This window comes from Vibrio sp. S17_S38 (genome assembly GCF_014694375.1).
In the GTDB taxonomy this organism is placed as follows: Bacteria; Pseudomonadota; Gammaproteobacteria; order Enterobacterales; family Vibrionaceae; genus Vibrio.
In genome coordinates this window covers 1-57,671 of record NZ_JAAUWW010000004.1, presented here as the reverse complement: position 1 = coordinate 57,671, position 57,671 = coordinate 1, and the positions used below count along the sequence as shown (strand labels likewise).

General features: G+C 38.9%; 54 protein-coding genes and 1 pseudogene (1 of these 55 running past the window's edge). 34 read left to right on the top strand and 21 right to left on the bottom strand.

Annotated features, from left to right (window positions below; all coding sequences use genetic code 11):
- Positions 1-1,502: the 5' end (the start) of a nitrate reductase subunit alpha gene (locus HC725_RS04610; protein ID WP_190330605.1), read on the bottom strand. It extends 2,281 nt beyond the left edge of the window; 1,502 of the gene's 3,783 nt are visible here — the first part of the coding sequence; it begins with the start codon at positions 1,500-1,502; its stop codon lies beyond the left edge, outside the window.
- Between the two features lie 432 nt (positions 1,503-1,934).
- Positions 1,935-3,329, bottom strand: a complete 1,395-nt coding sequence (locus HC725_RS04605) for a NarK family nitrate/nitrite MFS transporter (protein ID WP_190330604.1) — start codon at positions 3,327-3,329, stop codon at positions 1,935-1,937.
- A 453-nt stretch (positions 3,330-3,782) separates the two neighbouring features.
- Here HC725_RS04605 and HC725_RS04600 point away from each other — a divergent pair, with 453 nt between their 5' ends.
- Positions 3,783-4,505: a histidine kinase gene (locus HC725_RS04600; protein WP_190330603.1), complete on the top strand. Its 723-nt coding sequence runs from the start codon at positions 3,783-3,785 to the stop codon at positions 4,503-4,505.
- 12 nt (positions 4,506-4,517) lie between these two features.
- Positions 4,518-5,171 carry a two-component system response regulator NarL gene (gene narL / locus HC725_RS04595; protein ID WP_190330602.1) on the top strand — a complete coding sequence of 218 codons (654 nt, stop codon included), beginning with the start codon at positions 4,518-4,520 and terminating at the stop codon, positions 5,169-5,171.
- Between the two features lie 64 nt (positions 5,172-5,235).
- Here narL and HC725_RS04590 read toward each other — a convergent pair whose 3' ends face one another.
- Positions 5,236-5,691, bottom strand: coding sequence for a methylglyoxal synthase (locus tag HC725_RS04590; RefSeq protein ID WP_190330601.1), 456 nt, complete (start codon positions 5,689-5,691; stop codon positions 5,236-5,238).
- A gap of 148 nt (positions 5,692-5,839) precedes the next feature.
- Positions 5,840-8,206 carry a fatty acid cis/trans isomerase gene (locus HC725_RS04585; RefSeq protein ID WP_190330600.1) on the bottom strand — a complete coding sequence of 789 codons (2,367 nt, stop codon included), beginning with the start codon at positions 8,204-8,206 and terminating at the stop codon, positions 5,840-5,842.
- Between the two features lie 322 nt (positions 8,207-8,528).
- Here HC725_RS04585 and HC725_RS04580 point away from each other — a divergent pair, with 322 nt between their 5' ends.
- The 4 genes from HC725_RS04580 to HC725_RS04570 all read left to right on the top strand — a co-directional run bounded on the left by HC725_RS04580 (position 8,529) and on the right by HC725_RS04570 (position 11,514).
- A complete protein-coding gene (locus HC725_RS04580; RefSeq protein WP_190330599.1) occupies positions 8,529-9,065 on the top strand; it encodes a DUF3332 domain-containing protein in 537 nt (178 codons plus the stop codon).
- Positions 9,066-9,515: 450 nt separating this feature from the next.
- Positions 9,516-9,752 carry a hypothetical protein gene (locus tag HC725_RS16705; RefSeq protein WP_238928427.1) on the top strand — a complete coding sequence of 79 codons (237 nt, stop codon included), beginning with the start codon at positions 9,516-9,518 and terminating at the stop codon, positions 9,750-9,752.
- 311 nt (positions 9,753-10,063) lie between these two features.
- Entirely contained in the window at positions 10,064-11,107 is a 1,044-nt protein-coding gene (locus tag HC725_RS04575) for a GMP reductase (RefSeq protein ID WP_190330598.1), read from the top strand.
- 143 nt (positions 11,108-11,250) lie between these two features.
- Complete coding sequence (locus HC725_RS04570; protein WP_190330597.1) at positions 11,251-11,514, top strand: hypothetical protein; 264 nt, start codon at positions 11,251-11,253, stop codon at positions 11,512-11,514.
- 85 nt (positions 11,515-11,599) lie between these two features.
- On the opposite strand, the gene HC725_RS04565 is transcribed toward HC725_RS04570, so the two are convergent.
- The 7 genes from HC725_RS04565 to HC725_RS04535 all read right to left on the bottom strand — a co-directional run bounded on the left by HC725_RS04565 (position 11,600) and on the right by HC725_RS04535 (position 16,697).
- Positions 11,600-11,920, bottom strand: coding sequence for a YfcZ/YiiS family protein (locus HC725_RS04565; protein ID WP_190330596.1), 321 nt, complete (start codon positions 11,918-11,920; stop codon positions 11,600-11,602).
- Positions 11,921-12,046: 126 nt separating this feature from the next.
- Positions 12,047-12,874 carry a heme ABC transporter ATP-binding protein gene (locus HC725_RS04560; protein ID WP_190330595.1) on the bottom strand — a complete coding sequence of 276 codons (828 nt, stop codon included), beginning with the start codon at positions 12,872-12,874 and terminating at the stop codon, positions 12,047-12,049.
- Positions 12,874-13,935 carry a FecCD family ABC transporter permease gene (locus HC725_RS04555; RefSeq protein ID WP_190330594.1) on the bottom strand — a complete coding sequence of 354 codons (1,062 nt, stop codon included), beginning with the start codon at positions 13,933-13,935 and terminating at the stop codon, positions 12,874-12,876. Before HC725_RS04555 ends, HC725_RS04560 begins: the two co-directional genes overlap by 1 nt.
- A 20-nt stretch (positions 13,936-13,955) precedes the next feature.
- Positions 13,956-14,855: a hemin ABC transporter substrate-binding protein gene (locus tag HC725_RS04550; protein ID WP_190330717.1), complete on the bottom strand. Its 900-nt coding sequence runs from the start codon at positions 14,853-14,855 to the stop codon at positions 13,956-13,958.
- Complete coding sequence (locus HC725_RS04545; RefSeq protein ID WP_190330593.1) at positions 14,855-15,271, bottom strand: ExbD/TolR family protein; 417 nt, start codon at positions 15,269-15,271, stop codon at positions 14,855-14,857. The genes HC725_RS04550 and HC725_RS04545 overlap by 1 nt, the downstream gene beginning before the upstream one ends.
- Complete coding sequence (locus HC725_RS04540) at positions 15,268-15,963, bottom strand: MotA/TolQ/ExbB proton channel family protein (RefSeq protein ID WP_190330592.1); 696 nt, start codon at positions 15,961-15,963, stop codon at positions 15,268-15,270. Before HC725_RS04540 ends, HC725_RS04545 begins: the two co-directional genes overlap by 4 nt.
- A 2-nt stretch (positions 15,964-15,965) precedes the next feature.
- Positions 15,966-16,697, bottom strand: coding sequence for an energy transducer TonB (locus tag HC725_RS04535; protein ID WP_342365921.1), 732 nt, complete (start codon positions 16,695-16,697; stop codon positions 15,966-15,968).
- A 190-nt stretch (positions 16,698-16,887) separates the two neighbouring features.
- On the opposite strand from HC725_RS04535, the gene hutX reads away from it, so the two are divergent.
- The 7 genes from hutX to HC725_RS04500 all read left to right on the top strand — a co-directional run bounded on the left by hutX (position 16,888) and on the right by HC725_RS04500 (position 21,819).
- On the top strand, positions 16,888-17,394 hold the full coding sequence (gene hutX / locus HC725_RS04530) for a heme utilization cystosolic carrier protein HutX (protein ID WP_190330715.1): 507 nt from the start codon (positions 16,888-16,890) through the stop codon (positions 17,392-17,394).
- 11 nt (positions 17,395-17,405) lie between these two features.
- Positions 17,406-17,936 (top strand): heme utilization protein HutZ, encoded by a 531-nt coding sequence (hutZ, locus tag HC725_RS04525; protein ID WP_190330591.1) that lies wholly within the window; start codon positions 17,406-17,408, stop codon positions 17,934-17,936.
- Positions 17,937-18,368: 432 nt separating this feature from the next.
- A complete protein-coding gene (locus HC725_RS04520) occupies positions 18,369-18,785 on the top strand; it encodes a hotdog fold thioesterase (RefSeq protein WP_190330590.1) in 417 nt (138 codons plus the stop codon).
- On the top strand, positions 18,785-19,021 hold the full coding sequence (locus tag HC725_RS04515) for a DUF3389 family protein (protein ID WP_190330589.1): 237 nt from the start codon (positions 18,785-18,787) through the stop codon (positions 19,019-19,021). Before HC725_RS04520 ends, HC725_RS04515 begins: the two co-directional genes overlap by 1 nt.
- A 140-nt stretch (positions 19,022-19,161) precedes the next feature.
- Positions 19,162-20,859 carry an SgrR family transcriptional regulator gene (locus HC725_RS04510; protein WP_190330588.1) on the top strand — a complete coding sequence of 566 codons (1,698 nt, stop codon included), beginning with the start codon at positions 19,162-19,164 and terminating at the stop codon, positions 20,857-20,859.
- Positions 20,860-20,907: 48 nt separating this feature from the next.
- Positions 20,908-21,282, top strand: a complete 375-nt coding sequence (gene cutA / locus HC725_RS04505) for a divalent-cation tolerance protein CutA (RefSeq protein ID WP_190330587.1) — start codon at positions 20,908-20,910, stop codon at positions 21,280-21,282.
- Positions 21,283-21,345: 63 nt separating this feature from the next.
- Positions 21,346-21,819, top strand: coding sequence for a LabA-like NYN domain-containing protein (locus HC725_RS04500; RefSeq protein ID WP_190330586.1), 474 nt, complete (start codon positions 21,346-21,348; stop codon positions 21,817-21,819).
- A gap of 150 nt (positions 21,820-21,969) precedes the next feature.
- Here the strand turns inward: HC725_RS04500 and HC725_RS04495 are convergent, their stop codons facing one another.
- From HC725_RS04495 to tesA, 6 genes and pseudogenes are all read right to left on the bottom strand, one after another.
- Positions 21,970-22,776, bottom strand: coding sequence for a Cof-type HAD-IIB family hydrolase (locus HC725_RS04495; protein WP_190330585.1), 807 nt, complete (start codon positions 22,774-22,776; stop codon positions 21,970-21,972).
- Between the two features lie 170 nt (positions 22,777-22,946).
- The gene (locus HC725_RS04490) at positions 22,947-23,111 is read right to left on the bottom strand and encodes a hypothetical protein (RefSeq protein ID WP_190330584.1); all 165 of its coding nucleotides are present in this window, start codon (positions 23,109-23,111) and stop codon (positions 22,947-22,949) included.
- Positions 23,112-23,191: 80 nt separating this feature from the next.
- Positions 23,192-23,707 (bottom strand): YgjP-like metallopeptidase domain-containing protein, encoded by a 516-nt coding sequence (locus HC725_RS04485; RefSeq protein ID WP_190330583.1) that lies wholly within the window; start codon positions 23,705-23,707, stop codon positions 23,192-23,194.
- A 107-nt stretch (positions 23,708-23,814) separates the two neighbouring features.
- The gene (locus tag HC725_RS04480) at positions 23,815-25,467 is read right to left on the bottom strand and encodes an ABC-ATPase domain-containing protein (RefSeq protein WP_190330582.1); all 1,653 of its coding nucleotides are present in this window, start codon (positions 25,465-25,467) and stop codon (positions 23,815-23,817) included.
- A gap of 202 nt (positions 25,468-25,669) precedes the next feature.
- Positions 25,670-26,869: an enoyl-ACP reductase FabV gene (gene fabV / locus HC725_RS04475; RefSeq protein ID WP_190330581.1), complete on the bottom strand. Its 1,200-nt coding sequence runs from the start codon at positions 26,867-26,869 to the stop codon at positions 25,670-25,672.
- Positions 26,870-27,114: 245 nt separating this feature from the next.
- Positions 27,115-27,742, bottom strand: a pseudogene (tesA, locus tag HC725_RS04470) (multifunctional acyl-CoA thioesterase I/protease I/lysophospholipase L1).
- Between tesA and HC725_RS04465 the strand changes: the two are divergent.
- The 3 genes from HC725_RS04465 (at position 27,741) to HC725_RS04455 (ending at position 32,858) form a co-directional block, all read left to right on the top strand.
- Positions 27,741-28,505 (top strand): ABC transporter ATP-binding protein, encoded by a 765-nt coding sequence (locus HC725_RS04465; protein ID WP_190330580.1) that lies wholly within the window; start codon positions 27,741-27,743, stop codon positions 28,503-28,505. The pseudogene tesA and the gene HC725_RS04465 overlap by 2 nt on opposite strands.
- A gap of 59 nt (positions 28,506-28,564) precedes the next feature.
- The gene (locus HC725_RS04460) at positions 28,565-31,027 is read left to right on the top strand and encodes an FtsX-like permease family protein (RefSeq protein WP_190330714.1); all 2,463 of its coding nucleotides are present in this window, start codon (positions 28,565-28,567) and stop codon (positions 31,025-31,027) included.
- A gap of 349 nt (positions 31,028-31,376) precedes the next feature.
- Positions 31,377-32,858, top strand: coding sequence for an FAD-dependent oxidoreductase (locus HC725_RS04455; RefSeq protein WP_190330579.1), 1,482 nt, complete (start codon positions 31,377-31,379; stop codon positions 32,856-32,858).
- 6 nt (positions 32,859-32,864) lie between these two features.
- On the opposite strand, the gene HC725_RS04450 is transcribed toward HC725_RS04455, so the two are convergent.
- A complete protein-coding gene (locus HC725_RS04450; protein WP_190330578.1) occupies positions 32,865-33,791 on the bottom strand; it encodes an endonuclease/exonuclease/phosphatase family protein in 927 nt (308 codons plus the stop codon).
- A gap of 308 nt (positions 33,792-34,099) precedes the next feature.
- Here HC725_RS04450 and nrdD point away from each other — a divergent pair, with 308 nt between their 5' ends.
- The 4 genes from nrdD to HC725_RS04430 all read left to right on the top strand — a co-directional run bounded on the left by nrdD (position 34,100) and on the right by HC725_RS04430 (position 38,795).
- Positions 34,100-36,238 (top strand): anaerobic ribonucleoside-triphosphate reductase, encoded by a 2,139-nt coding sequence (gene nrdD, locus HC725_RS04445; RefSeq protein ID WP_190330577.1) that lies wholly within the window; start codon positions 34,100-34,102, stop codon positions 36,236-36,238.
- 22 nt (positions 36,239-36,260) lie between these two features.
- Positions 36,261-36,734, top strand: coding sequence for an anaerobic ribonucleoside-triphosphate reductase-activating protein (gene nrdG, locus HC725_RS04440; RefSeq protein ID WP_190330576.1), 474 nt, complete (start codon positions 36,261-36,263; stop codon positions 36,732-36,734).
- A 116-nt stretch (positions 36,735-36,850) separates the two neighbouring features.
- Positions 36,851-38,035, top strand: coding sequence for an amino acid aminotransferase (locus HC725_RS04435; RefSeq protein WP_190330575.1), 1,185 nt, complete (start codon positions 36,851-36,853; stop codon positions 38,033-38,035).
- Between the two features lie 40 nt (positions 38,036-38,075).
- Complete coding sequence (locus HC725_RS04430) at positions 38,076-38,795, top strand: ATP-dependent zinc protease family protein (protein WP_190330574.1); 720 nt, start codon at positions 38,076-38,078, stop codon at positions 38,793-38,795.
- Positions 38,796-38,953: 158 nt separating this feature from the next.
- On the opposite strand, the gene HC725_RS04425 is transcribed toward HC725_RS04430, so the two are convergent.
- Positions 38,954-40,378, bottom strand: coding sequence for a transporter substrate-binding domain-containing protein (locus HC725_RS04425; protein WP_190330573.1), 1,425 nt, complete (start codon positions 40,376-40,378; stop codon positions 38,954-38,956).
- 177 nt (positions 40,379-40,555) lie between these two features.
- Here HC725_RS04425 and HC725_RS04420 point away from each other — a divergent pair, with 177 nt between their 5' ends.
- From HC725_RS04420 to mog, 10 genes are all read left to right on the top strand, one after another.
- Positions 40,556-42,055, top strand: a complete 1,500-nt coding sequence (locus HC725_RS04420; protein ID WP_190330572.1) for a cobyric acid synthase — start codon at positions 40,556-40,558, stop codon at positions 42,053-42,055.
- Between the two features lie 19 nt (positions 42,056-42,074).
- Complete coding sequence (locus HC725_RS04415) at positions 42,075-42,860, top strand: TOBE domain-containing protein (protein ID WP_190330571.1); 786 nt, start codon at positions 42,075-42,077, stop codon at positions 42,858-42,860.
- A gap of 116 nt (positions 42,861-42,976) precedes the next feature.
- Entirely contained in the window at positions 42,977-43,741 is a 765-nt protein-coding gene (modA, locus tag HC725_RS04410) for a molybdate ABC transporter substrate-binding protein (protein WP_190330570.1), read from the top strand.
- Between the two features lie 47 nt (positions 43,742-43,788).
- Entirely contained in the window at positions 43,789-44,505 is a 717-nt protein-coding gene (gene modB, locus HC725_RS04405; protein ID WP_446751348.1) for a molybdate ABC transporter permease subunit, read from the top strand.
- On the top strand, positions 44,502-45,629 hold the full coding sequence (gene modC, locus HC725_RS04400) for a molybdenum ABC transporter ATP-binding protein ModC (RefSeq protein WP_190330568.1): 1,128 nt from the start codon (positions 44,502-44,504) through the stop codon (positions 45,627-45,629). The genes modB and modC overlap by 4 nt, the downstream gene beginning before the upstream one ends.
- A gap of 171 nt (positions 45,630-45,800) precedes the next feature.
- On the top strand, positions 45,801-45,965 hold the full coding sequence (locus HC725_RS04395; RefSeq protein ID WP_190330567.1) for a hypothetical protein: 165 nt from the start codon (positions 45,801-45,803) through the stop codon (positions 45,963-45,965).
- Entirely contained in the window at positions 45,931-46,815 is an 885-nt protein-coding gene (locus HC725_RS04390) for an HAD-IIB family hydrolase (RefSeq protein WP_190330566.1), read from the top strand. The genes HC725_RS04395 and HC725_RS04390 overlap by 35 nt, the downstream gene beginning before the upstream one ends.
- A 57-nt stretch (positions 46,816-46,872) precedes the next feature.
- Positions 46,873-48,102, top strand: a complete 1,230-nt coding sequence (locus HC725_RS04385) for a glycosyl transferase (protein ID WP_190330565.1) — start codon at positions 46,873-46,875, stop codon at positions 48,100-48,102.
- Entirely contained in the window at positions 48,099-49,868 is a 1,770-nt protein-coding gene (locus HC725_RS04380) for a sugar phosphorylase (RefSeq protein WP_190330564.1), read from the top strand. Before HC725_RS04385 ends, HC725_RS04380 begins: the two co-directional genes overlap by 4 nt.
- A 121-nt stretch (positions 49,869-49,989) precedes the next feature.
- Positions 49,990-50,523 carry a molybdopterin adenylyltransferase gene (gene mog / locus HC725_RS04375; protein WP_190330563.1) on the top strand — a complete coding sequence of 178 codons (534 nt, stop codon included), beginning with the start codon at positions 49,990-49,992 and terminating at the stop codon, positions 50,521-50,523.
- A 77-nt stretch (positions 50,524-50,600) separates the two neighbouring features.
- On the opposite strand, the gene HC725_RS04370 is transcribed toward mog, so the two are convergent.
- Both HC725_RS04370 and HC725_RS04365 read right to left on the bottom strand, forming a co-directional pair.
- The gene (locus HC725_RS04370) at positions 50,601-51,053 is read right to left on the bottom strand and encodes a DUF3069 domain-containing protein (RefSeq protein WP_190330562.1); all 453 of its coding nucleotides are present in this window, start codon (positions 51,051-51,053) and stop codon (positions 50,601-50,603) included.
- Between the two features lie 94 nt (positions 51,054-51,147).
- Entirely contained in the window at positions 51,148-52,599 is a 1,452-nt protein-coding gene (locus tag HC725_RS04365) for a protein adenylyltransferase SelO (protein WP_190330561.1), read from the bottom strand.
- Positions 52,600-52,788: 189 nt separating this feature from the next.
- On the opposite strand from HC725_RS04365, the gene HC725_RS04360 reads away from it, so the two are divergent.
- The 4 genes from HC725_RS04360 to pntB all read left to right on the top strand — a co-directional run bounded on the left by HC725_RS04360 (position 52,789) and on the right by pntB (position 57,452).
- On the top strand, positions 52,789-53,772 hold the full coding sequence (locus HC725_RS04360; protein ID WP_190330560.1) for a Solitary outer membrane autotransporter beta-barrel domain: 984 nt from the start codon (positions 52,789-52,791) through the stop codon (positions 53,770-53,772).
- Between the two features lie 196 nt (positions 53,773-53,968).
- Positions 53,969-54,244 (top strand): HlyU family transcriptional regulator, encoded by a 276-nt coding sequence (locus tag HC725_RS04355; protein WP_190330559.1) that lies wholly within the window; start codon positions 53,969-53,971, stop codon positions 54,242-54,244.
- Positions 54,245-54,509: 265 nt separating this feature from the next.
- Entirely contained in the window at positions 54,510-56,063 is a 1,554-nt protein-coding gene (pntA, locus tag HC725_RS04350) for a Re/Si-specific NAD(P)(+) transhydrogenase subunit alpha (RefSeq protein ID WP_190330558.1), read from the top strand.
- Positions 56,064-56,072: 9 nt separating this feature from the next.
- Positions 56,073-57,452 (top strand): Re/Si-specific NAD(P)(+) transhydrogenase subunit beta, encoded by a 1,380-nt coding sequence (gene pntB, locus HC725_RS04345; protein WP_190330557.1) that lies wholly within the window; start codon positions 56,073-56,075, stop codon positions 57,450-57,452.
- Positions 57,453-57,671 lie beyond the last annotated feature (219 nt).

Below are 57,671 nucleotides of genomic sequence, written 5' to 3'. Positions count from 1 at the left end.
TCATCATAAGTAGCTGCACAATTTTCATCATTCAGACCACGATCAATACCATAGTTTGCCATGGTTAAGTCGTAAACACTGGTGACTAAAATTTCGTTACCGTGTGCATTGGTAAGGCGTTTGGCGGGCAATTTATGTTGAATAACATCGTTCAATTCAACATTTTGGAAATGCTCGCTTGGAAGGCCACCAAAGTATGGGAAACCAACACTCACAACTTCATCGTGTGAGTCAACAAGGCTCAAACGCAGGTTACGTTCTTGGTCAGTTTTGCCATCTTTTTGCTCAAGGTTCCATTTGCCATCTTCACCCCAGCGATAACCGATAGAGCCTTGTGGCGCAATCAATTCACCGGTGGCTTCATCAATGGCAATGGTTTTCCATTCAGGGTTGTTATCTTGACCAAGATTATCGACCAAATCGGATGCACGCAGTTGGCGACCAGCCACAAAAGTGCCATCTTCGCGTTTTTCAAGTTCAACCAACATAGGCATATCAGTGTATTGCTGGGTGTAGTTTTTGAAGTACTCGACTTGGCGTTTGGTATGGAACTCGGTCAGTAAAACGTGACCCATTGCCAATGCCATTGCACTGTCGGTACCTTGTTTTGGGTTCAACCAATGGTCACACAGTTTTGCCACTTCAGCGTAATCTGGTGTTACTGCTACGGTTTTGGTTCCTTTGTAGCGAACTTCCGTGAAGAAGTGAGCATCAGGAGTACGCGTTTGAGGAACATTTGAACCCCAGGCGATGATGTATGAAGAGTTATACCAATCGGCTGATTCTGGAACATCCGTTTGCTCGCCCCATGTCATTGGTGACGCTGGTGGCAAATCACAATACCAATCGTAGAAGCTTAAACAAGTTCCGCCAATTAAAGATAAATAACGTGCACCTGAAGCGTAGGAAACCATTGACATCGCTGGAATTGGAGAGAAGCCAACAATGCGGTCAGGGCCGTGTTCTTTCGCAGTATGAACGTTTGCCGCTGCAATTAATTCGTTTGCGTCATCCCAATTAGCACGAACAAAACCTCCGCGTCCACGGGCTTTCTTGTACTGCTGCATTTTAGCTGGATCAGAGGTGATGGATTTCCATGCATCGACTGGATCGCTGTGTTGCAGTTTCGCTTCTTGCCAAAGTTTTAATAGACGTTTGCGAATCATTGGGTATTTAACTCGGTTGGCACTGTAAAGATACCAAGAATAACTAGCACCACGAGGACAACCACGTGGTTCATGATTTGGGAGATCAGGACGAGTACGAGGGTAGTCGGTTTGTTGTGTTTCCCAAGTTACTAGGCCGTTTTTAACATAGATTTTCCAACTACAAGAACCTGTACAGTTAACCCCGTGAGTGGAGCGAACAATCTTGTCATGTTGCCAACGACTACGATATCCATTTTCCCAGTCGCGGTTAGAATCCATCGATTGGCCGTGGCCATTTGAAAAGGTTTCACCTAGTTGCTTAAAGTAACGAAACCGGTCAAGAAATTTGCTCATCCGGGGGATCTCCTCATCAGGTTTTTCACCTGTAGTTATATGTATTTAGTTAATATTGACATTGGTCATCTCTGCCAGAATAGGGAGCATAAGCGGGTGGAATATTGATTTTGATCAATAAGGCATGAGTCATTAGGTCGCAGTCAAATAAAAGCTACCTCCAATTGGGTATGGGGTTTTTGTCCTTAACCTACTGTTTTATAAGTTTTATTATTATTTTTGGTACTGGTGTATATTAAGGTATATATATATAAACTATTGAGGGGTATATGAAATTGAAACTTGATGAGGATGAAGGTTGCTCAATAATGGACTGACATAAAGTAAAAACAGCCTGATCGGGGGAGATCAAGCTGTAATGCTTTCTTGCTTTCTTGCTTTCTTGCTTTCTTGCTTTCTTGCTTTCTTAGGCTTTAGATTTGCATTTGATTTTTATTTCTTCTCATAACGGCCATACACCGCCCAAGTCAAAATAATACAAGCAACATAAAAGCATAAGAAAACTTTCATGGCCCCAACCGGGGATCCTGTCAGTGCTAGAGACGTACCAAAGGCTTTGGGGATGAAGAATCCACCAATTGCGCCAATAGCAGAAATAAAGCCTAATGCTGCCGCCGAATCTTTGACTGCTCGCGCTTGTGCTTTTTCTTCGTTGCCGCCATTTTCACGTAGCATTCTTTCAACTGTTAATTGTCTAAATACCACCGCAATCATTTGGAAAGTTGAACCACTACCTAGGCCGGCTGTGGCAAATAACAACATAAAACCAATAAAGAACAATTTGAAATTACCGTTGGCGGATGCTTCTCCAGGTAAGAAGTAGAAAATTGAAGCTGTAAATATTGCCATCAATATAAAGTTAATGGTGGTGACTTTGATGCCACCAAGCTTATCGGATAATGCACCGCCTACAGGTCGCATTAATGCACCTAATAATGGGCCAAGAAAGGCGATGTGGATAATATCTATGGTTGGGAATTGAGTTTTGGTTAACATTGCAAATCCGGCAGAAAAACCAATAAAGGAACCAAAAGTCGATAAATATAAAAAGCTTAATACCCACATATGAGGGCGTTTTAACACTGGCAGTTGCTCAGAAATAGATGCTTTAGCGGTGGCAATATCGTTCATGCCAAGCCATGCCGCCAAGGTAGTTATAATAATAAACGGTACCCAAATGAGAGGTGCATTGGCTAGCCATAACATGCTGCCATCCGGTTGTTGAGAGCCAGAAACAAAGAAACTAAAGATACCCATAGAAACGGCAAGTGGCGCAAATAATTGCATGACACTCACGCCAAGATTACCTAAGCCACCATTTAAGCCTAGCGCGCCACCTTGTTTATGTTTTGGAAAGAAGAAACTGATGTTTGACATGCTTGATGCAAAGTTGCCACCAGCGAAACCACACAGTAGAGAAATTAAGACAAAAATAGAATAGGGCGTATTTGAATCTTGAACGGCAATGGATAGCCAGATGCAGGGTACTGCCAGGAAGGCGGTTGTGAAGGCAGTCCAACGACGTCCACCTACAATGGGCACCATAAACGAATAAGGGATACGCATTATTGCGCCGGAGGCAGAAGGTAATGCCGTTAACAAAAACAGTTGATCGGTAGTAAAGGTGAACCCTACTCGATTAAGATTGATAGAAACTGTGCTAAACATCATCCAAACACAGAAAGAGAGCAACAGACAGGGAATAGAAATCCATAAATTCTTACGGGCAATATGCTGGCCTTCCTGCTGCCAAAACGTCGGGTCTTCCGGTACCCAATTGGTTAACACCTTGCTAATATTTTTATTCTTATGAATGGTCGATTCCATTTCAAAATCCTTACTAAGTTTGCAAAATAGAAGCTAGCTTTGACCTATTTTTAAAGGGACTTTTTGACTCATATCAATTGAATGCCAGTTTTTGAGTTGCGTAGCGTTGACATCAAACCTATATGGGTAGAATTTGTATGGTTATTAATTTGTTTATTATTAATGGTTTAAGTTTTACCGTTGAGGGTGATGAATGGAAAAGTGGTGTGATGGATATTAAGTGATACCTATAAATGGTTATATGGTTCTATCTCAAAAAGCATAAAATATGGCCTTATTCTTTGTGAAAGACTGCCATGAAGCTAATTCAATTAAAGAAAGATCAATCAAAGCAAGCTCAATCAAAACAAACGCTTTCTAGTCCTCTCTGGAATCCATTTTCGCTCGTCAGTAAATAAGGTTTGGGAGCTTGAAGATGGATTACGTAGTTATGGCACTTTAAAAATTGAGTTTTTGCATGACGAAGTTGCTTCAGAGGATGATTTACAACTGATTGACACGTTAAGTAAACAGATTACTCGTTCATTAGCCTCTAAATACCAAGAGCATTTAAATGGTGAATTAATGTTAGCCAATGAGAGGGCGACTATTGCTCGTGAATTGCATGATTCCATTGCTCAATCTTTGTCTTGTTTGAAGATCCGTTTGAGTTGCTTGCAAATGCAAAGCAGCAATTTTTCGGATGATCAAAAAAACTTAGTGAAGGAAATGCGTGAGGAAGTAGATACGGCCTATACCCAGCTTCGCCATTTACTGGCGACCTTTAGACTGAAATTGACGGAACCCGGTTTATTAGCTGCATTGGAAAATACGGTTGAAGAATTTAATGAGAAATTGGGTTTAATGATCAACTTAAACTTTGAAGTGCCAGCCAATAGTATTTCTTCCCATCAAGCTGTGCATATTGTGCATATTGTTCGTGAAGCATTATCCAACATTTATAAACATGCAAATGCGAGCATTGTTCATATTGATGCAAAATATGATGTTAATAACCAAAAAGTTGCTGTCACGGTAACGGATAATGGTCGTGGTATGAATACAATCACCGAGCCAAAAAATCACTATGGTCTCACTATTATGAAAGACAGAGCCAAGTCGTTACCCGGTCAGCTCAATATTGAGTCAAAACAAGGGGAAGGGACTCGTATTAATATTGAGTTCTCGCCACAATAAAAAGGTATTGCTATGGAATTACAACACAACGATAAGTCGACCATATTATTAATTGATGATCACCCGATGTTATGCGGTGGTGTTAAACATCTGATTGAGATGAATGGCAGTATGCAAGTGGTAGCAATGGCTCACACTGGCACAGATGGTATTGCATTAGCGAAAGAGCACGATCCTGATCTTATCTTGTTAGATCTTAATATGCCTGAAATGAATGGCTTAGAGACCTTACGTGAATTACGGAACTGCCGTTTATCGAGCCGAGTCGTGGTGTTTACTGTCTCGAATTATAAAGGTGACTTAACCAATGCAATTAAGTTAGGTGCAGATGGTTATTTACTGAAAGATATGGAGCCGGAAGAACTAATAAAGGCCATTGATCAAGCTTGCAATGGTCAAATGGTATTAAGTCCAGAAATGGCGCCGATTTTAATGGAAGGTTTGCGAAGTAAAAAAGAAGCGCCACGCGGAGTAGATAGTTTAACTAAAAGAGAATTTCAAACCTTAAAGCTGGTTGCAACAGGTATGACGAACAAGATGATTGCACGTAAACTTGGAATTGCAGAAGGGACCGTGAAAGTTCACGTTAAAAGTTTACTTAAAAAATTGAATTTGCGTTCACGCGTAGAAATGGCGGTATGGGCACATGAAGAGAAAGTGTGTTAATCAAGGAATAATTAAAGAAAGTCGACCCTAGCATTTGTCCTTAAATGCCAGGGTTGAATAGAGATTAAAGTCTATCGTTTAAGTAGGATTGATAGTCTGGGATTTCGATATCCACTTCTTGCTCAAGTAATTGTGAATTAAATAAAAATTTAGCAGTAGCACGGTTAGTGGCCACGGGAATATTCCAAACAGAGGCTATGCGTAGTAACGCTTTAACATCGGGATCATGTGGTACAGCATTTAATGGATCCCAAAAGAAAATCATCATGTCTATTTTTCCTTCAGAAATCAGTGCGCCAAGTTGTTGATCTCCGCCCATTGGACCACTGATTAAGCTTTTAATCGCAAGTCCTGTTTCCTTGCTTAACATATGGCCTGTTGTGCCAGTAGCGTAGAGAAAGTGTTTTTGCAGTTTCTCTTTATTTTCGATTACCCAGCGAAGTAATTCAGGTTTGTAATTATCATGCGCGACAAGTGCAACGTTTTTGTGTGCGGGCATGGTACGAATGGTTTTCTTCATTATTAGCATCCTAACTGAGTAATGATAAATATTGGCTACGTAACAGCATAAGTGAAACATTAAAAAATAAATAGACGATAAGTGTACCTATGTCTATTTATTTGTAATTACTTGACGATAAAGCGTTATAAGTTTTAAGCATCAATAATTAGCGGTTTTCAAAGCGATTATAATCGAGTAATCCGGCTTCAATTGGTTGATCTTTTTCATACCATTGGTGCAATTCATCACTGAATTTCCAAAAATCATCTGAACTTCGTCTAACTCCATAACGGTCTAATAAAGCAATGTAATTATCATCATTGTTTAAACTGGCGAGCCGTTGATAAAAATCGCCGATATCGGATTCTTTTAATTTAATGAATGCAGAAGGATAGCTACCAAGTACGCCTTTGACTAAAGTTAGATTATCCTTTTCTTTTTGGCGATTACTCTCTTCATCAAATAAGCTCGAGATATTGCTATGAGCATTGTTATGAATCAATGTGAACACCTGTTGTTTACCTGATTTAGTGGTCACCATGATTGAAATTAACGGAGGTGTACGATAAATGCCTTTTCCTTGCAGGTTATTTATTTCGCTTAAAATAGCTTCGTTTTTTATCGATAATCCCGTGTTTTTTATCGAGTAACGGTCAGATAAAACGGGTTTAAGCCGTTGCTCCAAAATGCCATACAATTCCATTTTTGGATTATTGGTTTTATAGTGAATATTGGTCGGTTGTTCAAATGGTGCTACATCACGTTGGATAAAGTTACTTAGTTGCGGTGAAGGATCTTGATACCAACTTTCCATTTGTTTATGGCGTTCTTCAACGGGAAGCAGCGATAAAAAGTTTTCTTCTCCTTCCATACGTAGGAAATCCATAAACATGCGAGTCATTAATTGGTGACCAAAGTTGCCATAAATATCAAACCCATCAACAAGAAGATATTGGATTCGTTCTAATAAAGAGTAATCCATTACCCAAGCTGTTTTAGGTGCTTTACCTACTAAACCTTTTACGACCGAAGCGCTATCAAAGTGACGAAAAACGGTTAATGCGGCATTATCATTCTCCTCATCACCATCCCAAATTAATTCAGCAGTTAAATGCTGACCATCTTTGAACCATTCATTCATATAACGAGATTTAGCTTCTAAATAAGCGGCTTGCTGTTTGGAATATGATAACCATTGATAAGTGGGAACAACGGTACTTTTTTCAGTTGGTAAGCGTAAATTCTCGATTTGACTGCTATAGAATTGTTTAACTTTATCTAAGCTTGATGACTTAGGATCGACGAAGAAAACCCAAAAATGGTCGTTAATTACATTCAACGCTAATTGTCCTCTGCAAACAGGCCCCTTGATAAAGCTCATGATGGTATTTTGAGCATTATCTAGCATGAAGCGATATCGAGATTCAACGGGGATGTCCACAAATGCCGTCATGGGATTTGCTGCAACCGAAGCTTTATAACTCGGTAAAACGTTGACTTCATACGCTGGCTTGATAAATAAAGATTCTATTCGCTTTAATTTTTGATCATTTAATGCATAAGGCTGGTGGGTCTTATCAACAATAGTGGCAGGGTAAGCAACCAAGCGATAATACACTCGATCAGTTTTAGGATCAGAGTAAGGGCGACGAGTGACGATTCGTTTGACCGGCTCACCGGGTGGGGTAAACGATCGAACTATCATGAAAAATTGAATGTCACTCCCCTCAGTCGCTCTTTGAAAGTCTGAAAAATATAAGTGTGATAAAAAGAGGTGTTCATATACATAACGACTCATTAATTGTTGTTTTAACGAATCTCCATTTAAGAAGGTCTCCCATTTATCTACTTGTTTCAGCTGAGGTTGTGATAAAGGTTGATGAGCAGTCATTACGGCTCCATTTGAAAGCCATTGCATTAAAGTATTGTGCTCTTTATTGGTTAATGCTGGCATTCCATAAGGCATTCCCCATGTTGGATAATTGGCTGCGTATTGATCATATTCTTCAATCGTTGGGCATTGTTGGGTTCGATCAACCGAGAAATCAAAACCTTCTAGCTGATTTTGTTTTACCATCGGATGTTCTTTTTTCTGAGCTAATAAGCGAGCAACTAACCCTGCTTCTAAATTTGCTTCTGGAATTTGAGATCGCTCATTGAGCACAGGGTGAAAGCCAATGTCTCGCCATTCTTGTGTTGTCTGAGCATCTTCAAATAAACGGGTTGGATTCGTCGCAGTTAGACGGGTTCCTGCATATACCAGGCTTTTATTTGCTCCACGGTCAATACCTTCTACGGAGGATAATTTCAATTGGCAGGGAGCATCATAACAGGCATGACAAACCACGCAGCGGTTATCTAAAATGGGTTTTATATCGTTGATAAAATGTTGCGCTGCTTGAGTGTCGAACTTTGGTGTCCGTGGCTGAACTTGCTGTTTCCCAAAGAGGTTATCATAATTTAACCCAGTATAAACGGCGCATCCAGAAAACGTTACGAGTGCCAGTATGGAGAGGAAGTGCTTCAATTTCATTGAGAGTTCACTATTGATAGTTAAGTCATATGTTTTAACTGTGAAGATAGCAAATCTAAATTAATTGTTAACTATTATTTATTGGTTATATAGACGTCACTAGAAATTTTGTTAAATACTGCTAACCTTAATTAAACAATCAGCAACTTAAATGCAATGCCATAGATGCATTCAGCATAACAATGTTGGTACTGTGTTTTTTACATAAGTGAGAGTGTACACTCTTTTTTCTTTTAATTTCAATCGAATGAACTTAACGAAAGTGTTCCATTGTGCTAAATTTATCCCGAATTTAAAACATAATAAAATAGAGATTATTAATATGAAAAAATTAAAAATAGCAGTAGTGGCAGCTCTAGGTGTAACAACGCTTAGTGGCTGTATGGGACAAATGGGTGTAACTGGCCTAGTAGGTAAAGCTAACTTAATGGCTGTTGATAACCGTTATGCTCGTGAAGGCCTATTTCTTTTAATGAGCCCAGTTTATGCGATTGCATCTGTTGGCGATTTATTCATTTTTAACGCCATCGAATTTTGGACTGGTAAAAACGTGATCACTGGCAAATCACCAGCACTTGTTGATACACCAGCACCATCTTTACTTAAAGTAAATGACAAGCTAGATAGCTCTTTGACTACAGTACCAGTTCAAGCGAACAATGCTGATATTGAAAACGCAACAATTGAACAAATTGATGCGAACACACTGCAAATGAACGTTGCTTATGTAAATGGTACTCAAAAAACATTACGTGGCGTTAAATCTGGCGATCTAGTTACTTTTTATGCTGATAATCAACTTATCACTACAGTAAAAGTACAAGAATTAGAAGATTACGTAGCAGCAGCTAAACTGTAATTTGAGATACTGTTTTACTTGAAGCCGTAATTTACCCTCTCTCAGGGCATATAACGTTTAGGCTTTGAGTTAATGCCAAAAAACGAATAATAAAATGCAGAGTACTTCGGTCACTCTGCATTTTTTATGCCTGATTTAAATAACCTGAATTCTAAATAATTTAATCTAAACAACTTGTTATTTTAGTTCCTAACTTCGTTAAAATTAACGCAATATGCCAGCTATTGATTCATAATCTTTTCTCGTTATGTGCCTAAAATTCCTACTCTGTTCTATAAGTGATAAAAATAGACCATAAATTAGTAGGTTATAAATTTTTTTATCCAGAATACAGGTTAAATGTGTCGACGTTTTAAAGATCACAGAATTCAATATTTACGACTTAAGTCCAACAGTCATTGATGAAAAAAAACGACATAGTGTCATTAATGAATGATGGGAGAGTTAAGTATGTTTGAAATGACAGTATTAATGATTGAAAAGAGTTTCCTCTTAATAGGCATTGTTCTTATTTTAATCAGCATGATGCAATACGGAAAGAGAAGTCAAGATTGGAAAGGTTTAGTTACTATCTTCTATAAACGAGTAGAAATGTCGGTAAGTGAATTTAAATATTATAAATTAGGAGTGTCATTAGTGATATTTGCAGTGATACTACGTATATTATTTTTGACCTTATGGCCATAATTAGTAGTGAATTATATATTTAACAATGGGTTGCGATAGTTTGGTGTGAGGTATGTTTTGATAATGAAATGGTTTTCGTAGTTGCTATCTTCCATAAGGTATCATAAAAAAAAATGAAATATCAGACTAGTAACAAAAAAATCTCAACCTATAATACTGAAAACCGGAGCGCCTGCCAACGCTCCGGTTTTTTTGTGTCCGAAATATGCGAATGCTTCTGCCAAAGCGATTCGCTACGCAACTTGCTGATACAGTAAAGCTGCGAACCAAAATAGGACGCGTCATTATTTGTTTCAAAGGAAGTGTATAAAATGCGTATCGAACAAGAACTAAAGTTAGGCTTTAAAGATGTTTTATTTCGCCCTAAGCGTTCAACTCTAAAAAGTCGTTCTCAAGTAAACTTAACCCGCGATTTTACATTCAAGCATAGTGGTCGTCAATGGGCTGGTGTACCTGTTATTGCGGCTAATATGGATTCAGTAGGCACTTTTGCAATGGCACAAGCACTTGCTGAACATAACGTAATGACTGCGATTCATAAGCACTATACCGTTGCTGACTGGGCCGATTTCATTAAAAATAATGAAGCTAAAGTTTTGAATAACGTCATGGTTTCAACGGGAACATCAGACGCTGATTTCCAGAAAACCCAAGATATTATGGCATTAACCGATGACATAATTTTTATCTGTGTTGATATAGCTAATGGTTATTCTGAGCATCTTGTTGATTACGTGATGAAAGTACGTGAAGCTTTTCCTGATAAAGTGATCAGCGCTGGTAACGTAGTAACCGGTGATATGGTTGAAGAGTTAATTCTTGCAGGTGCCGATATGGTTAAAGTTGGTATTGGCCCTGGTTCTGTATGTACAACTCGCGTAAAAACAGGGGTTGGTTATCCTCAACTTTCTGCCATTATTGAATGTGCGGATGCTGCACATGGCCTTGGTGGAACCATTGTTGGTGACGGTGGTTGTACTTGCGCCGGTGATGTATCTAAAGCCTTTGGTGGCGGCGCCGATTTCGTAATGCTTGGTGGCATGCTAGCTGGACATGAAGAATCAGGTGGCGAGCGCATTGAACAAGATGGTAAGTCATTCATGAAATTTTATGGTATGTCTTCACAGTCTGCTATGAAGAAGCATTCTGGTGGTGTTGCTAAATACCGTGCAGCTGAGGGGAAAACAGTATTGATTCCATTTCGTGGAACGGTGCACGATACCATCAATGATATTCTTGGTGGAGTACGCTCAACCTGCACATACGTTGGCGCGGCGAAGCTTAAAGAGCTGACAAAACGAACCACATTTATCCGTGTTCAAGAGCAAGAAAATAACGTTTACGGACGTGAATAAATTTCTAGATTAACCCTAACAAGGTCGCTTTTTTAAGCGGCCTTTTTTATATCTAAAATTTACAAGGATAAAAGAATAGACATACAGCGAAAGTGTACTGTATATTTAAACAGTTATAGGGCTATGATAAAAAGGAAAATAGAATGACAAATGTCTACGAATTTAAGAAAAAAGAAGATTACGCAACAATAGAGCAAGTGGAACATTTACGCTGGATGTTTTCCCCTTTTAATTCTAATCGTGATCAATTTACATTAGCTAAAGTCAGCACCACACATCAAATCATGTCTTTTACTGATCGTGGTTGTACATTAAGCCCTAAAGAAATTCATGAATATCTAAGTGAAATTAAGCCAATGCCAAAAAGTGCGCATGAAATGGTTGCCAGCATGATGACGGCGTGTTGATTTTACAAACATCAAATAAAGTGCATAAAAAAGCCAGTAACTAGGTTGAAGTGACCTTAAAGCTTACTGGCTTAATAAAAAATAATTAACGATTTAAAGTACGGCTTTGTAACTCAAAAATTAATTTTTCTGCGCTACATTCAAATTTAATTCGAGCTGTTAACTGCGTAGTATCATCAGTCATATCTTCAACTTGATATTCAAATTTGTCATTTACCCGTTTTGCCAATGCAAGATAAGGTTCTAAATGGGTAAGTAGGGTTGCTTTGTTTGGACCTTGAATATGAACATCTGCAACATCATCACCTTCTTTGATGATAAATCCCATTTCAGCACTGCAACCACAGGCTTCACAAACTTCGTTTTCAGTTATTTCTAGTTCTAATTCTTGTCTTTGGTTATTCATGCTTATTACCTTAAAGTAACGATTTACTTTATTTTACGCCTCATTTTTTTGCAAAACTAGCCAATAATCATGATGAAAATCAAACAATAGTTTAATTTCTGAAAGATTATGTTTATGAAGCAAAACCTATACCGGGTAAACGATGGGAAAACCATAAGTAGGGTGTGGCTGAATAAATGTTGGATACCCGTAGACTTGTGAAATGTTTTTTGGGGTTAATGTTTCCCAAGGATTGCCATCTGCAATGATTTCTCCTTGGTTAAGTAATAAGATCCGATCTGCGTATTGCGCTGTTAAGTTTAAATCATGAAGTACGATAATAACGGTAGCACCGCTGTCTGCCATTGTTTTCGCTAAAGATAGCGTTCTATGTTGATGGGCTAAATCTAAAGCCGATGTTGGTTCATCTAACATAAAAATACAATTATCTGCTGCACTGCTTAATTGAGTGAGTACCCGGGCTAAATGAACTCGTTGTTTTTCTCCTCCCGACAGTGAAGGGTAAGAGCGCTCACTTAGGTCAGAAATACCAACGGTTGCCATGGTTTTTTGAGTGATTTGCTTTAAATTGTGATTATTCAGATTTAATGGGATTCCCCCTAACTCCACGACTTCTTTAGCCAAAAATGGGAAAGTAAGCGTACTTTGTTGAGGTAGCATGCCAAGTTGTTTCGCCAACTGAGATTTATCCCAATCTTGCTGTGCTTTACCAAAGTAGTGCAAAGTCGGCCCTTGATCGTCATTAGCTAATTTAGGTTTCTTGGGAAGTGACTGTTCACCACTTAAAATTTTGAGTAGGCTACTTTTTCCTGTTCCATTCGGCCCTAATAAAGCGGTCACTTGTCCTTGGTAAATATCCAAATTAAGATCATTTAGGATAAGCTTATTACCAAATTGTAGGTGAATATGACGAGCTTTAATGGAGGCAGCTAAAGGTTCCGAAGTCGTTAACATTAAACAATCCGTCCTTTTTGGGAAAACAGAAGGTATAAAAAGAATGGGGCACCCACAATTGCCGTCACAATACCAACCGGTAATTCTGCAGGAGTTACGGCGACGCGTGCGAACATATCCGCTAGCGTTAATAATAATGCACCTAGAATTGCTGAGAAAGGTAGTAGTGCACGATGATCTGGCCCAATTAACATTCGCCCAAGATGAGGGATGACGAGTCCGATAAATCCTATCATGCCACTTAAACTTACTGTAACGCCGACACCGACGGCGGTTAATAATATTAATTTACGTTTCAATGATTGGACTGGAACGCCAAGATGAGTAGCTTCAGCTTCACCGAGCAATAAAGCATTGAGTGGCATTGCTTGTCGCATAAAAAATGCCAGTAAGCCGATTAATGTTATAGCGGCTAAACCAATTCCTGCCCATGTAGCACCAGCTAACGAACCCATTGACCAAAGAGATAAATCTCTCAGCATTTGATCGTTTGCAATAAAGTTTAAATAACCAATCGCAGCACCCGATAATGCACTTATCGCGACTCCAGCGAGTAGCATTACAGTCACAGAAGTACCAAATTGGCTCGTACCTAATTTATAAACAATGATTGTCGTTAATGCGCCACCTAAGAAAGCAAAAATTGGAACAGCGGCTATATCCATAAATAGCGGATAGTCTTGTTTTAATTCAGCGAAGAAAACAATGGCGAGTGCCGCGCCAAGTGCCGCGCCAGATGAGACCCCAATAATTCCTGGCTCGGCTAATGGATTACGAAATAGCCCCTGCATGACAGCGCCACATAAACCTAAAATTGCGCCAATTAATAAGCATAACAGTGTGCGAGGTAAGCGTACTTGTTGGATGATAAGTTCAACATGTATCGGCAAGTCGTGCATTTTTGGTGTCATAAACGTAGGTAAAATGTTTTGAATACTACTTTGAAGGCTGTGACTAAATGAAATGTTCATTGGGCCGACGGAAATAGAGATGACGATAATAATACACAGTAACAATGTAAATGCCGTAAATAGAAGGCTAAAAGGAATATGGCGTAACATGTTACTTCCTGTCTAATAAGTTAAGGATAAATAAGAGCTTGGATTCGTTTTGCTTCGGCTAAACTTTTTAGCCCTAAACCGCCGACTAAAGCATGGCCATCAATGGTAATAATACTTTTAGATTGACCAGCAGGAGTTGCTGCCAGTAGTGGCATTTTTTTTAAGATAGCGTCTGCACCACCTAATTTATCAAAGCTACGGCCGCTAACTAAAATAATATCAGGTTGCATTTCAATCATGGCTTCAGTTGAAATTGGCTTATAAGACTCTAATTTCTCAGCCGCTGGATTCACACCACCAACAAGTTTAATAATGGCATCAGGGGTTGTATTGCTTCCTGCAACATTGGCAGGTCTCCCTTCATGGATCAGTAAGAAAAGAATCTTTTTCGCAGATGCTATTTTCTGTTGTTCAAGATTTTTTTGTTCTAACTGCGCTACCTGCGTTTGAATATCTCGTTCTAATGATTGGGCTTTTGATTGCGTATGTGTCAGTTGAGCAATTTCATTTATTCGTGTTAATAACCCATCAATATCACTCTGGCTATTGACCACATTTATTTTCACGCCAGCTTCTTTCAATGTATTGAGTGTCGAAGCCGGACCCATTTCATCGGATCCAATAATTCTACTTGGGTTGAGAGCAAGTAAACCCTCGCTTGAAAGCTGACGATGATAACCTACTACTGGTAATTCAGATTTTGTTGGTTGAGTACTCGTTAGATCGATAGCAACTAATTGATCACTCGCGCCTAAAGCTTCTATTATTTCAGTGACTGCACCACCTGCGCTTATGATTCGTTCAGCAGCCATTACCGTTGTTTGTGGCAATAATGTTAGAGCTACTATAAAAGTTACTCGATGAAAAAAAATGCTGATATTAAAAGGTTTAGGTAGCGTAATTAATGGTTTGAAATTCATCATTTAGGATCTTCCATGAGTATTTGTGTAGCAGCAATATTATGCTGATGTAAAAAGGCGAATAATTTGACGATATGCTGAATTTCTGCGCTCTTGTCTGCCGCAATCACAATTGGCTTATCAGGGGACTTTTGGACTAATGCAACTAACGACAGTTGAAATTTTTCCCAATCTGGCATTGCTTTGCCATCAATAGCCCAGAACGGTTCTTTTTTTAAGATATTAAGTGTGATCGATTTATTATCCACTGCTTGGGCTACTGATTGTTCAGAATCGGGAAGATCAACTTCTAGAGAGCTCAATTTGACCGATGCGGTGAGGAGTAAAAACACCATTACGATAAAAATAATATCCAATAAAGGGGTTAGATCTGGCGTTAATCCAGTTGGTGAATAAGACCGTTGTGAACGAATCATGATAGGTTGGCTACTTTATCGTTGGTATTAACCTTGGGATCTAAATACGGTCTATTGCTACTAGCAAGTTCAACACCTTCTAACCATAAATTAAGACGATTCAATCCATGCTCTAAACGAAAGATCACTCGTTCAGACCAAAGTGTGAATAATTGCGCTGCCGAAATAGCTGGTAGAGCAACAATCAAACCTGCAGCCGTTGTTCTCATTGCAAGCCCTAAACCATCGGCCAGATCATTGGGAGTAATATTACCCGTGCTTGCAGCGACGCCTTTGAACATAGCTATCAAGCCTAATACCGTTCCTAATAATCCTATTAATGGACTAATTACACCGATCAGCGTTAATAATTTCAAACCACTTTGGAGTTGTAACCGTTTCTCTTGTAACCACATTTCTGCAATATCTTCACGTAATGCTTTTGGGGTATGTTGCTGACGAAGTAACAGACTTGTACCTTGATAGAGTAATGCTTTCTTGTCGGATAATTGCTCTGATAATTTAAATATTCGGAATGAATCATTACGGTCAACGTTGCTTAAATATTGGGAGATTTGCTTACGTCCAATATGTAAATTGAGTACAACATGGAGGCTGCGTTCAATTATGATAATAAGAGTTAGGAGTGAGCAAATTGCCAATGGCCAAGCCATTAAACCGAATTGTGTTTGAATCTGTAAAATAAATGCCATTATTAATCCAACTTAAATCGAATAGGGATCTGAACACGATGCGCCATGGAAATACCGTTGATCTTTCTTGGGGTAAATTTCCATTTTTTAATTGCATCAAGTGCTGCTTCATCTAGCATATTGGCACCTGACGATGAAACTAATGTGCGTTTAATCTGTTGGCCAGTCTCATCAAGCCAGATTTCATAGGTTGCAGTCCCTTCAATACCTTTACGCTGAGCTAAGCGAGGGTAGCGGGGCTTAGTAGGTGGTGACATGAAATCAGGCTGATCGATCAAAATAGGTTGTTCACTGACGCCTTTTTTTGCATCTTGTTTGGTCATCATTTTTGTAGCGTGTTCTGTTTTCGTCACTGGAGTATCGATTTTTTTGACGCTTTTAACTGGCCTTGTCGATGTTTGTGTAGTGACTTTATTTTTTGGTACCGGTTTAATCGAAGGATGGTTTTGTTTAAGTGGCTTACTTAATTTTGGTTTTTTTTCAGCTATCGGTTTCAATTTGGGTGCGGTTTGTTTTGGTTCTACAGGAGTGGTTTTTTTTTGTACGTTAGTCAATGGCGCTGCTGAAGAATTGGACATGACACTTGGTGATGCAGCGATTAAATTAACTGATACTTTAGTGCTATTGCTTCCTGCCGGCATTGCATAGGCTTTTTGGTCATCTAACTGAGTTACCATCAATACATGTGCGCCAATCGCAATGGCAGCTGAAAATGTATAGCGACTGAAATTCACAAGATATCCTTATCAATGATCTTAGAAGAAATGTAGTGACGGGATTATTGATCAAGATACAAATAATATCAATTATCATTTGCATTATTATTTGCGCGAAATTATGATGTTTTTATTCAGAATAGTTGGTTATTAAATGGAATCGGTACCAATGGAATTAAGTCAGCAGAGTGATGCGACAGAGGTAAATATGGATAGAATGAAAGATGCAGTATTAGCCGTCATTACTGAGGACCCTAGCTTATTACCTGCCAGTATTGCTCAACAACTCAATATTTCAGAGCTTGACGTGGTTTCATCATTACCTAAAGAGATGGCGATCATTATTGAGGGAAGCCATGCACAAAGTATTTTGGAACAGTTGGTTGGTTGGGGACCGATGACCAGCATTGTACATTCAGGTGGGTCTATTTTCGAAGTTAAAGCTCCGTTTCCAAAAGGAAAGGTAGCGCATGGTTATTATAATTTAATGGGGCGGGAAGGTGAGTTACACGGACATTTAAAGCTTGAAAGCATGTCTAAAGTAGCCCTTATTTCTAAACTGTTCCGTGGAAAAGAAAGCTATTATTTTGGCTTTTTTGATCAACAAGGTGACAGTATTTTTAAAGTTTATTTAGGTCGAGACAATAAACGTGTGTTGTTCCCAGACCAAGTTGAAAAATTCAAACAACTTCAGTCCTCATTGAACTCATTATAAAAGGATAAATTATGCAAAACGAAGTTAAACAAGAAAGATTACAAGGTCGTTTAGGGCCAGAAATCCAAGAGTTTCGAGATGAAAGAAAAACCATCCAACTTGCTACTATTGATAAAGATGGCAAACCTAATGTGAGCTATGCACCTTTTGTGTCGAATAAAGAAGGTTACTTTGTTTTGATTTCAGAGATTGCTCGTCATGCACGAAATTTGCTAGATAGCCCAAATGTATCTTTAATGCTGATTGAAGATGAAGACTCAGCGAAGCAACTTTTTGCTCGTAAACGTTTAACTTTTGATGCATTGGCAAGTGTTGTTGAGAGAAATAGTATTCAATGGCAAGCCGTTATTGCTCAAATGGAATCGCGTTTCGGTGAAATAGTATCAAGCCTCAGTCAGCTAGAAGATTTTAAACTTTTTTGCTTAAAGCCAGAGAAAGGCTTATTTGTAAAAGGTTTTGGTCAAGCATTTCAAGTTTCTGGCGATGATTTAGTTGATGTGGTGCATTTAGAGCAAGGGCATAAAAAAGTGGTAAATAGTTAAGCAGCAATGATCATCATAATGTGATTATCAATCTTCAGGCTACAAATAAATGAAAAAAGGGTCAGTTCATATGAGCTGACCCTTTTTCCATTCTTGCAAGCAAAGGTATTGTCGTGTTCCCATTGGTTAGGGATGTTATTGTTTATAAACAATACACCTAGATTAACAATAGTGTATTTGGAAAACTAATATATGAGATTGGTTTCGTGTTTTGTGTAATCATTTCTCACTTTAACGCATTCATAATTTGAATATCTAATTTACGTCAAAAAGATGAACAGCTTTAAAGGACGAATTTTTATTGATACAAATATCAGTATTTAATTGGTTATCTTGCAGTTATCTATAGATAAGAATATTGTAAAGCGGATCGTTTGTTTCAGTTCACACACTGATTGGATGCCTGATAGTAAGAAAAGAATGGGATGATTTATGATTTGGAAGAAAGAAGTTAGCCTCGATATTTTGAATGCAACCTCTAAGAATACGTTGATGGAGCATCTGAATATCGTTTATACCGATTTAGGTGACAATACCATTAGTGCGACTATGCCGGTTGATCATACTACTCATCAGCCTCTTGGTATGTTGCATGGGGGCGCATCGGTTGTATTGGCTGAAACGTTGGGTTCATTGGCTGCCAATATGTGTGTGGATGATAACTCGTATTGCGTAGGATTAGATATTAACGCCAATCACATCAGAGCCAAACGCCGCGGCTTAGTCACTGGAACCACATGGCCCATTCATATTGGTGTATCAACACAAGTGTGGCAGATTGAAATTGTTGATGAAGAGAAGCGCTTACTTTGTACTAGTCGTATAACGATGGCAGTTAAATCTCGATAATGATCATTGAGTTCTCACACGGTAAAGTAATAGCTAATATGCACGAGATCGTCGTGCGACTAACAGGCGTTGGGTTGGTAACCTTACAAGCTCAAACCGATGCACTAACCTTGATCGGTCGTGGTGCTAATATAGTTACCGCCTATGATATGCAGTGCCAGTGGTCAGTACAGCTTGATTCTCTCGAGCAGTTACAGCAGCTTTCTGATTTTATTGGCACGCCAATTCAGGAGTGATGGATTTATTACATCACGGACATTCATGAAATAAGGCAATTTCTTTGTATATTCTTTGACACTTAGCCAAAGAATTCTTCTGTTTAGCATGCTAATCTAGGAAATATTTTTCTAACCCAAGATAGTTGAGTTTCCTCTTTATGAGCAGTCCTCGTTTACGTATTCAATTTGAGCGTTTGTTTGAGCATCTTCAAGGCGAAGATACTGCTATTCAATTGGATGATTTGACCGATATTTTGTGCTGTACACGTCGTAACGCTCGCATTGTTTTAAATAAGTTAGCCGAAGAGGGTTGGATAGAGTGGATCCCAGCCGCCGGGCGTGGAAAACAATCTCAGCTTATTTTTAAACGCAATAAATATGATGTGAGTGAGAATCTTGCTAAGCGGTATTTAGAAGAAGGCAAGATTGGTCATGCTTTATCGGTATTAGATAATGATCCTTCACGCTTAACGCAAATATTCCAAAGTTATTTAGGTGTCAGTCATTTAGAAGGCGAGCAGGTTGTTCGTTTGCCTTATTACCGCCAACTTGCCAACCTGAATCCAGTGAAACCTACTCGCCGATCTGAACAACATATTATTCACCAAGTATTTAGTGGTTTGACAAAGCTTGATGAACAAGAAAATGTTCAACCTGATCTCGCTCATCATTGGGAAATGCTTACCCCAACACACTGGCGCTTTTATTTACGCTCAGGAGTACGATTTCATAGTGGTGATCGTTTACAAATGGATGACGTTATTGAAAGTATTGAGAAGATGAGTTCGATGCTACTGTTTCAACATATCGAATCGGTTATGTCATCAGCAACGAACACTCTCGATATTGTATTAAATGAAGCTGACCACTATTTACCATTATTATTAACAGAAACATTGGCTAAAATTTTACCTAGCGCATCAGAACGTTCTGATTTATTTGATTTAATCCCAAATGGTACAGGGCCATATAGAGTCACTCGCAACGATGAAACTCGATTAGTACTAGAAGCTCATGACCAATATTTTGGTTATCGACCTCTCATTGAGCGAGTTGAAGTATGGGTGATTGATGAATCACATTCTTCGATGGTTTATCCAAGTCTAACCAATCCTATGAAACCCAAAGAAGGGCAATTTATTGATGTTGAGCTTGATCCTGGTTGTACTTACTTATTATTAAACCAAGCGACGGGACTGGCGAAAGATCCACTTTGGGCGGAATATTTTGCGAGTCGTTTGAATTCCTTTAGTTTATTACGAGAGATACCGGATCAAAAAGTAATAGAGCTTGGTTTGCTTCATGCGCATGGTTTAAAGCCCGGCTGGCATCATAGTGGGACTTATCACACTGACATTCGATTACCATTTAGTGAGGAAATGTCAAAGCCTATGATTACGGTTGCGTACCACTCTATGCATCCTTTATTCCCTCATGTGGTAGCCGCGATTAAATCATTATTGAAAAAAGATGGTCTTCAGATCAGAACGATAAAATATGATGTTGAGGTTGAACATCCTCAAGAAATCGATCTTTGGCTCAAACCCATGGGATTAGCAAATAATCGAAAAGATGCGTTGATGGGTTGGTTACTCGGCTATAGTGATATAGATAAAATGAGCAGAACCGAATTATTTAACAACTGGCAAAGTTTAATTAATGATTGGCGGGGCGAGAGTTCAGCGTCATTTCCAGCCAAAATATTAGCGAAAGAATTGGTACAAAGTAAGCAAGTTATTCCAATGTTCCATTGCTGGTTAGGTGTTGGTCAAGATCATTGTGGATCATTACAAAATGCTACTTGTAATGCGTTAGGTTGGTTCGATTTTAGTCAAGTATGGGTTAAACCTGAATAACTAGCCCAAAGAGTCATAATCTAGAAATTGTTTAAAGGAGATACTGCCATGAGTGTCATTACCGATAGCGATATTTTAAAAAATGATCAGGGTCGATTACAGCCTTGTGCAGTTGTACTGACTACAACGAACGATGATGAAATCACACAACTATTAATTGAGCAACTTCTTGAAAAACAACTAGCAGCATGTGTACAAGTCTTACCTATTTCAAGTTATTACCAGTGGCATGGTGAAGTGAATCACGATCAAGAATCCCTGCTTATTATTAAAATGGTTAAAACTCAATATAAAGAAGTCGAGCATTTGATTTTGGATTTAAATACTTATCAAGTACCGCAAATTATCATGCTACCAATTGAAACAGGATACTCTGAATATTTGCAATGGATAAACAAACACGCTCAACCTGATATCTCATAGCGAATAGCTCATATCTCATAGGTTGGCCATTGTCAGCCAATTATTTTTTAACTATGGATTTTTATGCAAACAGTCTCGATTTTAGTTGATGTACAAAACATTTATTACACCACTCGTGATATTTATCAACGCCACTTTGATTACAACGCTTTTTGGGCAAAAGTGATGAAAGATCGCACTTTAATTCATGCCAATGCTTATGCGATTGCTCGCAGTGATGATAAGCAAAAACAATTCCACAATATTTTGCGAGGGATTGGTTTTGAAGTGAAACTAAAACCGTTCATTCAAAGACAAGACGGTTCCGCTAAAGGTGATTGGGATGTTGGTATTGCGTTGGATGCGATTGAATTAGCGGAAATTTCTGATGTGATAGTGATAGCATCTGGAGATGGTGACTTTGACTTACTCGCTAAGCGAATTCAGCAACGTTACGGTAAGAAAGTAGAAGTCTATGGTGTCCCTGGTTTAACTGCAAATTCATTAATTGAAGCGGCAGATGAATATTTCCCAATTCAATCAGATTTACTACTCTAATAGATTTGAATGTGAAGCCGCTTTTAATTAAGAGTACTCATTATTGAAAGCGGCATCAGAATATCATTACTGGTTATTTTGAGTGTATAAAACACCAGTAATGAGTTTTCTTAAGTAGAGAGAATATAATCGACATACAGAGTGGCTCATTTACTCTAGCGATACAAGATAAGCTCGAATAACTTGTAATACACCAGAATCTCGGTGACTAGGTGCACTGAAACGGGCAAATTTCTTCACTTCTTCGTGAGCATTATCAACGGCATAGGAATGGTAGCTAGCTTGTAGCATTTCAATATCATTAAAATAATCACCAAAGCTCATGGTTTCTTCATAGCTAAAACCTAAGGTATTTTGTAGGTGCTTTATAGCATCGCCTTTAGATGCTTCGATGTTCATAATATCGAGCCAAATTTTTGCGCTTACCACCACTTTATGGCTCTTACCAAAGAGATTATTGATTGTTGGATGAACATTTTCAGCGGTTCCATCAAAATGGCAAATCGCGACCTTGATAAATTCATCTTTAACGCTTAGCAAGTCATTTACATATTCACAACGATGGTAATACTTTTGTATTTCTTCTAATGCTTTTGGATCTTGTGTTTCAATATAAGCCGATTTTTTGCCACATAAAACAGTATATGCACCCGCAATGGTACGAGCTTGTTTTATGATTTCTTTAATTGAAGGGGAATCGATGGTGCAGCTATACAATTCTTTATCCTGATGCATCACTAAAGTTCCATTTTCAGCAATAAACATCATTCTATCTTTTATGGGAAGAAAGCTTTCCACTAGGCTGTAGTATTGACGCCCAGATGCGGCAGCAAACATAATATTTTGGGCTTCAAGTTGGGTGAAAATGTTGAAAAAATCAGGATCTAACTTGCCATGTTGATCCAGTAAAGTCCCATCCATATCGGTTGCAATGAATTTGATTGTAGGTGATGACATTTGAATACTCACTCAATAATGGAATAAAAATCATATAGAAAACTACGATTATTATATAAAGCCCAATAAAAAACGCCCATCTATCAATGAAGTTGAGTACTTCATTACAGAGTAGGCGTTATGTATATCGGCTATAAACCTAATCTAACTAGAGTCGTTAGATTAACAGTTTAGTAGATGGATTTGAAATTAATCCAAGTGAATGATGTTAGCGCGATAAATGCAAAAGCAGAACCGTAAAGCAACCCAAAATACAGAGCAGTTGTCATCGCATTTTTAAATTGGTTGCTGATGATTTTTTTAGGTTGTTCTGCTATAAATGTAATCGTGTTCATGTTAGCCCCTTAGTGTGATTTACGTCACAATTAGACCACTTAATTTGAACTTGATCAAGTTTTTGTGTGTTTTTTCTACATTATTTTAATGGAGTATTAACGGTTTCTTTATAAGTTAAAAATAAACGAGCATCAAATTCTAGTTGGTGATAATCAGGTTCCATATGGCAACATAAAGCATAAAAAGCCTTGTCGTGATCTTTTTCTTTAATGTGCGCCAATTCATGTACTACTAACATTCTAAGCAGTGGCTCGGGAGCATCTTTAAAAATGGAAGAAATACGGATTTCATTTTTTGCTTTTAATTTTCCACCGTGATTACGAGAAACAAAGGTATGTAAGCCTAATGCATGATTAACGATATGGATTTTAGGATCGTAAATGACCTTCGATAGTGGTGAAGATTTTTTCAAATAACGATTTTTTATTTGTATCGTGTATTCATAAAGAGCTTTTTCTGTTTTGAGGTCATGCATTTTAGGATACTTATTGTTCAGCCATGACTTTAACTTATCATTGTTGATCAGTTGCTCGACCTGAGTTAACACTTGTTCAGGATAGCCTTGCAGGTATTTAAGTATTGGATTATTGGTCATACTTATTCTTATTTGAACTCACAGCCTTGGTGCTGGGAGTTCAATTTTTGTGGATTTTTTGCATCATAAGCTTATTAACTAAGAGTTTAGCCTTAAATAAATTTAAATTATGAAGCTTTAAATTGTGCTTTGCGTAAGCGGTTTAATGCAGCCATCACATCAAGCGTTCTTGGTTTAGCTAAATCACCATTATTAGGTAGCGCTTCGTGCCAATCGCCTTCTAAATATTGCTTGAATGCTTGAGCTGGGTTCTCGCTCCAACCTGGTTGCTGTGATAATAAGAACCACAACCAACCAATAGTATTTAATTCACAAATCGATTCCATTTGCTCCAAAGCCGAAAGGTTAACGTGTTCTTTACCAAATCGAAGCGTATGTGTACCTTTGCCTTGAATTCGGAATTTTCCTTCCGCTAAGATTTTTTGCAAGCAAGCATTTTGGAATGAACGAGCAGGGTGCGCGACAAGTTCGCTTTCCACTTCATGGTTGCGCTGACTTGGATGTTGCTCAACTACTTGCTTTGCTTTTTGAGTAACATCAAGTACTTGGTAATCATGCATTTGAATGACAGTATCCGCAATATCAAAGTAATCACCAGATCCGCCCATAACAATAATGGAGGATACACCTTGTTCATCACGCAACTGGCCAATACGATCGACGAGTGGTGTGATAGGTTCATCCCCTTTAGAAACGAGTGCTTGCATTCGCTCATCACGGATCATGAAATTGGTAGCCGAGGTATCTTCATCTATTAAAATCGTACTCGCGCCAGCTTCTAAAGACTCTTGTAGCCAAGCCGCTTGAGAGGTCGAACCGGAAGCATCTTGGGTTGAAAAATTAGTAGTATCTTTCCCCATTGGTAAGTGATTTATATAATTAGATAAATTCAAATTATGAACGCTGCGACCATCTTCGGCACGGATTTTCATTGCTTGCGGATCGGTAACAATATATTCACGGCCATCTGTTGGAATATGATCATAGATCGAGCGTTCAATAGCGGTTAATAATGTTGATTTACCATGGTAACCACCGCCCACAATTAGGGTAATACCTTTAGGAATTCCTAAACCACGGATATGACCACGGTGTGGTGTATGGAGTGTGATGGCTAAAGAATCTGGTGCGGTAAAGGTAATGGCTTCTTTCATTGGTAGATCGCAATCACCAGAAACACGTGGCAAGACACTATTATCAGCCACAAATGCCACTAAGTTATTAGCCGCTAGTTGACTGCGTAGGGCAACTTGATCTTCAGTAATTTCACAATGACGTTTTAAAGCTTCAATATCGATTTCACGTGCAAGAGTGGCGCGGCGAATAAACTTAGGCAAATGAAAAGTCAGAATATTAATGGCTTTTTTGCCTAAAATTTGTCGACCATCGGCAGGCAGGTTCACTCGAAAGCGTAGTTCAATGCCTTCTTGGGTAAATAATACCGCGGTATGGTCTAAGATCGTTTGCCCATTAAATGCGATATCAACCGTGGCTTCTGGTTGTGCTAATTTAGAAAAATAACGAGCAATATAATCGCGAGCAGCGCGTTGATAATCTTCCGATTCTTCTTGCAACCACTGTAGATCGGTCAATGACCAAGCACGTTTAGCGCGCAGTCGAGAAGCGGTGGCATGCGGATCACCTTGAACTGTATCGATGAAAAGATCGAAATCAGTAAAATCATATTGGCCTTTAATTTGTTGATAGGCACGATAGTTTTGTTTTTCGATGCTTTTCAGAGTGTAGATCAGGTTTTCCATAAAATATCAGTTTCGCTTTTTTGGGTGGGGCAAAATAATGGCGCTGAGTATAACCTGAATTGGGTTTTAGGCGAAGAGATTAAGGGCGTAGAGGAGAAGGCGATGGTGCCGGAAGACAGGATCCGAGAGCCGAAGAAGTTTAAGATGACCTTCTTCGGTTCTCAATCGCAGTTTAATCCTATATCGGCTTTGCTTTAGTTGTTTATTTTGCTAACGCTTGTAATTCTTCAATTGAAATATCTTGCGTATAATCGACACCTTCAAGTTCAAATCCATTGGCTTGCATGAACTCTTTTTTCACTGCTTGATAATCACCAATAGATTTAAAATTATCAGCAGTCATGCTTTCCATTATGATCTTAACTCGGGCTTGGATATTAGCATCCATTTCTAGATCATCAATTCGGATTAAACGTTCAGCATCTACGGGGATAATTTTTTGACCATAGAGCTTGGTGGTAAATAAACGCTGCATTTGTTCAATGCAACCTTCATGAGTTCCGTTATCTTTCATCGCTTTGTATAGCGCAATGAGATAAGGCGTTAATGTTGGGATGAACACACTGGCTTTGGTCACTAGGGCCTTGCAAACACTCACATGTGCAGAGCCATTAAAATTGGCCATTTTTAAGTTAAGAGAATGGCTAGCTTGGTGTAAATCAACTTTTGCCCAGCCAAGTGTACCATCACGATAAATAGGATAATTGGCCTCGCTGCCAATATAAGAAAATGCAACGGTTTTACAGCCTTCAGCTAGTGATTCATTGTTGATCAATGTATCTATCCAGCTTTCCCAATCGGATCCACCCATAACTTTTATTGTGGATTCAATTTCAATATCCGTTGCCGGTTCAATAGTACTCTCAAGCCATGAGTCATCTTCTAATAACACGGTCGCGCCAGTGACGCTGTCACCAATTGGTTTAATGCTCGATACCCATTTATTTCCGGTATTGTGGTCAGGGCGTACCCCTGTTGCTAGGCTATAAATAACTAGGTCTACTTCACCTTCAAAGTAGGTTTCAATTGCTTCGATGACTTGCTCGCGAGTCTCCTTAGCAAACGCATCACCTATAATATTGATTGCAATTCTTCCTTCTTTTTCGGCTTCTTGCTTGAAGAAAATATTGTTATACCAACCCGCACTTCCAACGCCTTTATCTGATGGGCCGCGTTCAAATGACACGCCAATGGTATCAGCTTGACTACCACCAAAAGTAAGAGCAATACGTGAAGCTAAACCAAAGCCCGAAGAGGAACCCAAAATTAGCACGCGTTTAGGACCATTTTTGATTGATGCAGCTTGTTTTACGTAATTAATTTGTTGCTTAACCGCAGATCTACACCCGTAAGGATGAGCAGAACGAGCAACGACGCCTTTAATGATGGGTTCAATGACCATATGTGATCCTATATATGTCTTTTTGGGGATGAAATATATTGATAAAAAATTATAGGTTCAGGATAAATTTATTTTCGAAAATTTTTATTGAGCAAAAAGGGTATAAATGGCTTTTATTTGAAATAAAAGGAAAAAAATTGTTTCAGATCATAAATGAAATCAACAATAACCGCGGTTACTCAGGATGAAATAGCTTCATTATAAAGTGAACCATTACCATCACAAATTCGTATTGGCTATTGTATTCACAGTATTGATTGCAGCTGAGTCGCCATGAATTGGGCGATCCACGGTTGTGCTTCCTCTTTTGGATGCAAACCGTCTTCTTTCATCCATTCAGGTTTGACGATGATATCTTTTAGAAAAAAAGGTAATAAAGGGATGTTTTGTTGTTTGGCTAATTCAGGGTATAAATGAGAGAAAGCTTGGGTATAACGTTTACCATAATTAGGTGGAACCATTATCTGCATCAGCGCAACTTGGCTACCAGCATCTTTACTCAGTTTAATGATTTGAGTGAGGTTACGAGTAATGGTTGCAGGAGGAAAACCGCGTAGCCCATCGTTAGCCCCTAATTCAATGAGCACCCAATCGGGATTATATTGGGCTAGTAGTGAGGGCAGACGAGCAAGACCATTACCCGTTGTGTCGCCTGAAATGCTGCCGTTAATAACCTTGGCTTTTATTACCTTTAGTTTGTAATTGCTCTGGTAATAATGCAGGCCAGCTTTGTTCGATAGACATTTGGTAGCCGGCACTCAAGCTATCTCCAAGTATCAAAATGGTTGGATTTTTTTGGCTTGCTTGCACCATGTTCACTTGTGCTAATGACGTTATAAATAACATCATCAATAAGGAAAATATTCTCACCATGTCTCAATCACCTATAGCAAATAAACTCACAGATATAATCACTGAGTCTACCGTGTCAGATCCTAAAAAGGTAGCCGTTATCACAGCAAAAAGCGTAGCAAAAGTGGTGAGTACCAAGCAAGAGCAGTTAACAATTTTACATGATGTTGATCTTTCTATTTATGCAGGAGAAAGTGTGGCATTAGTTGGAACCTCTGGCGCGGGTAAATCGACATTAATGACCTTATTGGCTGGATTAGATACACCTACAACGGGTGAGATAAGTTTATTAGGTAAGAGATTATCTCAATTAGATGATGAAGCGAGAGCGGCGCTGAGAAGTGATGCTATTGGGTTCGTTTTTCAAAGTTTTTTACTTATTCCCACTCTTTCAGCATTAGAAAATGTCACCTTGCCATGTTTGCTAAAAGGTGAGAATGAAGATATTGGGCGTGCGACAACGCTGTTAACGGAAGTGGGTTTAAAAGATCGTATTCACCATACACCAAATCAATTATCCGGTGGAGAGCAACAACGTGTTGCATTGGCAAGAGCATTTATGATTAAACCTCAGATTTTGTTTGCTGATGAACCGACTGGAAATCTGGATCAAATTACCGCTGCGAATATCATTGAGCAATTGTTCGAATTAAATAAAGCTCACGGTACCACTCTAGTATTAGTGACGCATGACGGCGATCTTGCCAAACGTTGTGACCGTATTTTTCATATGCAAGCTGGATATTTAGAAGAACATCGTGACCAAGATTCTAAGGAGAAATAATGAAACACTCTCCAGTCAATAATGTACAAAATCCTGGGATAAATAAAAATATTAATACGGTGCGATCTTTACCGAACAAAGCGTTATTAAAATGGAGTTGGCGCGAAATCAAACATGGTCAATTATGGCCAGTGGCAATGGCATTAACGCTCATTATTGCTTGTGTATTTGGTCTGGCAGCTTTGGCCGATAGACTTGATCAAGTGGTGATGATGCAGGGAAAAAATGCCTTAACAGCTGATACAGTTTTTCAATCATCGAACCCTTTACCTAAAACCTTACTCGATGAAACTCACAAGCAAGCACTATCTACTGCAACATTGACGCGCTTTGCGACGATGGCATTTAGTAACAACAGCATGCAATTGGTGACGGTAAAAGCGGTCGATACTGCTTATCCATTACGTGGCAATATGGAATTACAATGTGGTGACGAACGTTTAAACCATGTCAGTTCAAATCAATTATGGCTTGAGCCTAGAGTCATGGAGCAGTTACAAGTGAAAATTGGTGACAATGTCACAATTGGTGATGCCGATTTTAAAGTCTCAGGAGAAGTTACCCAAGAGCCAGGACTAGCCTTCAACCCATTCCAACAAATGCCAAGTGTGTATATTCATCAGTCGGATGTGGCTAAAACGGGTGCAGTACAAGTAGGTAGCCGTGTCAGTTTCCGTTTATTTATTAATGCTTCCACAGCTCAAATTGATGGATTAAAAAAAGATTTGTCTTTAACGCCAAGCGATCGTTGGGTTGACCAAGACTCTCAGAGTCGCACATCAGAAGTTTTTGACCGTACTAAACAATATCTCTCTCTAACCGTGGCGATTGTCATTGTGATGGCGGCTATTACGTTAGTTTTAACCTGCCAACATTATGTTGCGAGTCGTCGTCAAACTATTGCCATGCTTAAAAGTTTAGGCGCTCAAAAACCTTGGCTTATTCGTTGGCTTACGCTGCAAATTGGTAGCTTGTTTGTGATTGGCATTGTAGCTGGGGCTGTTATTGGCATCATCTTGGAAATATTGTTGCGAATTCCTCTTACCGATGTATTGCCTGATCCTTTGCCAAGTTATGGTTGGATGCCGTTAATATTGTCAACCGGAACCTGTTTTGCCATCGGTATTCCCGTATTAGGGATACCATTGTTGGGATTACTAAACACGTCTGCGGCCTCTGTTATGCAAGCAACACCGACTCGAATATCGAAGAAAGCATGGAGCTTGGTACTATTGCCATTGGGGTTATTAATACTGGCTTATGGTGGTAATACTTTGGTGTGGATGGTGCTTGCTAGTATCGTGATATTGTTTATTTTACTCGCCATTATTAGTTTATGTTTAGCTCGCCTGTTGCAAAAAATCCCCACATCTCCAGCATTAAAACTGGCTTTGAGTCGGATTAACCGCTCATCGATTGCGAGCGGTATTCAATTTGGCGCACTGGCGTTGTCATTAATGCTGATTGCGATGATTTGGTTGGTTCGTAGTGATTTACTCAGTGATTGGCAGCAAACTCTACCTCCGGATGCTCCGAATGTATTTGCACTTAACATTGCCGATTATGAAAAAGATGCGTATTTACAACATCTAGATGATGCGAAGCTTATTCGTTCACAAGCGTATCCGATCATTCGTGGTCGAATCAGCAAAATCAACGGAGAGGATGCGAAAGAATACGCGCATGGTGAGGATAAAAGTGATTCATTACGTCGTGAGCTCAATTTTACTTGGGCTGACACGCTGCCAGAAAGTAATGATTTACTTGAAGGAGCATGGGGCGAGCCGGGGAGTGTTTCCGTGGAGTCCGGTGTCGCAGACGATCTCGGTTTAAAAATCGGCGATAGCGTTTCATTTGTGATCAGCAGTCAAACGGTAAGTGCAAAAATTAACACTATCCGTAAAGTGCATTGGCGTGAAATGAAGCCGAATTTCTACTTTATTTTTACACCTGATGTTTTAAAAGATATTCCCGGCACTTGGCTTGTCAGTTTTAAAGCGCCAGAAAGTTCAACGTCGGCATCTACAGCTGATAATCAAACTGATGCTAATACTTTTTTAAATACATTATCGCGTGATTTCCCCACCGTGAGTTTGATGGACATTCGAACCATGGCAGGGAAAATTCAAGTTCTGCTGACTCAAATAGTTTGGTCGATCACCGTGTTGGCGGGTTTAGGTGTGGTGGCTGGTTTACTGCTTATTTTTACCTTACTTCGGTTGAGTTTATCGCAACGTCAGCAAGAAATTCGTTTGTACCGAACGTTAGGCGCGAGCCGTAAGCGCATTAGTAGAACGGTGTGGTATGAATATGGCATCATGGCATTAATCGCAGGGCTAGTGGCATGTATGGGCGCAGAAGCCAGTGTTGCGAGTATTATGAAATGGGGCTTTGAGCTCGACCCTAGTTGGCATTGGGGGCTGTGGGTTAGTTTACCTGCATTGGCTTTTGTTACTTTAGCCTTGGTGCTGAAAACGTTAATTCGTCAATTATTAATCCCAATGAATAAAGTTAACGATTAGAGTCAGTGTTAATAGGATTATGAGTTATCCACAAAAACGGTGGATAAATATTGGGATAACTCATTTACTATATTAAGGCGGTTAGCTTGTAGGCCACGAGATACAATTGTTATCGAAATTTGGTTATGCACATTTCACCAAAAACGGAAAAGTGAATAGAATGAGTCAAGGTTTATTTCAAATATTTTTAATAAAATAATTTAATATATTTTCAATTATTTCTCGAAAAACTTGAGTAAAATGATAGGGTAATCGACAGGTTTTCATAACGTACTGTGATATCGCATTATGGTAGTGAATTATATGCTCCCAAGTATTGGGTTTAAGTTTAGGATTGTTAATTAATACTATGTCAGCACCTCATATAGGTATTATTGGTGGTGGAATTGCAGGTGCTACGGCTGCTTTGCATTTTGCTGAGTTGGGCTTGAACGTTTCTGTCTTTGAACGTGGTCCTAGTTTGGTCGACGGACCTCCAATTTGTCATTTACATGCAGGTGGCAATTTATATCGTGAAATCTCGCAACAACAGTGTGTTCAACTGCTAAAAGAATCGATAGAAACGGTTAAACTTTATCGTCATACCTTAAATATTCGCCCGACGGTTATTGCAGTTCCCCAAAAAGATGCAGGTCAGCCAGAAGATCTATTGCCACGCTTAGATGTGATTAAGCAAGCATATCAAGAACTTGTTATAAATGATCCATCTAATCAAGTGCTTGGAAACCCTAATCATTATTATAAGCTCTATTCTAAAGCTGACCTTGAAAGGTTGGCTGAAATGGATGCACCGAGTTCTGATGATATTACTGAAGCCAGTTTAGATGAATGGATGATACCTTTTGCTAAACAAGTGGATTTGAACTTACTTAAATTTCCAGTTGTGTTAGTACAAGAATATGGACTAAGTGTATTTCGCTTATCGGCAACTGTGAATATTTCTTTACAACAACTTTCTAATTGCCATGTTCATACTGGAACCACGGTTACTGGCGTGAATGAGTCAATTAATCAAAAGGGTCAATCCGGTTGGAAAATTCATTTTCAACCATCGGTTTCTCCTGTGACGGGCGCGAGTGGGCAGAATAAATCTGTTGATGTGGATTATTTAATTAATGCTTCTGGGTATCAAACTGGCACTGTTGATGACTGGATCAAAGCACCACGCTCTCGTTTAGTTGAATTCAAAGCCGCTTATGTAGCTCAATGGCCTGAGCATAATGGAATGTGGCCAGAGGTTATATTTCATGGTGAACGAGGTACTCCACAAGGGATGGCGCAATTAACGCCTTATCCTGACGGTTATTTTCAACTTCATGGTATGACAGAAGATATCACTTTGTTTAGTGATGGTGTGGCTAAATCAACCGAAGAAAGCTCTCAACCTAAATTACCTGCTTACCTTATTAATAAAATTATTCGAGGTTGGGATGATGCTGAGCAAGTTGAACGCACTAATAAAGCCATCACTCATATGGCACAATTTATCCCTAGCTTTTCTAGCGCCAAAATAGGAGGAAAACCTTTATTTGGTGCGCAACAAGTTCCTGGATCTGATATTTCATTACGAGCAGCCAGTGTTTCATTTGTGGGTGATAATTACGCACGACTAGAAATTGTTAAAGCCTCTTCCGCCATTGAAGCGGCTAAGCAAGTTGAAGTTGAGCTGCGTAATAACGGGTATATTCAAAATAATGCGGAATTAATTGCTAACCCTGTTTCAACTCAGTTGAACTTAGGCGAAGTATTAGAAAAAGCCTTTGAATTAGCAAAAGAAAGGCATTATCCAACCGCGTTGGCAGGAATTGGTGGGGTGAACCAAACTGGTTGATTTTAACTATTCGATACCACGTATATTAATAGAACTGGTAACTGGACAATGATCACTTAAATGGTAATCAAGCGTTTCTTGCCTACTGTATAACACCTGTTTTGCATAAGAAGTGTGGCTTGGTTTACTGATAATAATGTGGTCAATAAGGCTGGGGTAACGATAGAGAGAATTAGGATCATACTTAGATTTTACCTGACAGAGCGCACCAGTGGTTACAGTAACTAACTCAACTTTCTTTTCAATCTCATTATTTAGCATCAACCAAAGCCAATCATTTTGTGATGAATGACCATGAAAGGAGAGGTTGTGATTAAAATCGCCCATCATAATAAAAGTCTCCTTGTTTTTAATTCGTTCTTTCATCCACAAGTTAAGCTTTTTCCCTTGCTGAATGAGTTCACGACAAGTCTTTTTTCTCGACATTTTGCCAATACAGCCTTGCTTTAAATGTACGGATAATAAATGAACGTTGGGTTCTCCAATTTGTTGTAATACCACATAGCTACCAAAACGTAGTTTTGAGTTAGGCGATAAAATCAAATCTGTTGGATCACTAACATGCCATTTTTGAGAAATAGCGAATCCCGTATATTGATTTAGATCTGGAAATTGTTTCGAGTAGAATTCAGGTTTTGCTCGGTCGGAAAGGTAAATATTATAAAAAGGGCCAACTACTTTTTTAATTGCTGCTACTGAGTCAACTTCTTGAAAAGCTAACACATCCAGCTGCATATCTCTAAATTTCTCATTTAATGCGGAGAAATCTTGCGCACTTCGCATACTTTTAGAGATCTTACTTGAAGGTTTAGTTGTGAGCCATTCTAGGTTCCAAGTTGCTACTTTAAGATTATCAGCCTGAGTATGAATTGAAAATATACTACTCATCATCACTAATATAATCACATGCAACTTATCTTTAATGATGGGCATTTTAGTCCTTCTTATATGAGCAATAGATGTTATTTCTAAGTATGAAATGGTCGATTGGAGTAGCAATTTAATAGGCAAATTTTAGCGATTTGGTAACGCACAAAATAGTATGTAACTTAAAATAAGAGCGTTTTCTTTCATGCCCGGGATCAGGATCACTTAGATCGTATTGATCTTCATCACCTATAGAGTTCCATTGATCTAGATCAATAAGTTATCCAACGTAAAATCGATAATGTTCACTATATATTGTGTCTCGTTTGGATATTTATCCATATATAGTAAATTTATGAGTGGGAATAGGCGTAATGACTAAGTTAATCGTAATAAAACGAGATGGTGCAAAAGCACCGTTTCATAGAGATCGTATTGTTGCAGCGGTGGAAAGTGCAGCCGAGCACTCTGATCAAGCTTTAAAAGATTATGCTGAAAGTGTCGCCCGAAATGTTGAAGCTAAGTTGATGACTCAAGCCGATTCAGACCTACAAGAAATTCATATAGAAGAGATTCAGACGTTAGTTGAAAACGAATTGATGCATGGTACTTATTCAGGTTTAGCACGCGCTTATATTGAATATCGACATGACCGTGATATTTCTAGGGAAAAAACGAGTGCATTAACCAAAGAAATTGACGGATTAATTGCACAAAATAATACTGATATTTTAAATGAAAATGCAAATAAAGACGGAAAAGTCATTCCTACACAGCGAGATCTACTCGCGGGTATTGTCGCGAAGCATTATGCCAAACAGCATATACTTCCTCGTGACATTGTAACGGCTCATGAGGCTGGTGATATTCATTACCACGATTTAGATTACTCACCGTTTTTCCCAATGTTCAACTGCATGTTAATTGATCTTAAAGGCATGCTAACCAGCGGCTTTAAGATGGGTAATGCTGAAATCGATACGCCTAAATCAATTTCAACAGCAACGGCAGTGACTGCTCAAATAATTGCCCAAGTCGCGAGTCATATTTATGGCGGTACGACAATTAATCGTATTGATGAAATTTTAGAGCCTTATGTGCACGCTAGTCATGCTAAGCAATTAAAACTGGCGCAAGAGTGGGACATTCCAAACCCGCAAGAGTTTGCACGTAAACAGACTGAAAAAGAATGTTACGACGCCTTTCAATCATTGGAATATGAAGTCAACACGCTACATACAGCCAATGGACAAACACCATTTGTTACCTTTGGTTTTGGTTTGGGAACGTCTTGGGCAAGCAAATTGATCCAAGAATCTATTTTGCGTAATCGTATTGCAGGTTTAGGTAAAAATCGTAAAACGGCGGTTTTTCCTAAATTAGTTTTTGCTATTCGTGATGGTTTAAACCATAAGCCAACCGATCCTCATTATGATGTAAAACAACTTGCGCTTGAATGTGCGACTAAACGTATGTACCCAGACATTCTTAATTACGACAAAGTAGTTGAAGTGACCGGTTCATTTAAAACGCCAATGGGATGTCGTAGTTTCTTAGGAACCTATGAAGAGAATGGGGAATTGATCCATGATGGTCGTAATAATATTGGTGTCGTAAGCTTAAATTTACCTCGGATTGCGATTGAAGCAAAAGGTTCAGAAGAAGTATTTTACTCTATTTTAGAAACCAAGTTGAAACTAGCAAAACGAGCATTAGATACTCGAATTAATCGCTTAGAAAATGTCAAAGCCCGAGTAGCGCCAATCCTTTATATGGAAGGGGCTTGTGGTGTCCGTCTTAACGCTGACGATAATGTTGCGGATATATTCAAGAATGGGCGCGCATCCATTTCATTGGGTTATATAGGTTTGCATGAAACAGCAACGGCATTGTTTGGCAGTGAGAAACATGTCTATGATGATGAAATTCTCCGTCAAAAAACATTAAAAATCGTTAATCGTTTAAAAGATGCCGTTGATCGTTGGACGCAAGAGAGTGGTTATGGCTTTAGCTTATACGCTACGCCAAGTGAAAATTTATGTAATCGCTTTTGCCGCTTAGATGCTAAAGAATTTGGCGTTATTGATGGGGTCACAGATAAAGGTTATTACACCAACAGCTTTCATTTAGATGTACAAAAAACCGTTAATCCATACGATAAAATTGATTTTGAAATGCCATACCCTGAAGTATCAAGTGGTGGTTTTATTTGTTATGGAGAATTTCCAAATATGCAACATAACGTAGAAGCGCTCGAAAACGTATGGGATTACAGCTATAACCGTGTTCCTTATTATGGCACTAATACGCCAATCGACGAGTGTTATGAATGTGGTTATACCGGTGAATTTGAATGTACGAGTAAAGGGTTTACCTGCCCTAAATGTGGCAACCACGATTCAAGTAAAGTATCAGTAACACGAAGAGTTTGTGGCTATTTGGGCAGTCCTGATGCACGCCCATTTAACGATGGTAAACAGGAAGAAGTGAAACGTCGTGTTAAGCACTTATAAATACGTTAACGAGAATTTATAAGTGCATATTTCACAATATTATCCGATTGATGTTATTAACGGCCCTGGCACTCGTTGTACCGTATTTGTATCGGGCTGTATTCATCAATGTAAAGGCTGTTATAACCAATCAACTTGGTCGCCAAATGCAGGGCAACTATTCACGAAACAACACCAAGATGCCATTATTCGTGACTTGCAAGATAAACGGATCAAAAGGCGCGGTTTGTCATTGTCAGGAGGGGATCCGCTTCATCCGGATAACCTTGATGATGTGTTGGCATTGTTGGTGCGTGTTCGCCGAGAATGTATCGGCAAAGATGTGTGGATGTGGACAGGTTATACGCTAGATCAATTGACGGCTAAGCAAAAAAGAGTGACAGATTTAGTGGATGTTTTAGTAGATGGTAAGTTTGAGCAAGCATTGGCGGATCCCAGTTTAAAGTGGAAGGGAAGCGCGAATCAGGTGATTCATTATTTTACCGACGTAAACTAAACATTAATTAGATTTAAAAATGAATCGATGAGAGAAAAATTCTCGTCGATTTTTTTTTGCTCTGGTGGTAATTTGGGAGTCTATCTAAATTCAATTATTTCACAGGGTTGTGTCCTATGCTTTCTCATCTATCTGCCCCTACACCAGATCCTATTTTGTCTCTTTCTATTGCTTATCGTGAAGATGTTAGGTCTGAAAAAGTTGATCTTGGTATTGGCGTGTATAAAAACAGCCAAGGGCAAACCCCTATAATGGCAGCGGTCAAGCAAGCGCAAATCCGTCAAACAGAACAACAATCAACAAAAGCGTATGTTGGTTTGGCGGGGAATGAAATATTCAATCAGGGAATGATCGATTTAATTTTAAAAGATACTTCAGCTTATTCCCGTGTTTCAGCGATCCAGACGCCTGGTGCAAGTGGCGCGCTACGTATGCTCGGCGATTTAATGAAAATTGCCCAACCCGATACAACGGTTTGGATTAGTAATCCAAGCTATGTGAATCATCGACCTGTTATGGAGGCTGCAGGATTAAAGGTTCGTTATTACCAATATTTTAATCCTGAAACTCGCCAAGTTGATTCTGAAAAAATGCTGCAAGACTTATCTCATGCAGGAAAAAATGATGTGGTGCTATTGCATGGTTGTTGTCATAATCCGACTGGCGCCGATATCAGTTTTGATGACTGGAAAGCCATTACAGCATTGGTTCAAAAAAACGGATTCACACCTTTTGTTGATATCGCTTATCAAGGTTTTGGCGATGGGCTAGAGCAAGATGTTCTTGGCGTAAGACATATGGCGGATCATGTAGATGAAATGCTTATTACTGCATCGTGTTCTAAAAATTTCGGCTTGTACCGTGAACGTACAGGTGCTGCGATTCTCGTAGGAAAAAATCAGCAAGAAGTAAATAATGCGAAAGGTAAATTAATGACTTTAGCGCGTTCAACCTACACGATGCCGCCAGATCATGGTGCTGATTTAGTGGCTACCATACTTAATGACTCAAGTTTAACTCAAATTTGGAAGCAAGAATTAGTTGTCATGCAGCAAAGGTTGATCGGTTTACGTATCGCTTTGTGTCAAGAGTTAAACAATAAGCACAATATGGAGCAATTTGACTTCATAAAGTCGCACAAAGGTATGTTCACTGTGCTAGGATTTTCAGAGAAGCAAATGCTGCAATTACGTCAAGACTATGGAATTTATGGCGTGGGTGATGGTCGAATTAATATTGCCGGCTTGCAAGAAAAAGATATCGAGTATGTTGCAGCAGCAATTGCTACACTAGCGAGATAATGTATCGCGTTAAAAATTGAATAAATAAAAGGTTAGTATAATGAAAAAATGGGGTTTCCTCTTTCCAGTAGTATTGTCTATTGCCGTAGTCGGTTGTTCAACAACACCGGAGCAAGCACAAACAAATGAAACAGCAAAGTCTAGCAGTAGTACTAACAGCAGTAATGACACTAAGAAAACAGTGACGAAAGAAGGTGAAACGGCAGCACCTAAAACAGAGACTAAACTTTCGCCAATGGAAAAACACCCAAATGTAAAACCTAAGCCAATGCCAACGGTTACACCTAAAAAAACAAAAGCAATGACAACAGGGATTAAGACACCTGAAGGTAAATTGATTTTAGGGCAAACCGAGTGGATACATATCGATGGTTTAGATATCAACGTTCCAGCTCGTATCGATACAGGAGCGACAACTTCATCTGTAAGCGCAGTTGATATTCTTGCTTTTGAGCGCGATGGTAAAAAATGGGTGAAGTTTAAGCTATCACACGAAGGTAAAACCTCGAAAGAACTTACATTACCTGTCGTATCTACCAAGTTTATTCGCCAGTCGAATTCTGAAAAAACGGTTGAACGCTATACAGTTAAAGGTTGGGTTACGGTTGGTAGCTTAAAACTGAATACTGAATTTACTTTAGCTGATCGTACACATATGGATTTTGGTGTATTGCTGGGAAGAAGCTTCTTCCGAGATGAAGCGGTAGTTGATATTAGTCGTCAATACGTTCAGCCAAAAGTGAAACTTGGTAGTAAGTAATGTAATTTTCAGTAAGTAATTACGATTATCAAGATTTACAAGGCCTCTGAGCAATAATAACCAATAAGATTTGGTTTATTTATTACTCAGAGGTTTTTTATGAGCAGTTGATAGCGCTTATTGATGGATTTTAATTTGATTACTTACTTAGCACCCACCTAAAAATATCGATAACTTTGGTTCGTATTTTGTGCTTGCTGTTCTTCTCGATGCTGCTGGATTTTTGCTAGTTGCTTATAAATAACATAATAGCGGCTGATATTCGCGACGTAGTTTACAGGTTCTTTACTAATATATTTTCGTGCCATTACTTCAACATGATTGAACCAAATGTTGGGGTTATATCCATTTTTAATTGCTAATTGACGCATTTTTCTAATTTTGGCAGGGCCAGCATTGTAAGAGGCAAGAGTAAAATATAACTGGTTTTCTGGCGTTATTTGAATATCGCTATAATAACGGTCCTTAATAAACCTAAGGTACTTAACACCTGCGTGGACATTATTTTCAGGCTTTTCAATATGTTTAATATTAACGTAAGGCTCTCTGGCTGTCTTAGGTAAAAGTTGCATCAATCCTATCGCCCCAGCATGAGAGACTAAATTATTATTAAAACGTGATTCTTGAAAAGATTGAGCAGAAATCATTAACCAATCAAATTGGTATTCCTGTGAATAAAGTTTAAAAATGCCGGATAGATTATTTAAACGGTCGATTTTTTTTGGGCTGAGCGCTGTTTTTAACCATTTGGTTTGGTTTAAATATTTATTATAAATGACGTTACCGAGAAGCGTGCCTTTCTTTGATTTTTGGATGAATGAGTTTACGGCTTGTTTTAATTGAGGCTCATTTTTCCGTAATGCCCAAGCTATTTCACCACCTTTTCGAATTGGAAGTTCATCATGCATACGGATATTCGTCATTGTGTTGACCCACAATTTAGATTTGTGGCTATCAATCACCGTAGCAGGCAATATTCCTTGGTTAAGCATTTCCATCAACTCATAATCTTGTAAATACTCGTCTAATAAATTGATATAAATAGGTTGGAGTCGAGCTTCCACTAACTGTTTATTAATGCTTTGTAAGCTTTCAAAATAGCTTGAGCTTGGGCGCACCCAAATTTCTTTACCACTTAAATCTTTAATGGATGAAAAGTTAGAGACGTTTTTATTGGTAACGATTAACTCTTGTATTTGATTAATAATCGGCAGACTGAAGTCACTATCTTTTAGTCGTTCGGGCGTGATAGTTAAATTGGCGACGGCCAAATCACCAAACCCCGAGTTCAAATAAGGGAGAAGTTCGTCTCGTTGAACCGGAATGATTTGGACCTTGAGTTTATTTTTGCGGAGACTTTTTTCAAAATGCTGTAAAAGTTCGGCAATAATGCCTTTAGGTTGACCTTTTTCGATGTAATAAAAACCAATATCAGCGGCAACGAGTACGCGTATTACACCTTTCTTTTTTAGTATTGGGATATCACCAGTGTAGGGCTGTTTGATTAATGGTGATATTCCAAGACTAAAAGCTAAGTTGGGCAATAAGAGCAATGTGATTATCCATAATCGAAATCTTCTCATTTATTGTTATCACTTTGTAAAATACTTTGGTTAAAGATAATGTGAAATAGAGTTTGAAGCAAATAGCATTGGGTGACTTGCATCGTTACAATGAGAGTTTGTAAGCAATGATTAATACTTGTTTAATTAAACTCAGATTAATTATGAAGTTAAAGACTAACGGGATTGAGAATAATCATGAAAGCAGCACATCAAGCGCTTATGGTTCAAGGAACAACATCTGATGCAGGTAAAAGTGTACTCGTCGCTGGCTTATGTCGTGTATTAGCTCGTAAGCAAATTAAAGTCGCGCCTTTTAAGTCTCAGAATATGGCATTGAATAGCGCAGTAACAAAAGATGGTGGTGAAATAGGTCGAGCGCAAGCAGTACAAGCTTTTGCATGCGGGATAGAGCCAAGCGTTCATATGAATCCTGTACTACTTAAACCTAATACGGATATTGGCGCTCAAGTTATTATTCAAGGTAAGGCCTTGCAAACCATGGATGCGATTGATTTTCATGGTTACAAAAAAATCGCCATGCCCTTTGTGATGGACTCTTTTAAGAAGCTAAGCCAAGAATACGATAGCGTTATGATTGAAGGCGCGGGTAGCCCAGCTGAAATCAACCTACGCGAAAATGATATTGCCAATATGGGATTTGCGGAAGAAGCCGATGTCCCTGTGATTATTGTTGCAGATATTGACCGAGGCGGCGTTTTTGCTCATTTATATGGCACCTTAGCGTTATTATCGCAATCAGAGCAGAATCGTGTGATTGGTTTTGTGATCAATCGCTTTAGAGGCGACATTAAATTACTCGAATCCGGACTCGATTGGCTTGAAAATAAAACAGGAAAACCTGTTATTGGTGTTTTACCATTTTTGCATGGATTAAATATTGAAGCTGAAGATGCACTGATTAGCGAGCAAGTTCTTAACGATAACGCAAAGTTTACGGTATTTGTTCCAGTATTAACGCGTATCAGCAATCATACCGATTTTGATCCATTACGTTTGCATCCTGACATTGATTTCCAATACCGAACGAAAGGGCAATCATTACAAGGCGCTGATTTTATTATTTTACCCGGCACAAAATCGGTTCGTTCTGATCTGGAATTTTTGAAAGAGCAAGGTTGGGATAAAGATATACAGCGACATTTGCGCTTTGGCGGCAAGGTAATGGGAATTTGTGGTGGTTTTCAAATGCTAGGACAAAGCATTTCCGATCCATTAGGCTTGGAAGGTGAGGCTGGGGAGTCTCAAGGCCTAGGTTACTTAGAGCTAGAGACCCAATTAGAGTTAGAAAAACAGCTCCGCCAAATGAAAGGTATACTGACTTTTCCTAACCAAGTACCTGTTAATATTGATGGTTATGAAATACACGCTGGGCGAAGTGAGATAAGAAGTCATCAACCAATTGAATGGTCTAAGAGCACGAAAGAAAAAACAGATGCTCATTTTGATGGTGCGATAAGCGAGTGTGGCCAAATATTTGGAACGTATTTGCATGGCGTATTTGATCAACCGGATGCTTTAGAGTCTATTTTAACGTGGTCTGGATGCGATTTTACCTCTCAATCGGTGGATATTTTTCAGAAGAAACAAGATGCTATCAACCGTATTGCGGATGCAATTGAAGAGCATCTAAATTTACCATTACTTTGGCCTGAATTGGCTTTTGACCGTGATTGAATAAGCCAAGAGATTTCTAATGGAATTACAAGCGTTACTCACACTAAATAGCAATCAAGATCTGTTCGCCAATCCAAAGCGTATCAATCTACTCAAGCATGTCGATTCATCAGGCTCGATTAGCCAAGGGGCAAAACTCGCTGGGTTAAGCTATAAAGGAGCATGGAGCGCCATTAATGCGATGAATGAGATTTCACCTGAGCCAATTATATTTAGCGAGAAAGGAGGTAAAGGTGGCGGTGGTGCTAAGTTAACTGAATTTGGGCACCGATTGCTAAAAGTTTATACCGTAATGAATGAAATGCAGCATATGGTTTTAAAAGCCTTATTGGATAACTCGATACCGACGGAAAATTTACTTGATGTAATGAGCCATTTTTCACTGAAAACAAGTGCACGAAACCAATTAACAGGAACAATTACCAGCATTGAGACCAACGAATTAAATGATCTTATTGAAACAAAATTGGCATCAGGTTCTATTATTACCACGGTTATAACCCATTCAAGTACGGAGAAACTACAATTATCTGTGGGTAAAAAAGTCATATTATTATTTAAAGCGCCTGCGGTGACTATTGCTGAAACAAGGAAGCTTGAAGGCGACTGTAATCAACTTGAAGGTAGGTTAGTTCATCTCAATCAAGGTGAACATCGTAGTGAGATTTTTCTCGATATAGGTGCAGGAGATATACTTTATGCATCGATTGACAATCAAATGTTGGAACAATTCCCTTTAACCATGCAACATGCTTATGTTGGTATGTTTGATCCACATCAGATCTTGATTACTTGTATGCTGTAAATCTGGCAGAACCTTTGATTACTTATTCGTTTTATCGTAATATTCCTTTCCATTTCGATATGTAAATAGTTACATATCGAAATTTGTTCTATCATAAAATATTACTGAGGTTTACGATGAAATACGGTAACAAAATTGCGCTAATTACAGCATTAATTATACCTTCTATTCCTGCAATCGCTGCTGATGTACATGTGTATGCAGCCTCATCGATGACAGATGTAATCAAAGAGTTAGGCAAAGAATTCAAACAACAAACAGGTGATACGGTTGTACCTGTCTTCGCTGGGTCCTCAACCCTCGCTCGTCAAATAGAGCAAGGTGCACCGGCTGATGTATTTATTTCTGCAAACCCTAAATGGATGGATTATTTAGCAGATAAAGGTATGACAACTAAAGATAAAGTAAAAATGTTAGTTGGGAATAGCTTAGTGCTAATTGGCAGCGGAAGTGACAATACTAATAAAGTTGATGCAGGTACATTTAAAGAGTTGCCAACATTACTTGGGAATGATCGCTTAGCTATTGGTCAAACTGACAGTGTGCCTGCTGGTATTTATGCAAAAGAAAGCTTAGAAAAGATGGGGTTGTGGTCAGTATTATCAACGAAAACGGCACCAAGTAACAATGTTCGATTAACGTTATCTTTAGTTGAGCGTGGTGAAGCACCATTCGGTATTGTATATAAAACAGATGCGCTAATGAGTAAAAAGGTGACCATTATTCAAACCTTCCCAGAAAGTACGCATTCTCCTATTGTGTATCCTGCTGTGACGTTAAATGACAAATCTGAAAGCCAAGCTTTTTTTAAATTCTTAGCGACAGAAGAAGCGAGTAAGACTTTTATTCAATATGGCTTTACACCATTAATGGCCTATTAGTCACTGATATTTCATTATTAACAGGCGTGAGGTAAAAGGTGGATGTTGTGGTATTAACCGATTATGAAATACAAGCTTTACTATTGAGTCTAAAAGTCTCTTCAACAGCCGTGTTGTTTTTATTGCCGGTTGGGATTTTTTTCTCATGGCTGCTTGTAAAGAAAGAATTTTATGGCAAAAGACTACTTGATAGCCTTATTCACCTTCCTCTCGTTTTACCACCGGTTGTTATTGGCTACCTTTTATTGATAACAATGGGCAAACAGGGTGTTGTTGGCCAGTGGCTTTATAGTGTTTTTGGGTTGGTATTTAGCTTTAATTGGAAAGGTGCAGCTTTGGCTTCTGCCATTGTTGCATTGCCTCTGATGGTACGATCCATTCGCTTAAGTTTAATGAATGTCGATCCCAAATTAGAACAAGCAGCCCGAACGTTAGGAGCTGCACCTATGAAAGTCTTTTTTACAATAACTTTACCGTTAGTTCTGCCCGGGATTATTACCGGGGCTATGCTGTCATTTGCCCGTAGCCTGGGTGAGTTTGGTGCGACGATTAGTTTTGTGGCCAATATTCCGAATCAAACTCAAACACTCCCTTTAGCGATGTATAATTTTATTCAAGCACCTGGCGCAGAGTTTCAAGCTGCACGTTTATGCATTATCTCGGTGATCATTGCTTTGCTGTCTTTACTCTGTTCTGAATGGCTGACCAAGAAAAGTCAAACCAAACTTGGGCTCTCAAATACGACAGGAGGAAGCGGAGTATGATTTCGTTGCGTTTCTATCAAAAGCTTGATCAGTTTGAGTTAAATATTGATGCCGACATTCCTGCTACAGGGATCACTGCTATTTTTGGGCGTTCTGGTGCAGGGAAAACCAGCGTGATCAATGCGATTAGTGGGTTAAAGAATCCGACTTCTGGACGAATCACAAAAGGTGATCATGTGTTATTTGATTCAAAACTTGGTATCAATCAACCGATTGAAAAACGTAAGATTGGCTATGTATTTCAAGAGGCCAGATTATTTCCACACTATAAAGTAAAAGGAAACCTACTCTATGGTGTGAAAGGTAAAGTGGATGCTAAAAAGTTAGAACAAGTGGTTAAATTACTAGATCTGTCTAACTTATTAAGTCGATATCCTGCAGATTTATCCGGTGGAGAAAAACAACGTTGTGCGATTGCCAGAGCGCTACTTTCTGAGCCCGAAATTTTGCTTATGGATGAACCATTAGCCTCGCTTGATTTACCAAGAAAACAAGAGGTTATGCCATTTCTAGAGCGCTTATCTTCAGAAGTAAATATTCCTATTCTATATGTGACACATAGCATGGATGAGATTTTACATTTGGCAGATCATATGCTTTTGATTGAAGACGGACGAGTAAAAGAAGCCGGAGATATTGAAACATTATGGCGATCACCTGCGTTAACGGCTTGGCATCATAATAATGAGCTTAGCACGTTATTTAAGGGGAAAGTAAAGCAAAAGCACGATCGTTACGATGTCACTTATGTGGAGTTCGGACCACAAGTTGGAGTTTGGATGTCGGGAATAAATGCTCAACAAGAAGAGATATTACGGATCCGCATCCATGCTAGCGATGTATCTATTACCTTAGAACATGCATCAGATACCTCTATTCGTAATATCTTGCCTGCAACGATAGTTAAGTTGGCAGATGTTACCGATCCAACGGCGCCTGTTTCGGTATTGTTGAGATTGGGGAATGAATGTGAAAAAAATCACGACCAGTCTCTCAGCTCTTGTTTGTGGGCTAATATTACCGCGTGGGCTTACGACGATCTCAATCTGCATGAAGGACAGACGGTATATGCACAAATAAAAGGTGTCAGTCTGACAAATAGAGATATGGCGCGTAAAGGGTAAATTATTTTAATAAGCCCCTCCATAAAAGCCTTGAGAGAGTGAACATTCTTTCAAGGCTTTTTAGTTTTTATCATCATTTGTATAGTGCCTTTAACTGAAATAATCTGGCACGTTTCTTGATTGATCTTTTCATAAGGCAAGATTATTTAATTAGCACTAGGAAGGTCAATTATGTGGTTATCTTTATTTTTCAACCCATTAGAAGAACAAGAGCAAGCTAAGACGATCATATTCAGTGCAAGCCCCTATGGTATGCCCGTTATATCGCACTATATTGATGCAAAGAATGAGGAGGAAGAGTTTGAGCCTCAACCAATATCGTCATTTAATGCTTAAAGAAGGCGAACATCCGATCATTTTCACTGATCTGGATGGTACTTTACTTGATCATGATAGCTATGGCACTGATGTCGTCGAGCCTTTGTTGAAGCAACTAAACCACCTTAACATTGATGTCATTCCCACAACCAGTAAGACTCAAGCGGAAGTTTTAGCTCTTAGAGAGAAACTTGATTTGACCGCTCCATTTATTGTTGAAAATGGAGCGGCTATTTTAATTCCGACGAGTACCTTTCAAATACAACCAGAGCACACCTTTCAAACAGGCTCTTATTGGATCAAATCTTTTTCTGTACCGAGGCTGCATTGGATATCCATGATTGGAGAGTTATCCAATAGTTTTAATGGCTCATTTAAAACTTTCTCCGTGATGACTAATGAAGAGTTAGCCATACAGACAGGCTTAACCTTGAAAGAAGCAGAGAGGGCAAAACAACGTCAATATGGTGAGCCTGTGCAATGGTTAGGTAGCGAGATCCAAAAGAAACAATTTATTAAAATTTTAGAGGAACAAGGAGCACGAGTATTGGAAGGTGGTCGGTTTCTTCATGTTTCAGGTAAACACGATAAAGGTCAGGCTATGAACTGGCTGATTAATCAATATCAGCAACTTTCGATGTTAAAACCGACACTAAGTATTACGTTGGGCGACAGTCAAAACGATATTGCCATGTTAGAGCAATCAGACATAGCAATCAGAATTGCTTCTCATCACCATAATCTACCGACACTCATTCGAACCAATAGCATAATAGATTGCAAAGAATATGGGCCGAAAGGCTGGGATCAATCGATTCGACTTCTACTGGCGAATATTCTTAAAAGTGAGGTTTTTGAAAGCCAATAGTGATTACGGTAAATCGAAAATATTATTTTAAATTTAGCGTCTAATGCAGGAGGCAACATGGCGGATTTTTATCAAAATGGAATTGTCACAACATTACACAATTTGGCGGACAGACCGATAGAGGAGCTTGAAGCAGAATTAGTTCAATTTTCCAAAAAACGTCCGATGGCATTGATTTTACCATCTTTATTTTCAGAGTTAGAGGGCGATGCACTACCTAAAATTGTCGAGCACTTGTCTGAAGTCCCTTATCTTTCTCAAATTGTGATTGGTTTAGATCGAGCAAATTTGAGCCAATATAATCATGCGTTAACTTTTTTTAGGAAATTACCTCAGCACTATCGTGTACTTTGGAACGATGGACCTCGTTTACAAGCATTAGATAAAGAATTAGCAGCACTAGGGTTGGCACCAAAAGAGTTAGGGAAAGGGCGTAATGTCTGGTATTGCATGGGATATGTACTTGCGACCGGACAAGCCGAATCTGTAGCCTTGCACGATTGTGACATTGTCACTTATGGGCGGGATTTATTAGCACGACTTATCTATCCTGTGGCAAACCCACGGTTTAATTATGAATTTTGCAAAGGGTATTACGCCCGTGTTGCTAATGGAAAAATGAATGGTCGAGTTTCTCGTTTACTAGTAACTCCGTTGCTAAAAGCATTAAAAAAAGTCACAAATCAAACGAGTTATTTAGATTACATGGACAGTTTTAAATATTCATTAGCGGGCGAGTTTTCTTTTCGAAGAGACGTTCTCAATGATATTCGAATCCCAAGCGATTGGGGTTTAGAGATTGGTGTCTTGTCTGAAATGCATCGAAATTATGCCAGTAATCGTTTATGCCAAGTTGATATTGCTAAAACCTATGATCATAAGCATCAGGAATTATCCCTTAATGATGTTAATGCTGGGTTATCTAAAATGTCGATTGATATCACTAAGTCTTTGTTTCGTAAGTTGGCAACTCAAGGTGAGACGTTTAACTCTGAAATGTTCCGCTCTTTAAAGGCAACATATTATCGAATAGCTTTGGATTTTGTTGAAGCCTACCACAATGATGCACTGATGAATGGTTTGGAGCTTGATGTTCATAATGAAGAAAAAGCAGTAGAAATGTTTGCGCAAAATATTATGACTGCAGGACAAAGCTTTCTCGAAAAACCGATGGAAACGCCTTTTATTCCAAGCTGGAATCGTGTGATCAGTGCAATGCCAGATGTGATGGATCGTCTAAAAGAGGCAGTGGAACTTGATAATGAAGAGTTTGGGGGGATTTTATGAAAGAAGACTTAATCATCTCAGATACCTCTTTAATTGATAAATTATGTCATCACATTGATGTTATTTATAACGACATTGATTTGCAAATTAGCAGGTCACAAATGGCGAATGATTTATTGAGCATTATGCGAATTGACCCAAATTGCCAACTTGGACCGAGCGCCTATAGTAATTTGCCATTATGGAGCCAGAAAGATCTTATTATGATCACTTATGGCGACAGCGTTCAAGATGACAATGAAGTCCCTTTGCAAACCTTACATCGTTTTATGCATCAATATTGTAAGCCTTATATTAACAGCGTACATATCTTGCCATTTTTCCCATATAGCTCCGATGATGGTTTTTCTGTGATTGATTATTCTAGTGTTAATGAATCATTAGGCAGTTGGCAAGATATTGAAGCGATTGCTTCAGAATTTGATTTGATGTCAGATTTAGTGATTAATCACTGCTCGGCTCGAAGCGCATGGTTTGATAATTTCACTAAAGCGGAAGGGGTTGGAAGTGATTATTTTTATACCGCATTACCAGGCCAAGATACTTCTCAAGTTGTCAGACCAAGAACATCGGATTTACTCAAAGAAGTTGTGACACCACAAGGTACCAAATATGTATGGTGCACGTTCAGTCATGACCAAGTTGATTTTGATTTTCGTAATCCAAATGTTTTAAAGGCTTTTGTCGAAATTATTCGTCAATACCTCGATCATGGCATCAAAACTTTCCGATTAGATGCCGTAGCATTTCTTTGGAAGCAAGTAGGGACAAGTTGTATCAATCTTGAGCAAACTCATGAGGTCATACGCTTATTACGAACCTTAATTGAACAGGCGCGATCAGATGCCATCATCATTACTGAAACCAATATTCCTAATCATGAAAACTTAACGTACTTTGGCAATGGAAATGAAGCCCATGCCATTTATAATTTTTCGTTGCCGCCATTATTAATAAATACTTTAATTACAGGAAGTTGTGAGCATTTAAAACGTTGGATGATGGGAATGCCACCTGCGCAACAAGATACAACGTATTTTAATTTTATTGCCTCACATGATGGAATTGGCCTGCGTCCTGCCGAAGGATTACTGAATAATAAAGAGATAGGTAATTTAGTAAATACCATGCAGTTATTTGGTGGCAGAGTGTCATGGAGAAGCAGTGATAACGGTGAACAAAAGCCTTATGAAATCAATATTGCGTTATTTGATGCCTTGCAAGGTACGGATCAAGGTCCAGATAAATATGGAGTAGATCGTTTTATTTGTGCTCATGCGATCATGCTTGGTATGGAAGGCATACCTGGTATCTATATCCATAGCTTACTTGCGACTAGTAATGATTATGAAAAGGTCGAAAATACGAATCAAAACCGATCAATTAATCGACATCGGTGGTCATATTCCGCATTAGTTGAAGCCTTAGAACAAGAGCATACTCAGCATCATCAAGTGTTGAATAAAATGTTGTCCTTAATTGGTATCCGTACTAAACAAGTGGCGTTTGATCCCAATGCAACTCAATTTACCTTGCACCTTGGTGAAGCTCTATTTGGCTATTGGCGACAAAGCATGGATAGACGGCAAAGTGTGTTTTGTGTCAGTAATATTAGCCTTGAGACTCAAATCATTAATCTTGCTGATATGAATCTGATCCAAACGGATACTTGGAAAGATTTGATCGGTGGGGCACTTGTTGAAACGAGTGTGAGTAATATTGAATTACAACCTTACCAAACTGTTTGGATAAGCAATCAGTTTTAAGTATGGCGCTTTCACGAGGATAATTAGTTATGGCTATGTTCATTTTCAGCTCGAAAGGGTATCTTACTTCACAATAATAACCTTTACAGGTTTAGGTTTAAGTAATGATCTAGGAGTTAAAATGAGCAAAGCAAGAATAGGAATTGTAACGGTAAGCGATCGCGCGAGCCAAGGTGTGTATGAAGACCTATCCGGCCTAGCGATTATTGATACGTTAAATGATTATCTGACTTCAGAATGGGAACCGGTTTATCAAATTATTCCCGATGAACAAGATCAGATAGAAGCTTTGTTAATTAAAATGGTCGATGAAGAAGGTTGTTGTCTTGTGGTGACCACCGGAGGAACGGGTCCTGCAAAGCGAGATGTAACTCCAGAAGCGACGGAAGCAGTATGCGATCGTATGATGCCTGGTTTTGGTGAGTTGATGCGTGCAGAGTCATTAAAGTTTGTACCAACAGCCATTTTGTCTCGTCAAACTGCAGGTCTCCGCGGCAGTAGTTTATTAGTGAATTTACCGGGCAAGCCAAAATCAATTCGTGAATGTCTAGATGCTGTTTTCCCAGCGATTCCTTATTGTATCGATTTGATGGAAGGACCATTTTTAGAGTGCGATGAAAGCGTGATTAAACCATTTCGTCCCAAAGCTAAGTAGTTAACCTTCAAAAGACAAGCATAAAAAACGCCGATAATTTGATAGCTATCGGCGTTTTTGTAAGTTTCAAATAAGAATTACTTCTTAAAAATCTCTGTGAAATCTTTTTTCAAAATAGGATCACGACGGGCTTTTTTAAGTTGCTTGATCATATCTTTAACGCAGTTCTGTAAGACTTTATCCAATAATGACGCGCGGTATTCTTCTTTTCCCGCATCGTCCATATCAGTAGGGAGTTTCATGGTTTCAAACTCTTGCATTAAATCGATAGCTGAGAACGTTTGCCCCACAGAAATCAATGCATGAAATTGCTCAAAATTGTCGAGAATATTTTGTGCGCTAGCTGGAAGTTCATCCCATACATCGCGTACTGCTTCTTCTGAAACATCATGAATAGACGTTACCATTGGAATAGCTTGTTCTGGTACTTCTTCGAATTCGATTAAATGACGTAATTCTGGCGAGTAAGTACTTAGATCTACATTATCTTCTACTGACTCTTCGATCACTTGGTCTTGTTGTTCTGACATAAAGGAAACCTCAATTAATCCTACACATGATTTCATGCGCTTATATTCGTCTTATCCATACCGCTTTGGGCATATGACATTATGTATAAGCATGTTAAGAAGAGCAACTAATCTCAAGCTCTTGTGCCCAAGAAGGCGGCAAATTGGCGTAATGATCAAACTTTGGTTGTTCTTCGTACGGTTTTTTAAGTAATTCCATTAATATTTTCACTTCGCTGTAATCACCTTCCTCTGCTCTATCTATTGCAATTTGGGCAAGATGATTACGTAAAATGTATTTTGGGTTGAATGAACGCATTGCTTGACAACGTTGTTGTATGGATTCGGATTCTTGTTCTACACGTTTTAAATAGCGATCTAACCATTGTTTGGCTTTGAAACGGTCAATAAACAAATCAAGAACGGTTTGCTCATTATCTTGATCGAGCATGGAAAGCTGACGGAAAAATCGAGTGTAGTCAGTTTTGTTTTCTGCCATTAAAGTGAATAATTGATTAAACAGTTCACCATCTTCAGGTTGTTTAGTATTCAGTCCGGTTTTGTTGCGCATTAGTCGGCTGTATTCGTGATTGAGCTCCGGTTCGTATTTTTCTAATGCACTATCTAGATCGCTACGCTCAATGAATGGTGATAGGGCATGAGCTAAAGCAGTTAGGTTCCATAAACCAATATTGGGTTGGTTCGAAAATGCATAACGGCCTTGATAATCAGAATGGTTACAAATGTAATTCGGCTGATAAGCATCCAAAAATCCAAACGGCCCAAAATCGAAGGTTTGCCCAAGTATGGACATATTATCGGTATTGAGTACTCCATGAGCAAAACCAAAAGCGTTCCATTTTGCAATAAGTTGAGCGGTAGATATTACTACCTGTTCGAACATGGATAAGTAAGGCTTTTCAGCTTGTTGACTGGCTACGAAATAGTGGTTAATACAAAAATCGAGTAATTGTTTTAATTGATCATGCTGACCGGTATAAAAAAAATGTTCAAAATGACCGAATCGAATATGACTTTCTGCTACTCGGATACAAATTGCACCTGTTTCAGTTTTTTCACGGTAAACAGGAGTTCGGCTATTAATTAGCCCTAAAGCTCGACTTGTTGGTATACCTAAATGATGCAAAGCTTCTGAACACAAATACTCCCGAATGCTGGAGCGTAATACCGCTCGTCCATCACCTTGGCGAGAAAAGGGCGTTAAACCAGCACCTTTAATATGAATATCATAAGTAAGATTATCTTTGGCTTTTATTTCTGCTACTAACAACCCACGTCCATCACCCAAATCCGGATTATACTGACCAAATTGATGCCCGGCATATTTCATGGCGATAGGACGAAATTCATCTGGTAAGCTTTGACCTGAAAAATCATTGAGTAATTGTGGCGTTGGTTTTTTAGGTAATCGCAATAATTCCGCTAAATTACTGTTCCAGTCGACCCATTCAGGTGAGTGAAGAGGCGTTGGATTAACTGATTGATAAAATCCGTTTGTAAGTTGATGGAAACGATATTGTAACGAAACTGAAGACCAAGCCGACATAAGTAAACCTCACTGAATAAGACACCAAATTATCATAGCTCTACTGGGATAAACACAGAGTAAAATAAGGGCTTTGTGTCTAGGCGTTCTTTTAGTACAATTTTCGTCAATTAAAAATTACTAGTTTCGTCTATATAACTTACGCTAAGAATTCTCATATCGTATGTTAAAAGTATTTGGGGTTCATAAATGACACAATTAACGACAATATTTGCCGTTATCGTTTTTAATTTGACATTTATAACCTTTGCTCGAGCTGAGATACCTGTACATTCTCGAGCTGAGCAGACTTTTTCTACCGCGGTTATTTTAACAAATAGTGATGTTATTACGTTTGGCGTGCAAGATTTCAATCCTAATGCCATTACCCCCTTTCAGAATGATAATCTTGGAGATGATCAATCTCTGGATTTACGCAGCCGAGTAGCCGTCACAACTTTTCCTTATAGTTGGGAGCTTGATGGGGCAACAGAGCGCTTTCATCATAAATTTTCCGTTCGTGCTTCTTACGTCTATTTTGAAAATGAAACTCGCTTAGATGACAGGCCAGATATCCCTGCAGATTTAGATGTTAATAAAGTATACAGTGGCTATGCTGGATATGATTTGATTTTTAACATTACCGATAACTGGCGCGTGTTATATGGGCTCGGTAGTCATTTCATGTATTACGAAAATACGCATTCTTACAATAGCAGCGAAAGTCAAAATATGCAGCCGACTCTAGATGGGGCTGCGTACAATACATCTAGTCGTGCTTATATCGCTGAACCGCATATTGCTTTTGATTATAAATTTCAACGTAAATGGGGATATTGGCGTTACACCAGTGATTTGAATTATTTTTACGGTAAGTCTTGGGACAAAGAACGCCGCTATGATTCAGGCAATCCAAGTGGTTGGTATTTAATGAATGGCATTAAAGCCAATTATAATATGACAAATTGGGCTGGCTATATACCATCAATGTATACCAGTTTTAAGCGTGTCGATTTAGGTGGTGATCCTGTCTCGTCTCTGGGTACGAATCACTATTATGAGTTTTCTCTTGGGTGGCTACTGACCCCACCGATTCTGCGTGATTGGGTTGATAATGTTGGTATTGGGATTAATATTAATTACGGAAGTGCACTTAAAGGTGGAAGTCTGGTGTTGTTTTTTAATCAAGATTAAATTCGATATTGTATTTTTAATAATAGATTATAGGTTTCATCTATCAAGCGGCGATCATGAATGCAAACAATTTAGTCAGTAATACCTATCAATGCAATTGAGAAAATCGTCTTTTTAAAATATTTATCCTGTATTAGCCTACACTCAACCCAGCATTTATAGAGTCGAACATCACGATCACAATAAGGAGATTCCATTGGGATTATTTTCTAAATTATTTACCCGTACGAAAAAAGTTGAAAAGGCATTGGTTGAAGCTGTTGAATATAATGGCTTCTTAATTTATGCAGATTCAGTTTCTGAAGGTTCACAATATCGAGTTGCTGGTCGCATCACGAAAGAGGTTGAGGGTGAAATAAAAACACATCGCTTCATACGCTCGGATGTTTTAGGCTCTCAAAATGATGCAAATCAATTGATGCTTAAGAAAGCAAAATTATTTATTGACCAATCTGGCTCGACGGTTTTTTAATCTGAAATGTTGTTAATGATTAAATGTTGAGTAGGAAGTGCATGATTTACACTCAACATGATATTTATACATTTCAGGTATGACCTGTTTTCTTTTCTATCTTGTTGTTTTTTTACTTAATAAAGGTGAGAATCCATATAACTTAGCTGTATAAGTCATGAAATTTTGTTTTTTTATTACATGATGTTTACGATTATTATCTTATGTTCGTAATTACATGAGTTAGATAACCACTAATTTTATTGCCAATGTCCAAGGAATTACTATGCAGATTGGTGTACCTAGAGAAATACTCGCGGGTGAAACGCGAGTCGCTGCAACGCCGAAAACGGTAGAGCAACTATTAAAGCTGGGATTTACCGTATCAGTTGAATCTGGTGCTGGTGAACTCGCAAATTTTGATGATACGTCATTTGAGGCAGCTGGAGCTACGATCGTTTCTACACAAGATGTGTGGACTTCTGAAATTATGCTTAAAGTAAATGCACCTCAATTGAATGCTACAACTGGTGTGGATGAGTTTGAACTTATTCAAGATGGTGCTAGTTTAATAAGCTTTATTTGGCCTGCGCAAAATGAAGCATTATTAACAAAACTTGCGACTAAAAATATTAACGTGATGGCGATGGACTCTGTTCCTCGTATTTCTCGTGCACAAGCATTAGATGCATTGAGCTCAATGGCAAATATTGCTGGCTACCGTGCAGTTGTGGAAGCCGCTCATCAATTTGGTCGTTTCTTTACTGGACAAATTACCGCAGCAGGTAAAGTTCCACCTGCTAAAGTTCTCGTCGCTGGAGCGGGTGTTGCCGGTCTTGCCGCTATTGGTGCAGCAGGCAGTTTAGGTGCAATTGTTCGTGCATTTGATGTTCGCCCTGAAGTAAAAGAGCAAGTTAAATCGATGGGTGCTGACTTCTTAGAAGTCGACTTCAAAGAGGAGTCTGGTTCTGGTGATGGGTATGCAAAAGAAATGTCTGAAGCTTTTAATAAAAAAGCAGAAGAACTTTATGCAGCCCAAGCAAAAGATGTTGATATCATTATTACAACAGCTTTAATTCCTGGTCGCCCTGCACCAAAACTTATCACCAAAGAAATGGTTGATAGCATGAAAGCGGGTAGCGTTATCGTTGACCTTGCGGCCGCGAATGGCGGTAACTGCGCTTATACTGAAGCCGATAAAGTTATCAAAACACCAAATGGTGTTACCATTATTGGTTATACAGACATGGTCGGCCGCCTTCCAACGCAGTCTTCACAACTTTATGGTACGAACCTAGTTAATCTTCTAAAACTGCTTTGCAAAGAAAAAGATGGCAATATTAATATCGATTTCGACGATGTGGTTTTACGCGGTGTCACCGTAGTTAAAGAAGGTGAGGTGACTTGGCCAGCTCCGCCAATCCAAGTTTCAGCTCAGCCACAAGCTACGGCAAAAGTAAAAGCTGCACCAGTTAAAAAAGAAGCGACACCAATTTCTCCGACGAAAAAAGTAGCAAGCATGGTAATCGCAGCTGGCGTCTTCGCTTGGATTGCAAGTGTTGCGCCTGCTGAATTTTTGTCACACTTTACTGTTTTTGTCTTAGCGTGTGTTGTTGGATATTACGTTGTTTGGAATGTATCCCATTCTTTGCATACACCTTTAATGTCTGTGACGAATGCAATCTCAGGTATTATTGTAGTGGGGGCGTTACTCCAAGTTGGTCAAGGAAATGGCATTGTTTCTATTTTGTCTTTTATCGCAATTTTAATCGCAAGCATAAATATATTTGGTGGCTTCACGGTAACCAAACGTATGCTTGAAATGTTTCGTAAAAAATAAGGGTAATATATGTCTGCAGGATTAGTACAAGCGGCATACATTGTTGCCGCTATTCTTTTCATCATGAGCCTTGCTGGTCTTTCTAAGCAAGATAGTGCTCGTTTTGGTAACTATTACGGCATCGCGGGTATGGCTATTGCTTTAATCGCGACCATCTTTGGCCCTGATTCCTCTGGCATCACTTGGATTGTTTTAGCGATGATCATTGGTGGGTCTATTGGTATATATCTAGCTAAAAAAGTTGAAATGACCGAAATGCCTGAATTGGTTGCGGTTTTACATAGCTTTGTTGGTATGGCTGCCGTACTTGTTGGTTACAACAGCTTTCTTGACCATGGAGTTTTAGTTGGCGCTTTATTGAATATTCACTTAGTTGAAGTTTTCTTAGGCGTATTCATCGGTGCAGTTACTTTCAGTGGCTCTATTGTTGCATTTTGTAAACTACGCGGATTAGTTTCATCGTCAGCTCTAAATATCCCCCATAAGCATAAATGGAACTTACTGGCTATTGTGGCTTCATTTGTATTAATGATCTACTTTGTGAATAGCAATGGCAGTATGTTTGCGTTACTTGTGATGACAGCAATTGCTTTAGTCTTTGGTTACCATTTAGTATCTTCAATTGGTGGCGCCGATATGCCAGTGGTTGTATCGATGCTGAATTCATACTCTGGTTGGGCAGCCGCAGCCGCAGGTTTCATGCTTGCTAATGATCTGCTTATCGTAACGGGGGCCTTGGTAGGCTCTTCGGGTGCAATTCTGTCATACATCATGTGTAAAGCAATGAATCGTTCTTTCATCAGTGTCATTGCGGGTGGTTTTGGTAATGCTCCAACGACCACAACAGCAGATGATGAAGAGCAAGGTGAGTATCGTGAAACAACCGCTGAAGATGTAGCTGAAATGTTGAAAGATTCAAAATCAGTTATTATCACTCCAGGATATGGTATGGCTGTTGCTCAAGCTCAATATCCAGTTCATGAAATTACTGAAAAGCTTCGTGCGCAAGGTGTTGAAGTTCGATTTGGGATTCACCCTGTCGCAGGACGCTTACCGGGACATATGAATGTATTGCTTGCTGAAGCCAAAGTACCATATGACATTGTATTAGAAATGGACGAGATCAATGATGATTTCCCTGAAACTGATACGGTTCTTGTTATCGGAGCAAATGATACGGTGAATCCAGCGGCACTTGAAGATCCAAATAGTCCAATAGCGGGAATGCCTGTATTGGAAGTTTGGAATGCTAAAAATGTGATTGTATTTAAACGTTCGATGAGTACAGGCTATGCCGGTGTGCAAAACCCATTGTTCTTTAAAGAAAATACACAAATGCTTTTTGGTGATGCTAAAGCTAGTGTAGATGCGATAGCAAAAGCACTTTAAGTTAAGTATCAAACTGTAAAGAATAAAACCAGCTTTCGGGCTGGTTTTTATTTACCTAGAAACAATTGGTTATCATAATATAATGTGTACCTATAAAACCATAAGTTAATTATATGTAAATGTCAACACCAGTTGAAATCTGATCCACTTTTTTAAAAATTCACCGTTTTAATATTGATCCACTTATTTGCTCAGCTATTGCTAATTTCTAATATTCCA

Excerpts from the sequence above, each read along its gene's own strand:
- HC725_RS04605 (WP_190330604.1), bottom strand. The coding sequence starts at position 3,329 with ATGGAATCGACCATTCATAAGAATAAAAATATTAGCAAGGTGTTAACC.
- narL (WP_190330602.1), top strand. The coding sequence starts at position 4,518 with ATGGAATTACAACACAACGATAAGTCGACCATATTATTAATTGATGAT.
- HC725_RS04590 (WP_190330601.1), bottom strand. The coding sequence starts at position 5,691 with ATGAAGAAAACCATTCGTACCATGCCCGCACACAAAAACGTTGCACTT.
- HC725_RS04585 (WP_190330600.1), bottom strand. The coding sequence starts at position 8,206 with ATGAAATTGAAGCACTTCCTCTCCATACTGGCACTCGTAACGTTTTCT.
- HC725_RS04580 (WP_190330599.1), top strand. The coding sequence starts at position 8,529 with ATGAAAAAATTAAAAATAGCAGTAGTGGCAGCTCTAGGTGTAACAACG.
- HC725_RS16705 (WP_238928427.1), top strand. The coding sequence starts at position 9,516 with ATGTTTGAAATGACAGTATTAATGATTGAAAAGAGTTTCCTCTTAATA.
- HC725_RS04575 (WP_190330598.1), top strand. The coding sequence starts at position 10,064 with ATGCGTATCGAACAAGAACTAAAGTTAGGCTTTAAAGATGTTTTATTT.
- HC725_RS04570 (WP_190330597.1), top strand. The coding sequence starts at position 11,251 with ATGACAAATGTCTACGAATTTAAGAAAAAAGAAGATTACGCAACAATA.
- HC725_RS04565 (WP_190330596.1), bottom strand. The coding sequence starts at position 11,920 with ATGAATAACCAAAGACAAGAATTAGAACTAGAAATAACTGAAAACGAA.
- HC725_RS04560 (WP_190330595.1), bottom strand. The coding sequence starts at position 12,874 with ATGTTAACGACTTCGGAACCTTTAGCTGCCTCCATTAAAGCTCGTCAT.
- HC725_RS04555 (WP_190330594.1), bottom strand. The coding sequence starts at position 13,935 with ATGTTACGCCATATTCCTTTTAGCCTTCTATTTACGGCATTTACATTG.
- HC725_RS04550 (WP_190330717.1), bottom strand. The coding sequence starts at position 14,855 with ATGAATTTCAAACCATTAATTACGCTACCTAAACCTTTTAATATCAGC.
- HC725_RS04545 (WP_190330593.1), bottom strand. The coding sequence starts at position 15,271 with ATGATTCGTTCACAACGGTCTTATTCACCAACTGGATTAACGCCAGAT.
- HC725_RS04540 (WP_190330592.1), bottom strand. The coding sequence starts at position 15,963 with ATGGCATTTATTTTACAGATTCAAACACAATTCGGTTTAATGGCTTGG.
- hutX (WP_190330715.1), top strand. The coding sequence starts at position 16,888 with ATGGATAGAATGAAAGATGCAGTATTAGCCGTCATTACTGAGGACCCT.
- hutZ (WP_190330591.1), top strand. The coding sequence starts at position 17,406 with ATGCAAAACGAAGTTAAACAAGAAAGATTACAAGGTCGTTTAGGGCCA.
- HC725_RS04520 (WP_190330590.1), top strand. The coding sequence starts at position 18,369 with ATGATTTGGAAGAAAGAAGTTAGCCTCGATATTTTGAATGCAACCTCT.
- HC725_RS04515 (WP_190330589.1), top strand. The coding sequence starts at position 18,785 with ATGATCATTGAGTTCTCACACGGTAAAGTAATAGCTAATATGCACGAG.
- HC725_RS04510 (WP_190330588.1), top strand. The coding sequence starts at position 19,162 with ATGAGCAGTCCTCGTTTACGTATTCAATTTGAGCGTTTGTTTGAGCAT.
- cutA (WP_190330587.1), top strand. The coding sequence starts at position 20,908 with ATGAGTGTCATTACCGATAGCGATATTTTAAAAAATGATCAGGGTCGA.
- HC725_RS04500 (WP_190330586.1), top strand. The coding sequence starts at position 21,346 with ATGCAAACAGTCTCGATTTTAGTTGATGTACAAAACATTTATTACACC.
- HC725_RS04495 (WP_190330585.1), bottom strand. The coding sequence starts at position 22,776 with ATGTCATCACCTACAATCAAATTCATTGCAACCGATATGGATGGGACT.
- HC725_RS04490 (WP_190330584.1), bottom strand. The coding sequence starts at position 23,111 with ATGAACACGATTACATTTATAGCAGAACAACCTAAAAAAATCATCAGC.
- HC725_RS04485 (WP_190330583.1), bottom strand. The coding sequence starts at position 23,707 with ATGACCAATAATCCAATACTTAAATACCTGCAAGGCTATCCTGAACAA.
- HC725_RS04480 (WP_190330582.1), bottom strand. The coding sequence starts at position 25,467 with ATGGAAAACCTGATCTACACTCTGAAAAGCATCGAAAAACAAAACTAT.
- fabV (WP_190330581.1), bottom strand. The coding sequence starts at position 26,869 with ATGGTCATTGAACCCATCATTAAAGGCGTCGTTGCTCGTTCTGCTCAT.
- HC725_RS04465 (WP_190330580.1), top strand. The coding sequence starts at position 27,741 with ATGTCTCAATCACCTATAGCAAATAAACTCACAGATATAATCACTGAG.
- HC725_RS04455 (WP_190330579.1), top strand. The coding sequence starts at position 31,377 with ATGTCAGCACCTCATATAGGTATTATTGGTGGTGGAATTGCAGGTGCT.
- HC725_RS04450 (WP_190330578.1), bottom strand. The coding sequence starts at position 33,791 with ATGCCCATCATTAAAGATAAGTTGCATGTGATTATATTAGTGATGATG.
- nrdD (WP_190330577.1), top strand. The coding sequence starts at position 34,100 with ATGACTAAGTTAATCGTAATAAAACGAGATGGTGCAAAAGCACCGTTT.
- HC725_RS04435 (WP_190330575.1), top strand. The coding sequence starts at position 36,851 with ATGCTTTCTCATCTATCTGCCCCTACACCAGATCCTATTTTGTCTCTT.
- HC725_RS04430 (WP_190330574.1), top strand. The coding sequence starts at position 38,076 with ATGAAAAAATGGGGTTTCCTCTTTCCAGTAGTATTGTCTATTGCCGTA.
- HC725_RS04425 (WP_190330573.1), bottom strand. The coding sequence starts at position 40,378 with ATGAGAAGATTTCGATTATGGATAATCACATTGCTCTTATTGCCCAAC.
- HC725_RS04420 (WP_190330572.1), top strand. The coding sequence starts at position 40,556 with ATGAAAGCAGCACATCAAGCGCTTATGGTTCAAGGAACAACATCTGAT.
- HC725_RS04415 (WP_190330571.1), top strand. The coding sequence starts at position 42,075 with ATGGAATTACAAGCGTTACTCACACTAAATAGCAATCAAGATCTGTTC.
- modA (WP_190330570.1), top strand. The coding sequence starts at position 42,977 with ATGAAATACGGTAACAAAATTGCGCTAATTACAGCATTAATTATACCT.
- modC (WP_190330568.1), top strand. The coding sequence starts at position 44,502 with ATGATTTCGTTGCGTTTCTATCAAAAGCTTGATCAGTTTGAGTTAAAT.
- HC725_RS04395 (WP_190330567.1), top strand. The coding sequence starts at position 45,801 with ATGTGGTTATCTTTATTTTTCAACCCATTAGAAGAACAAGAGCAAGCT.
- HC725_RS04385 (WP_190330565.1), top strand. The coding sequence starts at position 46,873 with ATGGCGGATTTTTATCAAAATGGAATTGTCACAACATTACACAATTTG.
- HC725_RS04380 (WP_190330564.1), top strand. The coding sequence starts at position 48,099 with ATGAAAGAAGACTTAATCATCTCAGATACCTCTTTAATTGATAAATTA.
- mog (WP_190330563.1), top strand. The coding sequence starts at position 49,990 with ATGAGCAAAGCAAGAATAGGAATTGTAACGGTAAGCGATCGCGCGAGC.
- HC725_RS04370 (WP_190330562.1), bottom strand. The coding sequence starts at position 51,053 with ATGTCAGAACAACAAGACCAAGTGATCGAAGAGTCAGTAGAAGATAAT.
- HC725_RS04365 (WP_190330561.1), bottom strand. The coding sequence starts at position 52,599 with ATGTCGGCTTGGTCTTCAGTTTCGTTACAATATCGTTTCCATCAACTT.
- HC725_RS04360 (WP_190330560.1), top strand. The coding sequence starts at position 52,789 with ATGACACAATTAACGACAATATTTGCCGTTATCGTTTTTAATTTGACA.
- pntA (WP_190330558.1), top strand. The coding sequence starts at position 54,510 with ATGCAGATTGGTGTACCTAGAGAAATACTCGCGGGTGAAACGCGAGTC.
- pntB (WP_190330557.1), top strand. The coding sequence starts at position 56,073 with ATGTCTGCAGGATTAGTACAAGCGGCATACATTGTTGCCGCTATTCTT.